The organism is Prosthecobacter sp. SYSU 5D2, assembly GCF_039655865.1.
Classification (GTDB): Bacteria; Verrucomicrobiota; Verrucomicrobiia; order Verrucomicrobiales; family Verrucomicrobiaceae; genus Prosthecobacter.
On record NZ_JBBYXL010000003.1, the window covers coordinates 113,627 to 171,297 of the forward strand.

A 57,671-nucleotide genomic window follows, 5' to 3' on the forward strand; every position below is an offset into this window, starting at 1 on the left:
GAAGTGCGCGAGGGGTTGCAGGCAGGTGAAGCCGCATAGGCGCGGGAAAAAGACACCCCGCGCGCCGCCAGGCGCTGAAGGTTCGGTGTGGAAATGGGAGCCTCAGGATCCAGCAGGCTGATCCAGTCATTTAAATCATCCACCACAATGAAGAGAATATCCGGCCTGGTGGCTGCGGCAGCCGTCAGCGGGTGCGTCAGCAGCCACGCGAAACAAAGGAATAAGATGCGCTTCATCATGCCTAACATAAAGATTGTTCAATGATCATCCGGATTATTAGCTGACATGCGCTCTCCTGACTTTGTGAATTGATGGGTGCTGACCAGGGTTCAATCGAGCCAGTAGCTGAACAGATCCCCGTTTTCGAGATAGAATCTAAGCCGGATGGGTTTGCCTGCCGGCAGGGATGAAAGCGATTTCCATTGGATCTTCTGACGAACGGAATCCTGTTTTTCAATGGTGCTGGATGCCTTGTCATAACCTTTGATGACTTCTCCGGCAGCGTCCAGCACCTCCACCATGAGGCTGCCGTTTTTGACATCGGCATTGACCATGAGTTCCCCGCCCTGAGGAATAAATTCATGCGTCTCGACGATCCCTGGCGTCTTTTGGGCCCGCAAAGAAACCAGGCCGTCAATGCGCCAGGAAGCCCTGGCGATGGACTGTTGCTTTACTGGTGCCAGGCCTCCATGTGGAGTGGTCACGGCAGTGTAATACATCCACAATTCATCCCCGACGAAGACAGGGGAATTGCACAGTCCAAAGATGCTGCCTGCATCATAAGCATGTGGTCCCAAGGCAATTACGGGGCTGCGGTCTGAGCAGCGATGCCAATGACGGCCATCCCGGCTGTGAACCAACTGCACATCAATGATGCCTGTAGCGGACCTTTTTCGTCCATCTACCTCATCGTTGCCAAACAAAGCGGAGGGAGGTTCCACCCGGCGGAAAGGGGTGGCGAAACCCAGCCACTGACCTGCATAAGGGAAAGCGGACAGATTGTAGAATTCTGAATAGGTGCCGCCTTTCAGCTTCCTCGCGGCCTTATGATCCATTTCATCCGCCACCATAACGGGCTGCGGTTCAGACCAATGTTTCATGTCTTTGCTGACTGAGAGAAACACCTGACGAATGCCGACGGTCCGCGGATCTCCCTGGCGTTTGTGAAAGGCGAGGTATTCGCCAGTAACCGGATCTTGCGATAGGGTGATGGTGTCACAACCCAACAGGATAGGCTCAGGGTCAACGGTCCATCGCAGGCCGTCAGGTGAATGCGTCGCATAATAGAGACGATGGTCTTTGTCACGATACCAGTCCACCAGTTCAAACTTGTCTTTGAGCCTTTGTAATTTTGCCTCATCAACCCCTTTGCTATCACAGCCAACCGCCTTGTATCTTTTCTGAGGATCCGATTCGAATTTGTCTTCAATGATGCTGTGACTGTGCAGGTGGAGGTCGGTTTCATTGTTTGCACCTGTGATCTTGAGAACCGGGCGCTCCCATTGTACACCATCGCTGGAGGTTGCATAAAGGACGCTTCCAGGGTCGGCATACCACATCCTGAATGCTCCTGTTTTTTCATCACGCAGCACGGTGCCATAGATGTTCACGCGCTTGTCCAGAAAACCGTCTTTGTCCCTGATTTCCCATGGCATCTCGGCTTCAAGCACAGGTTTTTCGAGTTTCTTGGCCGGATGTACAACCCTTGTGACGCCGCGCTTCAAGTGAAGCATGAAATCATCTACAAAAAGCTGTTTCTCGCCTTTCTTCAGAGAAGGTGTGAAGGGACGTTCTTTGATGGTGTTTTGAGAGAACAGAAGTGCCGGGAAGGCCATCACACAAGCGAGGATTGCCAGTGCGGTTTTGATGAAAGATGGTTTCATAATAGCATCCATGGAGCGGGCCGTTGCCACTTGAGCCAATGGTTGGAATAGATTTAATGGCGTCATTCGGCGAAATAGAAGCTGAACAGTCTGGATCGCACTCCCAGCAACGAGATCCTGACATCGCGGCCTTTAAGGGCACTCATATCAGAGCCACCTTTCCACTTCACTATTGCGCGTGTGGAGTTAGTGCGGAGAATTTCGGCATCTTCAAGGCTGAATCCTGCGATGGGCTGGCCTTCGGGATCAAGAAGACCAACCTGCAAGTGGCCAAGCACGGCGGTATCCACATTGAGCGCAAGCTGTGGGCCGTCCACCTTCACCGGCTGCGTGACCGCGCTGCCGCCTCCAGCCCCGAAGTCCAATGAGACAAAGCCGTCCACCCGCTGGACATATCGGAAGATGATGCCATCGGTTTTATGTTTGCGGGATTCGCTGTCGCCATGAATCGAGTAGAAGCCGGTGCCGTATTGCCAAAGCTCATCGCCACGCACCACGAGATGCGGCCCCATGAAGACCATGCCCTCGCTGCCACTGCCGACCATGCCGGGGCTGGCATACGGCTCACGATCATAACGATGCCACTGAAAGCCGTCACGGCTGCCAATGAACTGGACATCCAGGCGGCCTTTTTTGCGGGCATCCACGCGCTGAAAAAAAGACGGAAAACCCACGTACCAGCGCGGATCCAAAGGGTATGGCTGGGCGGAGATAGTATAGACATCGCTGTTGGGCGGATCCTTTTCATCCGTGGCAAGCACCTTGGGAAATTCGGTGTCAATGACCGCCGGATTTTCTTTACCCCAAAGGCGGCGGCTTGTATCATTGGGCAACATGGAAACCGGTGAAGTGAGGCTGGGCAGATCCGCACGCACCACGGTGCGGTAGAGATAGGTGTCCGCGCGCTGTTCCCAGCCGCGCAGGTAGAGGGCGTATTTGCCGACGCGCTCATCCCAAAACGTCACCGCCTGGCTGTCGGCGCCAAATTTCACCAGCGGTTCCGCGTCACGCTTCCAGCGGAGGCCATCAGGTGAATGAAAGCGGACCATGCCCCCGTCCTTTTCCAACATGTGCGTGATGTAGCAATAACGCTCCTCAGCCCGAGCGCGTTCATCGCGATAGACCGTGCCCTCCAGGGAGCTCAAGCCGACGAGGTTGTTGTCCTTGCTGCCTTCGTATTCGACGATGCCCAGGTTTGGCTTGATCCAGTTAATGCCATCCTTTGATTCGGCATAGGCCACATTGGGAATGTTGTTCTTATCCCGGCAGATGTACCACATCCTCAGCTTGCCTCCATCATCCAGGACGGTGAGAAACAGGCTGATCATGAGCTGCTCCCAAGGTTTGTCTGCTCGGATGACGGTCTCCCGCTGCTGGGCAGCATTGACATGCAGGGCGACATTCTTCGACTGCTCGACGAATGCCGGGTCAAGAAACAGATGGCGCAATGCCTGGGCCGGAGAGCTTAAGGGCAGGATGCTGAGCCAGGCCAGTATGGTCAAGAAATGACAGGAAGAAGTTTTCATGGAGCTTCAGCCTTCTTCATCACGATGTTGGCAGTCAGAATGGTGTCCGTGCCTTTGTCTGTAACAGGAGAACCCGTCACGTTGTCACGGATGATGTTAGACTTGGCACCAAGGGCAATTTCAAGTGAGCCATTGACATGAGTGTTGCCGGTCCAAATCCAGTTGCTTGCTTTTAGGGTCTGGTTTCCTGGCTGGCGCAGCAAATTGTCCCGTATCACGATATGGCTTGAAGCCATCTCTTCCTGGGGTTCGGAGAGCACTGCCCCTTCGCAGACATTGTCCGCAAAGAGGATGTCCCGGATGGTGGTCCTGCCAGCGGTGCGCAAGTCGTAAAACTGAACATCCCCATCGAAGACATTGCCGGAGAGAACAATGCCCTCATACACACAGGAAAGCGCTTCAGGACGTGTCACGAAACGCACCGCGCATTTAGTCTTGGTGTTTTGATTGCGGAAGATGTTTCCAGTGACCACCACATCGGTAATTTTAGAGTGCAGGGGTAGCGGCTCGGTCCGGAAAATCAGACAAGGCAACGTATTGCCTCTCACCAGATCCGGCATCGGCTCAACATGATTGCCGCTGACTCGGATGTGATGTGAACCTTCGGTAATATTGATGCCGGTTCTGATGAAGTGAACAAGGTTGTCGCGAATCTGAACATTGCGGCTGCCGAAGATCACCTGGGGCCCATCCACCACATTGACGATGTGGTTGTCCGCGATGAGTCCGCCGTTGCATTCGGCGAGTTCGACCGCCTTGTTTCCACAGGTCTCGATGTAGTTGTTATGCACCTGCCAGTTCTTGAACTGGCAGGCCATACGGTCGGCATCAAAGTAACCCGTTCGAACTTGCTCGGTGTCGCCCGCTGCCGCTTTTGCTTCCTCAGGGCTGATGACATGCTTGACCAGGTACATCGCCGTTGCCGCCTTGGTGCAGCCCGCTGCCTGTTTGGCATCATAGATCCAGCAGTGACGGACCGTGATGTTATCGCATGAAAGCAGCAGCGACTCCTTCTCATCCAGACGTGCATTAAAGCCCATGATGGAACCGCCACCGATGGCCTTGTCATTGCCGGTATAACGCAGGTGCTCGATCACGACATTATGCGCGGGAATTGCCGACGTGCCGATCCGCATGGGGAAGTATCGCAGGTCATGTGGCGGAGTGGTGGGGTCCAGATAGATGTGAGTGGAGTATCCCTGGCCACGCAAGGTGACGTTGCTCTTGATCACCACCGTTTCGTCATCGGCATGACGGGAAAGCTTGAAGTCCCCTGCCCCGAGCAAAACGACTCCACCTCCTGCCGAAGCGACCTTGTCAATCGCCTCCTGAAGAATGGAATCGGCGAGGGTATCGGGGCCTGGAGCGGGAACCCGGAGTTCAAATCCGATGGCAGCCTGTCGTGGATCCTGTGGAGCAGGACCTGCCGCAGATGACAGGCTGAGATGAAAGGCAATGAAGGCGAAATGGAAAAGGAGAGGTTTCATGAGATTATTTTGGCTGCAAGTGAACTCCACCCTTTGTGATGAAAAACTGCGGTGAGTGTGGGCGATGACGCTTCAAGGAATGCTCAAGTCCACAAAGGTGATTTCCAGTGGGGGGCCATCTCTAAAGCTGAGGTGAATGTGGTTGGGGCCATCCCGCAGGAACTCCTTGGGCACCGTCCAGGCTCGGAGAGTCTCTGCGCTTCCGAGACCGTCGGTATAGGGTTTTGGAAAGGGTTCAGAAATATCGTTGGTGGTTGCTAATTCCTGATCGTTAAACCGAACCACAAGCTGTCGCTTCTCCACGGACTGGAGGGACTGAATCCGCAAACGGCCATCCGTTTTCCAGCCACCGGATGGAGGCGCTGTATCCATCAGAAACTGACGCTCCTTGCCAGCGGAGACGACCCGGCTTTTCCCAAATTGGGAGGGTCCGGAGGGTGGGTTGGAGGCATTGGAAAGAAAATAATGTTGCGGCTGCTGCGCCAGCCATTCCCGATCTTTCAGACGCGCCAGCACCTCGAAGGGCGGCTCGTTTTTTTGTTCTGCCAGACTCCGGTAGTACACGAAATTGAAGAGGCTTACTCCGGCACCGCCCCGCGCATAAACCAAGTGTGCCGTCGTGCTGAACTGCTCGCGCGTCATCTTCCGATAAACATCACTGTTTGACCCTTGAGTCATGGTCGTGGTTTTGGGAGAACGCGAGCTGGTAAAACTCATTTCCAGATAGACCGGCGTGCCGGGGATCATCTCGCAGATGCGCGGCAGTTCCGTTTGCTGCTCAGTCGTGTAGTGGCAGCTCAGGTTCACCATGTCCACGCCTGCTGCCACGCATCGGGGCAGATCCACACCCAAAGGCGAATGGCCTGACAGACGCAGGGGGACACGCACACATAGCCATCTCCGCTGCCCGGGTTTGCTGTTACGGTCAAGTGCTTCACGGACTTGCTTGATGAATCCGGCCATGATCGCCATGCGCTGCCCTTCGTTCGTTTCTTCAAGCCGGAAAAAGTCCGACCACCGCATAAAGTCCAGTTCCAGCCCGGCGAAGTCGTAATTCTCGCACAGCTCGCGGATCAGGCTCAGCTTGTAGGCAGGCACCTCCGGGATGGCCCAGTTCCATATGCGACCTGTCCGCAGCGGGCTTCGCAAACGCATGGAGCTGACATACTTCACCTTCTCAGCGTCAGGGAGCCGGGTGTAGTCTTCTGGGTCAGGTCGCAGTTGATACTCGGGATGCTCCAGAAGTGGCCGGCTCAGCCAGGCGGCGAGTTCATGATCGAACTTTGGCTTCGGTTCATTCTGGCCCATTCCGCTAACCATCTTTTGCACAAGATCAAGCATCTCAATGCCGTGATAGTCGTTCAGCCGAAAGGAGATGAAGGGTGCGACCTTTCGTTCATGGCAGCGCTTGATAAACGTGTCCACCAAGTCGCCGCCGTTAAGCATGACCTGACCGATGGAGCCCGCAGGCAGCCCGGTTTTCTCCTGGAACCACCGGTAATGATCGTCCGCCGGATAGATGGCACTCTTCCACCAGGGCACCCAGCCATTCCCTGCTTGGAGAAGGTGAACATCCACTTCCGATGCCTCGTCCACGCTCACTTCCAGCCGTTCCAGGGTGAATGGATCTTTGCGGACATATCCTGGACTTGGCGAGGTCAGGACGTTGGTCGTGTCATTGCTGTAAAGGACTCGGAATGCAGGCTTTGGATGCTCCGCTTTCTGTGCTGCCAACAATTGACGACTGGCGACCAGCACACTCGCAGCGGTCGTTTGTACAAATTGTCGGCGGTTCATTGAGTAAGGAATTGAAACTCGAGTGAATCCTTCGTCTGGCTCACAGTGCGTCAGCCAGCATTAAGGAAGCTGCCAGAAGCGGAGCAGAAAATCACCGCGTTTGTCTTTCGTTGCCGGAGACTCCTTGGCGGAAGCCGAGTGGACCTGACGTGCAAGCTGCATCGGATCCAGCGTGCCTTTTTGCAGTTTCTCCATTCCATCCTGCCAGACGGTTTTTTCACTCTCGCTCAGCGGTTCATCAAGCCGGGCATTGTAATCGCTGAAGAAACCCTTGCTGCCGAAGTATTGAGCGGCAGGCACGCGCGGGTCATCCGAGGTCACGTCCACATCATTGAAGAAGCTGATCATCACGCGGTTTTTGACCAGGGTGCGGATGAGCAAATCGGCATCCAGTTTGGCTGGCGTGGTCTTATTCTTAATGGCCAGGGCAGCGGCAAATCCGGCAGACTCCCCCATCTGCATCCATACCGGTTCCAAGCGAATGGCACCCCAGCCGACATGCGAAGCGGAAATGGCAACACTAACCAAAAGATTGTCCACTTCATTGGCCAGCAGGCTGCGGTACGGCACCTGGGCAGGGCGGGTTTCTTCGCCCAAGAAAAAGATACCGTCTTCATGGCTGCCGGGCACCTTGCGCTTCAGGCAGGCCACGGAATCCACCGGCCAGTCAGTGATAGCGATGCTGTCGGCATGAACTGGCGTGCGGGCGATGCCTTCGGCAATGACGTTGTCCTGCTCTTTGAAAACATATCGTCCAACCAGCCGCCGCGCCTCGCGCACATAGATCTCATAAGGGGCGTGATTGTTGTCGGGAAATTCATCCGCTGCAAGGCCGTAACCGGCAAACTGCTTGCGCTCGCGATCTGATGCTTCCGGATCATTCTGCATCCACCACAGGCGCATGAGCATGCCATCGAGATAGCGCTTTGAAATTGCCTCGCGTGTGGGCCAGTCACCACCTGGATAGTCATTCTGCGGACCGATGAGACGCCCGCCGTTCCAGGCTACCTTATTGTTAGGCAGATTCGGCACGAACCCGCCACCACCGGCTGCTTTGGCGATGGCGACATCGTAGTTGGCAGGCTTTTCCACCATGATCCTGTTGGTCGGTTCACGTGTGAGTACGAGGCGGTAGTTGTAGGCCATCACGGATCCGTCGGCTTCTCCGCTATGCGGGCCTTCCAAGATTTCGCCGGTGGCATGGCTGTTGTAGCGGATGTTCAGCCGTCCTTCGTCGGCGTCTTTCGGGAAGCCGCGCTGGCCGGGGGCCTTCTTGCGCTCGGTAGCATAGATGACGCCAGCGTGCGGCTCATTGTACTGACTGCGTGCCTCACGCCCGATCTGTGACTTTACACCCGCTGCGGCGATGAGGTCCCCTTCATACATGCCATCAGCAAAGATCTTCGCGGTTACCTTCACACTCCCTTTCCCATGCATGGGCTTTAGCGTCACGCTTTTCAGCATTGCGCCGTCCCGTTCCGCCTTGCTGACAATGTGGCCCAGCAAAACCGTCAGCGTCTTTTCCTTTTCCACCATCTCGTTAAACAGCATCTCCGCGATGCGGGGTTCCACCTTGGGGCGGTCAATGTGCGCACGGCTGTTGGCATCCGGCATAGAAGCAAGATGCTGGGGGGAGTTCTCTCCATATGCTTTTTTGTAATAGTCCGCTGCCCCCCGAAGCATTTCTGCATACAAGGGTGAGCGCAACCCGTCATAAGGAGCCTCCCAGCCACCAGCCCCGCTGGTAATGAAGCCGCCCAAATGCTGCGTATGGTTGACCAGCAGGACGCTCAACCCTTCGCGTGCTCCCCGCACTGCCGTGGCGATGCCGCCTGGTGTTCCACCGATGACGACCAGGTCATAGTTCTTTTCATCCACGTCCACGGTTTTGGCGGCGGACTTCAGCTTCATCGGTGCGGGGATGATCACCTTTGGGGCAGGCATCGCGGCCTTGATGGGAAAGCCAGCATCCGCCCGTGTATTGCGCTCCACTTTGGCATCCGCCTCAGGCACAATCTGAAGCCCGTCCACCACCACAAAACCCTTTTTGGCCCTGGCCAGGATCTTCACCGATCCGCTTTTGCCCTTGGCAAATTCAAAGACGCCCAGTGATCTCGGGATACTTTCCTCCAGGCACTCTTCGCGCTGGTTCAGCGTCACTTTTTTCTCACCTTCTGCGCTGCGGATGACGATCTCGGCCGCATCACAGCGATTGTCTGAGGCGACGTAAAGAAGCCTGAGCTCATAGCGACCGGCCACCGGGATATCGGGAGTGAAAGTGGCCGTGCCATCGGCATTGATGGCGTGGTAACCACGGCCTACCAAATAACCCAGCTGGCTGCCACCTTCCCGCCACTGGCCTGTATAGCGGGCGGCATCATCATCCATGAGGATTCCGGCCACCTTGGCGTCATTGGCCGATGTGTTTACCTCCTTCTTTTCCATCCCATCCGTTTCCTTCAGTCTGAAACGTGTGCTGACCACCGAGTGCTTGTCAGGACCAGGACGATATTTGACATAGGTCGTCGCCACGAAGGTCCCGTCCGGCAGCAATTCCAGGCCTGGATAACCACAGTCGCTGCGGGCATTGCTGTGCAAAAGCTTGATCTTGTATTCACCATCCTTGCCGCTCTGGATGTCCTCATACTTTCCCACCCAGGCCACAAAATGATTCCGCGTGGGGCTGTTGGCACCCATGTCGCGAAAGGTCACCACCAGACGGCCATCCGGTGCGTATTGGGCCTTGTGCCTGTCGCCATGCAGCCCAGGTGGCAGATCTTTCACCGTCGTCCAGGTGCGGCCTTCATCGTTACTGATGATGTAGTGGCTGGCATGGCTGCGGATGTTTTCACGGATGAGGCAGAGAAGCTGTTTGCCATCGGGCGAGCGCACCACTTCAGGCTCGCACGGCTTCAGGTCGCCCAGATCCACCAGCACTTTCCACGGACTCCAGGTCAGGCCTCCATCCAGGGATTCACTCTGCGTGATGATGTTTGACTTCGGGTCCTTGGTTTCGCCTGGACGACGGATGTTGGAAAGACCGATCAGGCGCTTGCCGCCATCCACTGGCATGATGGTGCAAAAAGGCATCACGCATTCCAGGTCCAGGCTCTTCATGGGGGACCAGGTTTTGCCGTCATCCATGGAATAGGACATCTGCATCGTCCCGTTGTCCGGCTGGCGCGTCCCGCCAGGCCCCTGCCCAGCATAGACAAACAGGCGCGAGACACCTTGTGGATCTGTCAGCCGGTAGAGTGCCGGACAGTTGCGCGTCGTCGCCCAGTTTTCCGGCACCGGCAGGAGTTCGCTCCAGGTCAGGCCGCCGTCATCGCTGCGCTTCATCGGTCCGCAACCACCGCCGTGACCATAGGTCCAAACACAATACATGGTCTTGCCATCTGGCAGCAGAACCGTCGTCGGGTGCCCCTGATAGATTTCAGGTGTGCCCTGGGCAACGATCACCTGCCGGGAGGTATCGCCAGACAGATCCAGCACAGGAGGATGATCTTCAGCCTGAATGGGGGAAGCCAGAAACAAGGGGACCAGGACACAGGCCAGGAATTTACAAAGGAGGGACATCACAATAAGACGTAATTTGGTTAAATTTGCTATCTGGTAAACTAATAACACCAGTTTGAAGCTATCACTAGCTCTGCCTTAGAGGGCATACCAGGTCAGCAGGATTTCCTTGTTAAAAATGGAGGAATCAATGGCAGCTCACAGCTTCTGCTTCTCACCGCCCAGCACCTGGCCGTCTTTCAGCAGACGGGCGCGCAGCTTTTCATAGTCCACCTTTTGCACCGGCACCTGGTCATCAATTGCCATGACGGCGGCGGTCGCAGCACTCTGGCTGGTGACCATGAAAACAGGCTCCATGCGGATGCTTGCAAAGGCGACGTGGCTGCAACTCAGAGCAAAGGTGACGAACAAGTTTTCACACTCGCTCTGACGGGGCACAATGGCGTCGTAGCCGATAGCATAAGGCGGCGCGCCATCGCGACCGGAGGCGATCTTTCCCTCGCGGGTGACGACGCCATCCTTCACAATACGCCGGATCTCATGCACGTCGGTGCCGTAGCTGCCCAGCCCCACGGACTTGGGCGCGACCTGACGGCCAAAGGTGTGGTGCTGGGTAAGAACCAGGTCGCTGATCATGCGCCGGGCTTGGCGAACATAGATCTGATGAGGCCAGCCGCCATTGTCGGTGAATTCATCCTTGGGCAGACCGAAGCGCTTCATGTCCTTGCGCACTTTCTCAGGCACGCGTGCATCCGTGGCCAGGAAATACAGCAGGCCGCGATGGTAGTTCTCATGCTCTTTGGCGATCTCGTCGCGCCGGGCATACGTGGCCTCAGGCCATTCGTGACTTGCCCCTGGCATGTTGCCGCCAAAGGTGGCCGTATTAAAATCCCACTTCTGGTTAGGCAAAGCGTCGTGTTTGGAAAACCAGCGCAGGTCCATGTCATCGCCATTGGCCAGGCAGGCTTCAATGAACCGGGCCACAATCTCATAACGTTTCGGATCATAGTCCGGCGGCGGGGCAATGGCGATGCTGTTGGCCGGATCCACACTCAGGCAAAGGCGGAAACAATAGGCCTGTACACCTGGTGCAGGTTCTCCAGGCGTCCCCGGTTCGCCTTCCTGGATCAACGGCAGCAAGCCGCTCTTGGGATCTCCTTTCACTACATAAGGATCCAACGGAAAATCACGGTCCCACACGCCCTGTCCACCGGCCACACGCCCCGTCTCCCCAGGCACCAGGTGGCCAGTGCGAGGTTTGTATTTCTCGTCGTAATAAATGCCGTTGTAGGTCTCGCCATATTTGGCATTGCCCTCACGCATCAGCGTGTAGCTCACCCCCGCTTTCGCCATCAGGTCACCTTCATAAGTGGTGTCCAGGAACATCTTCGCCCGGAAAATGGTTCCGTCTTCGGTCACGAACTCTGTGATGCGAGCGCCTTCCTTGGTCACCTTGGCCAGCCTTGCTTTGAAGTAAACTTTCACCCCGGCTTCCTTGGCCATATGCGTATAAACTTCCTCCGCCTTGTGCGGCTCGATGGCATAGGCACCGCCTGTGGCCGGGCCGCCGCCGACAGGTATAAAGACCTTGTCCCAGGCGAGTTCGACGCCCACGGTCGCAGCCAGCTTGGTGAAGTATTCGCGGGAGATGCCGCCCACGCTGCGAGGATCACCAATGTCCACCGCGCTAAGACCGCCGGAGGTCATGCCGCCCAGATGCCTGCCCGGTTCGGCAATGACCACGCTTTTCCCCATACGGGCCACTTGCACCGCCGCCGCCACACCGCCGCTGGTGCCGCCATAAACGCAGACATCGGCTTCAATGACTTCTGCCGAAAAGGCCGGTTGGAAAGTGAGGGCAAGGCCAAAGGCTGCCGTACCAATAGATCGCAAAAGGAAGGTGTACATGGTGGAAATAAGAAGACGAAGCTCCCACTCACCAACTTGCTGGTCAGGTTATCCTACCAGTTCCTCGTTAGCCTATTCTTTTCTTAGCACACCATCGCTGAGGATCTTGGCGCGCAGACCGCCGTCTCCTTTCATGGCCTCTTCAGCGCCCTCGGCAAAGGCCTGGTTCATCCAGTAGCAAGGCGCGCTTTCCTGGGTGCCTAAAAACCGCACGCCCTGGATCTCAAACTCCTGCCCGATGAGCGCATTCAGATCCGCTCCTTTGGTGATGATGTTGCGCCGGAAAACGGAAGGCTCCACACCCATCACCTGGAACTGCTCGCACAGGCGCTCATAGACCTCGTGGGCAAAGAAGGTGACCTGTCCTTTGTAGTCCTCCTTGAATCCAAAAAAACGGTCCCCCTTCAGACCCTGGCTGGCAACGCATTCAATCGAGTCCACCTCGATCATCGGGGCCTGCCCGGCAGGCCGGCCGTGATGGCCGAAGAAGTTGTGCTCCGGGGAGATGTAAAGATGGAGGATCTGCATGCCACAATGTCATGCAGATGAGCAGACACGCCAAGCTGGAATCTATCCCTTTGCACGGAGCGCAAGCCTGCATGACAAATGATCCATGAATGAAGAAAAGACCCTCCGCATCGGCATTGTAGGCGCAGGCGGCATTGTGAAGCAGCGGCATCTGCCAGGCCTGCGTGCCCTGCCAAATATCCAGATCACGGCGGTGGCGAATTCCACCCTGGCCAGTGCAGAAGCCTTCTGCCGCGACTTCGCACCGGAGGCGAAACCCATCGCCCGCTGGGAGGATGTGGTGGACAATGAAAACGTGGACATTGTGTGGATCGGCGCTCATCCGTACATGCACCATGATGTGACGGACTTTGGACTGCAATGCGGCAAGCATGTCTTCACCCAGGCACGCATGGCGGCCACGCTGCAGGAGGCGGAGCACATGTGGGAAAGGGCACAGAGCTGCCCGGACCTGGTGACAGCCATCTGCCCTCCACCCCAGGGGATGAAAAGCGGCGAGATGGTGAAAAAGCTGCTGGCGGACGGTGCCATCGGCACGCCGCATCAAGCACTCCTGCACAGCTTTAACGGCGCATGGCTGGACGCCAGCCAGCCTGCGCACTGGCGCCAGCGCACGGAGACGAGCGGCATCCAGATCCTGACCCTGGGCATCTACACGGAGGTTTTGCAAAAATGGTTAGGCCACATCACCGAAGTTGAGGCGCGTGGAAATATCGTCATCCCGGAGCGGCAGGGTTACACCGTGGAGACACCGGACTTTGTCAACGTCCTGGCCAGGTTCCGCAGCGGCCTGGAGGCCACGATGATGTTCAGCGGCGTGGCCGCCCATGCACCGACGGACAGACTGTGGTTATTTGGCACAGAAGGCACCCTGAGTTATGATTTCACCACCGAAGAAGTCTCCCTGGGCAAACGGGGCGGCGGGCTTGAGGTAGTGCCTGTGCCTTATGACATGCAGCGTGAATGGACCGTGGAGCGTGATTTTATCCAGGCCGTACGTGATCCTCAGGCACCGCGTCCGAAGCCCGACTTCACCGAAGGCGTCTGCTACATGCGTGTGGTAGAGGCGGTGTGGGAGGCCATGGAAACACGCGCTGCGGTGAAGTGCGCGTGATCGAAAGGATCCTCATAGCCCCTGCGGATGCCGGTTGATGAAACCGGACGTCGGGCGTGCAGTGGAACGCCAGCGTGGCCCCTCCCCCGTTTGTGTTCCCGAGGTGTCGAACCGCAATCCGCAGACGGACATGAAAACATGGTTCCCCGGTTTCACAAAAAGAGACACATAACGCCCCGCGCCTGGCTTTCCATATCCGGCAAATCCCCGTGAATTCAAAGGTCGCACCAGCAGACCCGTGCGGTAGAGAATGTGGGAGATGGAGCCGGAGCAGTCAAACCCGTCATCATAGAGCTGCTTGTGACCGCCGCCCCATTTGTAGGGCTTGTCCACAAGCTGGTTGGCATAATACACCAAGTGATGCAGCACCGGCGGATGATAAGTCGTGGCACGGGCATGACGCCCGTCAAAAATCAAAGGCGGGACCTGCGTGTAATAATAAACCCCAGCGCCGCCTCCGGCGACCGCCAGCGCGCCTAGTCCGGTCGTCTTCAACCAGTCCCGACGTCCCATGTTTTTCAGGGCATTTGCCTCCAGTGTATTTTCTAAGGACTCAGGAATGAAATCTTGAGGTTCATGCATGGTGCAAAGTTACTCTCAATACCCAAAATGCCAAGCCTACTTTCTCGAAAGACGGTAAAGCGGTACAGGCAGTTGCTCAGAGGTGAACCAGAGAGAAGCACCGTCCTCATCATAGCACACCGCTTCCATCTGTTTCGTCAGCGGCGGCTGGATGATCCTGGCGGGTGCTGCCAGTGACTGAGCCAGGGAGGCTTTTTTGCTGAGTTTCCATTCGTGCAAGTAACTGTAAGTGCCGATGACCAGCCAGCTGCCGTCCGGGGAAAAATCAGCAGCGGTAGCCATGCAGGCCATGCCGGGGCGTTTCCCTTCCCTCGGGCGGGATGGGAAATTCAGATCAGCCATCTTGATCAGCTTCATCGCCTGGCCGGAGATGCGGTCCTCTGGCACACGGTAAAGGGCGCAGCGGCCATCCTCCGTCTTGGTCACAATGAAGAGATGGCGGTTCAGCGGATGCATCATCAGGCACTCCGCGTTATGCCGCCCATCAGGATAGCTCACGTGCCAGGTTTCCGGCTCGGCGGACAGGACTTCCTTTTCAGCATCTTCAGGCAGGTCCGGCTCCGGGATGCGATAGATCTGGATGCTGGCGCGGCGCTTCAGATTGTCTCCGATGTCCCCGATGAACAGGCAGGGCTGTCCCTTTTCATCAGGACCTTGGGTGATATCCTCCCAGTCAAAATTAGCTGCCGTCGGCACACGCACCTTGGCCACCGTTTCCCCTTTCTGGTTGATGGCAAACAGGCAGGGCTCGCCACCGGAATCATTATGTGTCCAAAAAATACCGGGATGCCGCAGACTGCGTGCGATGCCACTGCTTTCAGCAATGCGCTTGTCAGCCAGCACAGCCACCTTTTCTGCCGTGGGCACTTCCACCTCCACCTGGGCAGCGGCAGGGAGGGCCAGCAGGCCAAGGATAGCGGTGAGGACCAGCGTCTTCATAGCCGTGAAAGCGGACATTCAAATTAACCCAGAGAGCGTGCCGGACCTGGCACCAGGCGGTTATAATGCAGCTGCACACGCCTCAGGTACCACTGCCAGGTGGGGCCGGGACGGCCGCGATCCAGCAGGAAATGCGGGCAGTTTTTGTGGGGATCCTTGATGCTGGGGCTGATGCGCGGCCAGTGATAGTGCGGCACCACATGTTTCAGCGGGATGCCGTAAGTGTACATCAAGTAAGCGGAAAGACGGGCCGTTTTGTCAATGGTCAGCGCAATGTCATTGCCCCGGTGCTCGCACATCTCGATGCCGATGCTGTAGTTGTTCCCAGGGCCGTCAAAGTCGGCGTGCTCCCCCTGCTCCCGGCAGGGCAGATGCTGGATGGCCACATTGGACTGCGTGGTAAAATGCCAGGTCAGGAAGCCGATCCGGTTGCCCCCAGGACGCTTGGTCGCACGCAAGGCTCCCCTCTTCAGGGCCAGGGCGTGGTTATACGCGTTGCCGGTGTAATTTTGCGTACTGTGAATGGTGATGTACCGGGGTGTCATGGGCCGGTATTTATATCGGCCCACTTTGCCCGGCGGGATCAGGTCCGTTTGCAAACCCACCTCCCGCAGCAACTGCTCAGGGGTCACGCGCCCGAGCGCCCTGTCATTGTAACGGGCTTCCCACATGGCGGTTTTGGAGCGCCCGGCGGGAGATCCGCAGGCGGCAAAGAGGACGACGGCCAGAATCCCGAGAGGGAGGGCCAGTAGAGCACTGCCTTTATTCATGAGAGCAGTATGATGGATGAAGCGAAGTTTGCCAGTCATGAGTCTAGCAGCCTGACATTTAGTTTGAGTTCCTCCAATTTTCAGCCAGCCATAGACTTGTGATTCTTGTCCTGACAGCAGGCTTTGGCGATGGGCACAACACCGCCGCATTTTCCACCTCCGAAGCACTGCGCCGTTTGTGCCCAGGGGAGGAGGTCCAGACTTGCGACCTTGTCAGCGAGGTGCAGCCACGCATCGCCACCCTGCTGAAAAACTTGTACCAGCAGGCCATCACGCACTTTCCCAGTGGCTGGCGCATGGTGTACCACATGCTGGAAAAGTCCGATGTGGACCCTCAGGACAGCGCCTGGCTGGCCCCGCTGGTGCGCGGCCTGCGGGAAAAAATCACGACCCTGCAACCAAGGCTTATTATCAGCACCTACCCGCTGTATGCGGCACTGATGGATGCCCTGCGCAAGCAGGACGGTGAAGTACCAAAACTGGTCACCATCATCACCGATTCCATCAGCGTGCACCGCATCTGGCTGATGCAACCAAGCGACCTCTACTGCGTGGCCGATGCCGAAACCCGGGAAGTGGTCATGAAACTGGGCATTCCGCACGAGAAAGTCCACATCACCGGTTTCCCCGTCAGTCTTCAATTCACCGAAACATTGCCCGAGGAGGCCATCCGTCCTGGAGTACAGCGCATTCTCTACCTGCCCTCCACCACCGCCCGCCACGTCAGGATGACGCTGGCCTCCCTGAAGCCGCTGCTGCAAAAGGGCGTGCAACTGACCATCCCCGTGGGCAAGCACAGCTCGCGTTTATATCATGTGCTGCGCAAGTTCACCGATGAAATGCCAGACGCCCCCGTGGAGATCATCGGCTGGACAGACCGCATCCCCGAACTGCTGCGCACGCACGATGTGGTCATCTGCAAAGCTGGCGGTGCCATTTTGCATGAAGTGCTGGCAGCCCGCATCCCGGCGGTGATTGACTATGTAGTCCCCGGCCAGGAGGAAGGGAACGCGGAGATGCTGCTCTCCCGCCATTGCGCCTACCGCTCCCAAACGGCCAGTGAAACCGGCGAATGTGTGGCCAGGATCCTTGAGAATGGCGGCAAAATCGGACGCCAGATGCACGCTAACATGCTGCCTATCAGTGTGCCGGATGCAGCCATGCGCGCAGCAAAAGCCGCCCTGGAATGACGGCCGTGAACTGATTGCATTGGGTTATAAATCATCCCCTTGCACTTCTCTGAGCAGCCGGCTCAGCCGCGCGACAATCTCCGGTTGTTCCGCATGCACATTCTTCGTCTCTGCGGGATCTGTCTCCAGGTTGTAGAGCTGCCCCGTCGGCCCGCCTTCTTTTGCCGGGTCCAGGACCTTCGGATGGCTGAACCCGCCAGATCCCCGGTGCGGCACCAGTTTCCACGGTCCCTGCCGGATGCCAAACACCCCGCTCATTGAATGGTGAATGGCAAACTCACGCAGCGGCTTATCCGGTTTTTCTTTTAGCAACGCAGGCAGGATGTCCCGGCTGTCCTCCCCGGCCCCGGCAGGCAGGTCCACACCTATGATCGCCGCCGCTGTCGCCAGCAGGTCCGTCAGCTCCACCAGCTCAGCACTCACCGTCCCGGCAGGGGTTTTGCCCGGCCAGCGCACCACGAAGGGCACCCGGTGCCCGCCTTCCCAGATGTCCGCCTTCGTTCCGCGCAGATGCGCATTCCCCTGGTGACCATATTCCTGGATATGCGCCCCCCGCCCGCGTACCTTGTAATGCTTCACATCGTCCGCTTCCTTCGCCTCCCAATAATGATACAGCCCGCCATTGTCGGAGGTGAAAAGCACCAGCGTATTCTCCGCCAGCCCGGTACGGTCCAGCGTCTCCAGCAAAGCTCCCAAAAAGGCGTCAGTCTCCACGACAAAGTCCCCATAGTCCCCGGCCTGGCTTTTGCCCTTGTACTCCGTATTTGTCACCACCGGCAGATGCGGCGAGGTCAGCGGCGCATACAGAAAAAAAGGCTTCTTGTCCGCCGCTGCCGCCCTTTCTTCAATGAATGCCACAGCTTCACCCGCCAGCCTCGGCATTACCCCATGGATGGTGAAATCCGGCGACCTCACCCCTTCATCCACCGCCATGAAATTGGTGTCGCGCATGCGCTCCTGATTCAACACGGGCAGCCTCAGCGCACGGTCATTCACCAGATAACAAAAGGGCGACATGTTCAGCGAGGCGGAGATACCAAAATAATGGTCAAACCCCACTGCCACGGGTCCGCCCGTGAAGGGCTTCGTAAAATCCACCTCAAACCCGGCGCGCGGTGGCTCCCGGCGGTCCAGCGGCACTGCCGGGACCGGCTGGCCATTCTTGTCCGTCCATTGCATGCCCAGATGCCACTTGCCGATGCATGCCGTACGATACCCCTGCTCTTTCAGCAGGCTCGCCACCGTCACCTGCCCTGGCTCAATAAGCGGCGGGTCAAAGCCGTCCAGCACCCGGTACTTAAGCCGCGTGCGCCAGCAGTAGCGCCCCGTCAGCAGACCGTAGCGCGTTGGTGTACACACCGCCGAAGGCGTATGCGCATCGGTAAACCGCATCCCTTCCAGCGCCAGGCGGTCCACATGCGGGGTCTGGATCTTCGAAGCCGGATTGTTGCAGGAAACATCCCCAAACCCCAGATCATCCGCCAAAACCACAATGATGTTAGGCCGCCGTTCTATACCATAGGCAGCCGTATTAATAATCAGTGAAAACACCCCCATCAATCCCGTTTTGATCCAGTTTCGACAATTTAAGCGCATCATTCCCTTTCAGACGATTCATCCACAGTACTTCTGTCACTCACCGGAATTTCCCGGCTCATTTACCCCCCATTGAGCATACCCCCTGCTCCTGATGTCCAATGAATCATCTTCTCATGCCATCACTCCAAACACGCCCCGCTGATGGCAAGCTCTCCAAGCGCTGTGCTTTCTTCCTCTTCATCCTCATGGGATGTGGGACCGCCTCCAGTGCCACCTACCATGTGAGCAGCACCGGCCTCGATACTCATCCTGGCACCACCCAAGCCCCTTTCCGTGAGATCCGCAAAGCCCTCGCTGTCATCTCCCCAGGGGATACTGTCATCGTCGCAGACGGGACGTATAAAGGTTTCAATGCAGTCGGCATCGGCTCTGCCGATACCGTCACCACCATCATCGCCCCCGGACGCCAGGCCGAGATCCTCAAAACCACCGACCGTGGCATTAACGACCCAAACAACATCGTCGTCTGGCAATGCACAAATGTCGTCTTTGACGGATTCCGTTCCTTCAATGCCACCCGTGCTGGTATGCGCATCATCGAATGCTCACACGTCACCGTCCGCAATTGCGTTTTTGGCGACAATCAGTACTGGGGCATCGTCACCAGTTTCAGCGATGATTTGCTCATCGAAGACAACGACTGTTATGGCAGCCTGAAGGAGCATGGCATCTACGTGGCCAACAGCGGCGACCGCCCCATCGTGCGGCGTAACAAACTGCATGACAACGTCGCCTCCGGCCTCCGCTCCAACGGAGACATTTTCCAGGGCGGCGACGGCATCATCACCGGAGCTGTATATGAGGGGAACATCATTTATAACAATGGTGAGATCGGTGGGGCCGCCATGAACCTGGACGGCCTCCAGGACGGCATCATCCGCAACAATCTGATCTTTGACAATCTCTCCACCGGCATCGCCATATTCAAAGGCGGCGGTGCCGAAGGTCCCAAAGGCATGAAGGTGCTGAACAACACCATCATCCTCCCCGCCACCGCCCGCTACAACCTGCGCATTACCGATGTCATCGGCCCCATCCTGGTCCGCAACAACGTCCTCTACAATGCCAACACCGCCAAAGGCCCCTTCTCCTGGAACACCCCCGAAGATGCCGCCTGGACCGACAGCGACTACAATGCCTTTGGCGGCGGCCGTTTTGTATCCACGGATGGCGAGATTTCCCGCATCTCCATGGATACTTGGAGGGCTTCTGGAAACGAACCCCATTCCCTGCCCTCCGTCGCCCTCGGCAGCCTCTTTGTAGATGAACCGGGGCGCGACTACCGGCTGAAAGCAGCATCACCCCTGATTGATACCGGCACGCCTCTCCCAGAGGTCCCTACCGACATTCTCGGCACCGCGCGTCCCCTGGGTTCGGCACATGACATCGGTGCCTATGAATACGGCGCCTATTCGTCCTGGAAAGCAAATCAGGAATTTCCTCCCGATACCCCGATTGATTGGGATTCAGACGAGGACGGCATTCCCCTCCTCCTGGAATACGCCCTGGACATGGACCCCATGAAGGACTCCAGCCCGGACCTCCCCACTGCCACTCTTACAAATGACCGCCTGCAGCTCGTTTACCCTCTCATACGCACCGATCTTATCTATGCCGTCGAGACAAGCCCCGACCTCCTATCCTGGACCACCGTGGGCGTTGATCAGGGCATCCCAGGCTCCACCGTCACCGCCTCCGTGCCACATGGGGAAGAACCCGAACGCCAGTTTCTGCGGCTCCAAGTCTGGCTGCCATGATCGCCTCCAACCAGCCGGCCACTCCTGACGATGTCGCCCGTCATTACGACCAGCTGGACCGTTTTTACCGCCAGATCTGGGGTGACCACGTCCACCACGGTCTTTGGCTGACGGGCCGCGAAACCAGCGAGCAGGCCACCCGTAATCTGCTGAATGCTGTCGTTTCCAAGCTTCATCTGACTCCCGGCATGGAGCTTTGTGATGTGGGCTGCGGCTACGGTCATAGCGCCCGCATCATCGCCAGCGAGCAGCAGGTCAAAGTCACCGGTCTCACCATCTCCCCCGCCCAGCAAAGCTACGCTGCCAGCGCCACCCCACCCGGCTTGCCAGCCACCTTCCTGCTCGAAGACTGGCTGCACAACAAACGTCCCGCTGCCGCTTACGATGCCCTCATGGCCATCGAAAGCACCGAGCACATGGCCGACAAAGCCCGCGTTTTTAGCGAAGCTGCCCGCGTTCTCAAGCCCGGCGGCCGCCTGGTCATCTGCGCCTGGCTGGCCCATGAAACGCTGAAGCCCTGGCATCACCGCCACCTCATCGAGCCCATCTGCCGGGAGGGCCGCATGCCCGGCCTCGGCACCCAGTCCGAATACTCTCATTGGATGACCGCCGCTGGCTTTCACATCGAAGAGGCCCGTGACGTCTCAAAGCAGGTCGCCCGCACCTGGCCCATCTGCGCCTGGCGTTTTATCCTCGGCACCCTCCGCCGCCCCACCTACATCCGCTTCCTCCTCGATCCCAAAAACGACAACCGCATCTTCGCCCTCACCATGCTCCGCCTCTGGCTCGCCTACCACACCGGTGCCATGCGCTATGTGATTTTTTCGGCCTTCCTTCAAACATCCAGCAAGGCTCATGCAAAAAATGCCAGCTTGCAGGTTTCACCATGAAACGTAATCTGTTACCATGAGCATTCAGGCTGCTTTTCAGCGCGGGGTCACCCCGTTATTGCAAATTCTGCTACCCGGCAAGGAAAACGCCGTGCTTTCCATCCAGCCGGATCCGGCTTTGACCCGGCGAATCGAGCACCTGGCCAGCCTGTCCACCGAAGGTAGCCTGACACCTGAGGAAGCCGAGGAATACGAAGGCTACGTCAAGGCCAACAAGTTCGTTGCGATCCTTCGCCGTCAGGCACGCAATCTCAGCCGTCAGTTGGCCAAGTGACGGAGGCCGTCAAGATTTAGGTAAGAAGTCGTGCGCGCAACCGCTGCGAATACTGCCTCCTGCATCAAGACGACTCTCCGCTTGCATTGCTTCACATCGAGCATATCCGACCGAAGAAACATGGCGGTTCTGACAGCCCCGACAATCTATGCCTTGCCTGCATTGACTGCAACCTGCGCAAAGGCAGCAACCTCACTGGCATAGACCCACAATCCGAAAAGATCACCGAACTTTTCAATCCCCGCCAGGATACATGGGAAGATCATTTTGAATGGGACGGAGTCCACCTCAAGGGCAAGTCCGCCATTGCCAGAACCACAATCCGGGTGCTCGACATGAATTCGGACGACCGGCTTGACTTGAGGCTCAGCGGCGAAGAGTTCCCTTCTGAAACTGACTGATAAAAGAAAACGTGGAGCCAGTTGCCGGACTCCACGCTTCAATTTTACACAATCCTTTTTGTTAGTCCGCCTTCACAAAGGCCAGCATGGTTTTTAGCATGATGGTCACGGAAAGCGCACCGGCATCCGGGAAGCCCAGGCAGGCTTCGCCAAGAGTCTTGGCGCGGCCAAACTGGGCGATCATCGCCTTGCTGGCTTCCACGCCGGATTCCGCAGCGGCAACGACGGCCGTAAGGGCTTCCGGCAGCGGCTGTCCAGTCACTTCCTTGGCCTTGTCAGCCGCAGGAGCCAGGGCATCAATCATGGTCTTGTCACCCGGCTTGGCACCGCCCCGCTTCATCACGCCTTCCAGCGCGGCTTGCAGGAACAGGGACAGGCCTTCGGCATCCAGGAACTCGCGATCTTTGACTGCCTTGCCACCGGCCCGATAGACCGTGCCGAAGAGGGCGCCAGAGGCACCGCCCATGCTGCTCATCATGGCGTTGCCCGTGGTTGCAAACACCTGCTCCACACTGGCGGCATCCAGGGGCTCAAGCTGCGCTTTCACCGCTTCCATACCGCGCTTCATGCCCAGGCCATGATCCCCATCGCCGAGGTCACGGTCCGCCTGGGAGAGCATGGGCTCCGCCTCAATGATGGCATCCGCCACCTGCAGCATCATCAGCCGCACTTGATTGGGTTTCAGTTCCATAAGAGGTCAGGCTTGGGCTTACTTCGTGCCGCGTGCTTTGAGGTCGTTGTAGAGATCATGAGCCTGCTCAGGCGTCAGGTTCTCATGCACCACACCGCGCACCGCCTGCATCATGCTGATCGGGGCATCGCTCTGGAAGATGTTGCGGCCCATGTCCACACCGTTGGCACCCTGCTGGATCGCATTGTAGCACATCTTCAGCGCGTCCAGCTCAGGCAGCTTCTTGCCACCGGCGATCACGATCGGCACAGGGCAGCAGGAGGTCACAGTTTCGAAGTCTTCATCTGTGTAATAGCACTTCACCACATTCGCACCCAGCTCCGCCATGATGCGGGTGGCCAGGCGGAAATACTGTGCGGTGCGTGCCATCGCACGGCCCACAGCGGTCACGCCCATGACGGCGATGCCATAGCGGCTAGCTGCATCCACCAGATCCGTCAGGTTCTTCAGGCTCTGGCGCTCATAGGCGCTGCCGATGAAGACCTGCACGGCCAGCACGCTGGCGTTCAGGCGGATGGCCTCTTCGATGTTCAGCGCGGTGCTCTCATTGGAAAGCGGCTCAAAACCGGGGCGGCCAAATTTGATCTTCTTGCCGTCCAGTTCGCCTTCCCATTCTTCAAAGGGGCTCACCATGGAGGTGCCGCCGCTGGCTCGCAGGGCGATGGCCTTCTGCGTGGAGGCCGGGATGACGCTGCGCTGGATGCCACGGGTCAGCATGAGGCAGTCTGCATACGGCTCCAGGGGCAGGATGGTCTGGTCCACACGCTCCAGGCCGGTCGTCGGGCCCTGGAAGTAACCGTGGTCAAAGGCCAGCATCACGGTGCGGCCGTCCTTCGGATTGAAAACCTGGCTCAGGCGGTTCTTCAGACCCCAGTCATACTGGTGGGAGCCTTTGAGGAAAAAGCCCGGGGCTTCCTGGGGCACATGGGTGAAGTATTCCTTCTCTTTCTTGTCTGCTGCGCTGGTGCTGATGTCGGCCATAGTAGTATCTGGTTGGAATTAAACGGGCATGCATGCTAGCCATCGAGGCCTTGTCATCCATACCATGAATGGCTAGACTTGTGTCGAATTTCGCAATCTGCAATGGAAAAACCCGTTCTCAGCCTCGTCCCGCCCGGGGCAGCCCATCGTGTGGTGGGAAACCGCGCCGTCGCCCTCCCCGGCGTCACCGTGGACATCCTCACCACCCGCAAGATCGAGCTGGAGCAATGGGAGCTGCGCCGTTTTCATGATCCTTATTGGCGACTCTACTGGCCATTGATCGCCGGTGGCATTGTCGAAATCGTCGGCCAGGAAACCGCCCTCATTCCAGGCAACGTTTACCTCATTCCCCCGCACACCACCTTCAGCACCCGCACCTCCCAGCCCTTTGCCAAATGGTATGCCCATTTCAATCTCGGCCCCCTCGCGGACCGCGCCGCGCCCGGCATTTATGCCTTCCCCATCACCGCAGACATGCGCCAGATCATGCAAAAGCTGACGCTCCCGGCCAGTGAAAAAATCCGCTTTCCCTGGCTCTCCATCCTTTGGGTCGTGGAGGCCGTACAGTGCCTGCCCTCCAGCGTCTGGGACCAGCAGCGCCTGGACGCCCGTGTGCTCACCGCCATGGAGTTCATGAACACCCACCTCAGCCTCAAGCTGACGGCGGAGCAGATCGCCCGATACGCCGGCCTTAGCGTCCGCAATTTGAACCACCTCTTCCAGCAGGAGCTTCAGCAGGCCCCCATGCGAGTGCTGCTGGACTACCGCCTGGATGAAGCCTGCCGTCTGCTGCGCCATGGGGACGCCAGCATCGATGAAATCGCCGAGCAATGCGGTCTCATCAACCGTCACTACCTCAGCCGCATGATGCGCCAGTACCGCAACACCTCCCCCGCCGCGTATCGCAACGAAATGCTCTGACCGGTCGCGCGCAACTTTCCTGGCCTAACCGTGTTTCATGCTCCTGAGATACCCCGTTCCAGCCATGAAGATCCTCTTCTGCTCACTCCCTCTTTTCTGCCTTTCCCTCCACGCGGCGGATCTTACAGCAGATGCCCACGCCGGCATCCCTGCAGACAAGCTGGCATTCTTTGAAAAGAACATCCGCCCCGTGCTGGTGGAGCACTGCTACAAATGCCACTCGGCGGAATCAGAAAAGATCAAAGGCGGCCTCACTCTGGATACCAAACAGGGCACTCTTCTTGGAGGCGAATCCGGCCATCCCGGCGTCACTCCCGGCAGCCTTTCTGAGAGCTCGCTCTATGAAGCCATCACCTGGGCCAATGACGACATGCAGATGCCGCCGAAGGACAAGCTGCCTGACGAGGTCATCGCCAACTTTCGCAAATGGATCGAGATGGGCGCACCGGATCCTCGCGACCAGACCATCCCCAATGTGGCCGGTGGGCGGCGCGAAATCAACATGCAGGAAGGCCGCCAGCACTGGGCTTTCCAAAAACCCAAAAGCACCGTCGTCCCCGATCTGAAAGACGAAAACTGGGCCCGCTCCACCATTGACCAGTGGATCCAGGCAGGCTTTGAAAACGCCGGTATTCAGCCCATGCCGGATGCAGACCGCCGTACCCTCATCCGCCGCATCTCCTTTGACCTTACCGGCCTGCCACCCACCCCGGATGAAGTGGAAACCTTTGTCCAAGACACCTCCCCGGAGGCCATCAAACGCGTTATTGAGCAGTATCTGGATTCGCCCCGATTTGGCGAGCGCTGGGGCCGTCACTGGCTGGACGTGGCCCGGTATGCCGAAAGCAGCGGCAAAGAGGTCAACCTCCTCTACCCTCATGCCTGGCGCTATCGCGACTACGTCATTGACGCCTTCAACCGAGACAAACCCTATGACCAGTTTTTGAAAGAGCAGATCGCCGGGGATCTCATGCGCTCTGACAACAAACGTGACCAGGCCGAAAAGATCGTCGCCACCGGCTTCCTGGCCATTGGTTCCAAGGGCCACAACAACCGCGATGTGCGCCAGTTCAACATGGATCTCGTGGATGAGCAGATAGACGCCTTGTCGCAATCCATGTTAGGCCTTACCCTCGCCTGCGCCCGCTGTCACGACCACAAGTTTGATCCAGTCACCCAGCGCGACTATTACGCCCTGGCCGGCATCTTTCTCAGCAGCGAGACGCTCTACGGCACCCACCGCCAGCTTCAAAATAACAACCCCGGCACCCTCATCGAGCTGGACCCCGCCGCCGGCCAGCTCTCCGCCCTGGCCAGCATCTCCCCCTCAGAGGTCGGCCAGCTCAAGCGCCGCTCCGAGGAGGCTGAAGCCGCCGCCGCAGAAATGCAGCGCGATGCCCTGGCCCAGCGCATGCAGGACCGCGACAGCAACGCCGCCGCCAGCTTTCTCCGTGTGCGGGCAGCCCGTGACCGGGCAGAGACGGTGAAAGCGGATCTGGAGCAATTTCTGGATGACGGCACCCCGCGCACGCTCGCCATGGGCGTGCTGGACCGCAGCCGTCCTATCAACAGTCCGCTGCTCGTTCGGGGCGATATCAAGCAAGCCGGCGACATCGTCCCTCGCGGTCTCGTCGAAGTGCTCTGCGCTGAAGGTGAACCCCGCAATATCAGTACCGGCAGCGGTCGTCTGGACCTTGCGTGGTTCATCGCCTCCAAGGACAATCCTCTCACTGCCCGTGTGATGGCCAACCGCATCTGGCTCAAGCTCATGGGCAGCGGCCTCGTCACCTCGCCGGATAACTTCGGCATCATGGGCCAGAAACCCACCCACCCGGAGCTTCTCGATCATCTGGCCATTTCCTTCATGAACAACGGCTGGTCGGTCAAATCTCTCATCCGGGAAATCATGTTCACCCGCACGTATCAAATGAGTTCCACTTACCATGCGCAAAACTTTGCCGTGGATCCGGACAATACATACCGCTGGCGCATGAACCAGCGCCGCCTGGATGCCGAGGCCATTCGTGATGCCATGCTCGCCGTCTCCGGCACGCTCAATCTCTATCCCGTTGACGGCTCCCCCGTCGCCCGCGCCCCGGAAGGCCGCGAAGGCATCTTCACCCTCGCCCGTGACCTGAGCACCCAGCCATACAACTACCGCAGCATCTACCTGCCCATCATCCGCGACCAGATCCCGGAAATCCTCAGCGTCTTCGACTTCCCCGATGCCAGCCTGGTCAATGGCGAGCGTGACAACACCAACGTCCCCGGCCAGAGCCTGTTCCTCATGAACAACCCACAATCCATCAGCGCGGCCGATGCTTTCGCCGCCCGCCTCGCCAAGCATGAGGGCAGCCCCATGGACCGTCTCATTTACGCCTACCAGCTCGCCTTTTCCCGCTCTCCCACGGAGGACGAATTGGCCGCCATCAGAAGTTTCTGGACCCGCTTCCCCCAGCAGGCCGCCGGAGACAAAAGCACGCCTGAAGCACGCTCTCAGGCCCAGTACGCCGCCCTGTCTGCCTTTTGCCAAAGCCTCATGGCCAGCGCCGAATTCCGTTATTTAAACTGATCCTTTGTCAAACCCTCTGCCCTCTCACGCCATGGATACTCCTTCCAGCCGCCGTCAATTTCTCAAAACCACCTCCAGCGGTTTCGGCTACCTGGCCTTTGCCGCCCTGGCCCAGCAGCAGGCCCTCCGTGCTGGCTCGCCTCTGGCACCGAAAAACCCGCACCTGCTGCCCAAGGCCAAACACGTCATCTTCCTCTGCATGCAGGGTGCTCCCTCGCATGTGGACCTGCTGGATTACAAACCCAAACTGGGCACCGATACTGGCAAAAGCGCCCCCTCCATCGCCGGGCGTTACGGCCAGGCAAAACTCATGGGCTCCCCTTGGAAATTCAACCGCCATGGCAAAAGCGGCCTCTGGGTTTCCGAGCTCCTGCCCAACCTGGCCAAACACGCCGATGACCTCTGCGTCATCAATTCCATGGCCACCGACCTGCCCGCCCACCCGCAGGCCTTTACCCAGCTCCACACCGGAACCACACAGTTTGTTAGGCCGTCACTCGGATCCTGGGCACTTTATGGCCTGGGCACGCAGAATGAAAACCTCCCCGGTTTCATCACCATCAATCCTCCTGGCAATGCCACCCGCAGCTACGGCAGCGCCTTTCTGCCCGCCATTTACCAGGGCACCAAGATCGGCGGCAACGGCCTCCCTGGTGGCGGTGCCTTCGCCCGCCGTATGGGCGGTGGCATGGAGCAGGCCAGCATCGCCAACATCAAAAACAGCCGCTACAACACCGAAGCCCAGCGCACGCAGCTTGACCTCGTCCAGTCCCTGAACCAGTCCCGCATGGCCCAGGATGGCGGCGTCAGCGCCGAGGTGGAAGGCGTCATCGAGTCCTACGAACTCGCCTTCCGCATGCAGGCGGAGGTGCCAAAAGTGCTAGACCTGTCCAAGGAAACCGCCGCCACCAAGAACCTCTATGGCATCGGCAATGACAGCACGGACACCTTTGGCAAGCAGTGCCTCATGGCCCGCAAGCTCGTCGAAGCCGGCGTTCGTTTCATCGAGATCACCCACGGCAACTGGGACCAGCATTTCAATCTCAAAGCTGCGCTGGAGCGCAACTGTGAGGCCATTGACCATCCCGTGGCCGGCCTCCTGCAAGACCTCAAACTGCGCGGCCTGCTCAAGGACACCCTCGTCATCTGGGGCGGCGAATTTGGCCGCACACCTCACAGCCAGGGTGATGATGGGCGCGACCACAACCACAAAGGCTTCACCATGTGGATGGCCGGGGGCGGCGTCAAGGGCGGCATGAACTACGGCAAGACGGATGAATACGGCTACGAGGCGGTCGAAAACAAAATGCACATCCACGACTGGCACGCCACCGTCCTGCACCTCCTGGGCCTGGACCACGAAAAACTCACCTACCGCTACGCTGGCCGCGATTTCCGCCTGACGGATGTGTATGGCAGCGTGGCCAGTGAGATCATCTCTTGACCACCGTTTTCCGCTTAGGAAATATTATTTAAGGATACCTCTTCGTTTCCACCTTGAGAAACCGTACCTCTTTGACTCAGGTCATTTCCAGCGCATCATGACCGTCTGTGAAGAAGACGAAAAAGGCTGCCATCAACTGGGGATGCTTCAAGGCGCTGCTGCTGCTTATCCTAGCTGCTGGCCTCGTCCTATGGCTGTGCGGAGTCTGGTTTTTTAACCTCGACAGCAACCTCGTCGCCCTCAGCGTACGGGATTCCAAGGAGCCACTTCTTATTCGGGGTTCGGGCGGCCAGTGGAAAGAAGCACCCAAAATCACCGCTGCCGAGATCAGCCAGGGCCTCATCGAGCGCCATTCCGAGCAGGGCATGAAATGGTCCACGCTTAAAGTCAGCCGTGAAGGTGGCACCGCCGCGAAAGCAGCCCATAAAATTCTCGGTGCCGAGGTCCATGTCATCACCTTCTCCCCGGACCATTTCGAGTTCATGACGAGCTACGAAAAGCAGCCCAAATTTGCCGTCACCACCGCCGCCAAACGCATGGAGGCGGACAACCTCTGGTTCTCCATCACCGCGAATTTCCGCGACCCCAAGGGCAAGCCCCTCGGCTGGGTCTGGCATGAGGGCGTACAGGTGAATCCCTCCTTCCCCGAATGGAGCGGCTGCTTTTTTGTCAAAGGCGGTCTCCCTTACTTCGGCCCCAAATCCCTGCTCGATGACATTCCAGGCCCCATTGAGGAGGGCACCCAGGGTTACCCTTCGGTGATGAAGAACCACACCACCTTCTCCTATGTCTCCATGAAGCCCGACAAATTTTTCGACGGCTCCAAAATCAGCTACCGCTCCCTGGCCGGCATGAAAAAGGACGGAACTATCGTCTTCATCGTCTCCGGTGACGGTGGCGTGATGAACGTCGCCGAAGTCAGTGAGATCGCCCGCAAGCTGGAGGTCCAGCACGCCACCCTCCTGGATGGCGGTCGCGCCCTGCAATACAGCATCCGCACCGAAGACGGCCCCTGGCACTTCGCCGCGCTGAACACGACGCTGGAATTCAAACATCGCTGGCTGGAGCAGCAGCTTTCCCCTGTCTTCATCGGCGTCCGCCGCCGTGCGCCGAACATCATCTACATGCCCGCCAGGTAGCTCGGTTCTTTTATCTGCTCCCGCAAGCAGGTCAAATCTCCGCTTGCCACCGGGGACAGGCTTGGGATGGATGAAGGCTGCCCGAATCATGCCTTCGTCACCTGCCATTTCCGTCGTCGTCCCCCTTTATAACGAGGAGGGAAACGTCGTCGAACTCCAGACCCAGATCGCTGCCGCGCTGGCCGGCATGGATTATGAACTGGTCCTGGTAGATGACGGCAGCACCGATGCCACCGTCACCCGGGTCCGGCGCGATGACCGTGTCCGCGTCATTGAGTTTGCCCAGAACGCCGGCCAGAGCGCCGCCATGCATGCCGGTATCCATCAGTCCCGGGGCGACATCATCGTCACCCTGGATGGTGACCTCCAGAACGACCCCGCCGATATCCCCGCCATGATTGCTAAGCTGGGCGAAGGTTACGACCTCGTCTGCGGCTACCGTGCCAAGCGCAAAGATACCCCCTTCAAGCGCCTGCAAAGCCGCATCGCCAACGGTGTCCGCTCCCGTTTCATTGGCGACCATGTGCGCGATACCGGCTGCACCCTCAAGGTCATGCGCCGCGACTGCCGGGAGGCCCTGCTGCTGTTCAACGGCATGCACCGCTTCATCCCCGCCCTCATTCGCAACATGGATTTCCGTGTCACCGAGATGCCCGTCAATCACCGCCCCCGCGTCAGTGGAGTCAGCAAATACGGCTTCGGCAACCGAGCCTGGCGTGCCACCTGCGACATGTTCGGCGTCCGCTGGCTCAACAGCCGCCGGACGCGCTACCGCATCAAGGACTGAAAGTGGCTCGCACTGTCCCCAATGCGAAAAGCCGCGTAGAAACTCACAATAATTCCGCGATAACCCAGCTGCTGTCGAAGCTCTTTGGGGTATTCCACCTCGGTGACCCCAGCGTTCCCGCACTGGTGACAGTGCAGACCTTTTCACGGTCTCAGCCAGCGCACCAAAAACTCCATCCTCAACCGCGTCCCATACGGCGTCTCTGCCGCACTGTGCCCCGTGCCCATGATAGGCATGTAGTCAAAGGTCTTGCCCGCCTTTTGCAGCGCATTCACCACTTGGGTCGTGCTGGAAGGGTCCACATTGGTGTCCAGCTCCCCCACGATCAGGAGCAGCCGCCCTTGCAGCTTGCGCGCATCCTCCACATTGGAGCTCCGCGCGTAACTCTTGTCCACCGGCCAGCCCATCCACTGCTCATTCCACCAGATCTTGTCCATCCGGTTGTCATGGCAGCCGCAGTCCGCCACCGCCACCTGGTAAAAATCGTGGTGGTCCAGCAGCGCCCGCATCGCGCTCTGGCCGCCTGCACTGCCGCCATAGATGCCTACTCGTTTTAGATCCATCCAGGGACGGGTCGCCGCAGCCGCCTTCATCCAGGCCATGCGGTCCGGGAAGCCCGCATCCTTCAAGTTCTTCCAGCACACATCATGAAACACCTTCCCCCGATGGTTGGTCCCCATCCCGTCCGCCTGCACGACAATGAAACCCAGTTCCGCCAGTTCGTGCTGCCTGTGTAAAACCCCAAACTCCTTGGGTGAAAAGGCCCCGTGCGGACCTGCATACACCTGCTCCACCACCGGATAAGACTTCGCCGGGTCAAAGAACGACGGCTTGACCATCACTCCGTGAATGTCCGTCTTCTCGTCCCGGCCCTTGGCCACAAAACGCTCCGGCATCTGCCACCCCGCCGCCAGCAATGCACGCACATCCGCCTTCTCCAGCACGCAAACCAGATCCCCGTCCTCGCTCCGACGCAGCTCCGTGACCGGTGGCTGGTCCGCCCGCGACCAGGTATCAATGTAATACTTTTTGTTCGGCGACCACTGGATGCGGTGCTGCCCGTCCCCTTCCGTCAACCGTTTAAAACCCGTCCCGTCCAGGTTAACCCGGCACAGGTGCTCATGGTATGGGTCCTCCCCCTCCCGGAGGCCGGATGCCAGGAACCACACCTGGCGCTTCACCTCATCCACATGATCCACCTTTCTCATCACCCAGGCTCCCTGTGTGACCTGGTTTTTTACCGTCCCGGTCCGCACATCATAAAGCCATAGATGGCACCATCCGTCACGTTCACTCGTCCACAACAGTTCACCGGTTTTCTCCAGCCAGTGCCGCCAGGTCTTGCTCGTATGATCAATAAAAGTCCTGTTCGTCTCTTCCACCACTGTCCGGGCAGCTCCGGTCCGCGAATTCACGCCGACGATGCGGTAGCGCTGATGCCCACGCTCATTGTAATCCAAGTAAAACTCTCCGCTGTCCTCCGCCCACCGGATGTCAAAGTGATGCCTTTGGATGAACGGATTTTCAAATAGCGCGCCACCCACCTTCACCACGGCAAACCCCTCCCCTTCCCGCCGCACAATCAATGGACTCGGTTTCGGCAGATCATCTCCCGGTTTGGGATATTCAAATTCCATCCGCTCTGGCTGCAACCGGCCCTTGGGCGATGACTCCACAATCGTCACCTTCCTTTTTGTCACCGGCTTCCCCGCACAGAGCACAAAGGCGGATGAATCCGGCGCCCAGGTGATGCCTTCATATACCCACAGTCCCTCGCCCATCCCCATCCCCATCTCCACCTGCAACGCCTCTCCCGCTGGCAGCGGCCGCACCATCACCCGCCCCCGCTCCACCACGGCGCTCCATTTCCCGTCTGGTGACCGGCCGCGGGGCACCTTCGCTTCCCCGCCATTTTTAAAAACTGGTGACGCACCATCAATCTCCACCTCCAGATCATAGGGCTTGGCCGTCACTACCGCTATCGGGCGGTCATTCTGGCCTTTCATCAGCCACACGTGGCCCGCATACGTGTTCTGAGTGAAAACCCCTCCAGGCTGTACCTCGCCATAGTCGCGCTCCTCGCCATCCGCATTCACCCATACCATCTTCACCGGCTCCCTCACTTTGTTTTCAAAACTGATTCGCGTCTCCGCCCCTCCCGCCGTCGAGGCATGCCGCTTCTCTTCGCTTTGTGACGTCTTCATTTTCCCCTGCCCTGGCAGCCCACCGCCCTTCGAGGCCGGCCCGGCCAGGCGCTCCCCCTTCAATGCATTCACCTGCACCAGTTCATACTGCAACGGACCTGTGCGCACCCGGTACCAAAAGCGATCATCATCCAACCATACCGGGTCCACCTCATCACGAAACACCTTGTTAGACCAACCTTTCCCCATCTTCAGTGCCTCATCTATCGTGAGAGCATAAGCCGGAAAGGTGAGGACAAAGGCAACGAGGAAAAGCAGTTTCATGAAGGACCCTGATCAAACGCCCTTCACATCCCTTTCCTTGGCTGTAAATAATGCACCTTTAGCGGAACACCACATCCACCCCCATGGCGCTCTTCGACGCAAAACCCGGTATCCAATGCGGCCTCCGCGCTGCGATGAAGCGGTAGATCAACGACAGCGCACTCAGGATGATCAGCCGGTCCACCACCCGGTAACCCCGCTGTCGCCGCATGAGAAACTTCACCGCCCAGCCCAGATGGCGCGGATTCAGCAGCAGTGGCTTGAAGTCCGTCTTCACCCGATAACGCGCACGCAACCCGCGTTTGTTATACTTGGCCTTATACGCCCGTTTTGCTTCCTGGATACGCTCCTCAATGCCCGCCGCATCATCGGCAAAGTAGTATTCCCGTGCCAGCGCCAGCAGGCCAAAGGTATCCTTCATATACACAATGTCCGCCACTGGCACGCCTGCGCGCTCCGCCAGCGGCAGCATCCGCTCCAGATTGTCCATGCACCGCTGCGCACTCCTCAGCGCCCCGTCCGCATCCCGGACAAAGTAGCGCAGCAGCTTGCGGATGCTGTGGCTGACAAACAGGTTCCCCCAGTAAACCGTCAGTACCGGCGGGATGCGCACCCGCCGGAAGAACAGCTTCTGCTGCGCAAACTCCTCCACATACAGCAGTTCGCGTACACATTCATCCGCCAGCCGCAGCAGTTCTAAAAGCGCATCCGCATCCCCCAGCCGCCGCTGCGTGGCAAAGGCCCTCACCGCATCCTCCACCAGCATGCCATCCTTAACTATCCGGATGGTGACGTAGGTGTTCAGGTCGTTCCACAGTGCCTCTGGATCAATAAAAGCCAGTCTGCGAAACGGTACCCAGCCCCCTGTCTGGCACCACACCATGCAGCCGATGACATTCTGCGCCTGCTTCAGCTCCCGCGCATACCGCTCATACATCCAGCCCACAAAGCTCGGGTACTCCCCGCAGCCCTCGTATTCACGCCGCGTTTGCAGTTCCACAATTTTCGCCAGCGGGGTGCGAAAGAAGTTCCGGTTCAGTGGCAAATATCGGAAAAAATCCGTCTCCCCATATTTCATCGAGACCACCAAAGATTTGCTCGTGATACCCCTGAACGTCTCCGCAAAGGTTCCCCGATGCCACATCAGATCCCCGATTGGGTACGCCCCCACCGTCCAGGTGCGGAAGATCAGCCGCCGCCCATGCTTCTCAAAAACCGGCAGCAGCGCCTGCAAAAACACCCGCGCATCCGCCGGGGTGCGGATCACCAGCTGGCTGCGGAAGTCATCATGCACATCCTTCCCGTCTGATTCCCCGATGCGTACAATCACCCCCGCCACCTCGGGGAAATCCGTCAGAAACCGGTCCATCAGCCCCTTCAGATAGTCATTCACACTCACCCCCTCAATGGCCAGCCGCTTCAGCAGCCCTGGTGTGGCGGAAAACACATCCATCGTCACATGCACCTTCAGACCCGCTCCGCCCAGCACCTGAAAACAATTTCTCATCTCGCTGCGATACCGCGCTATCCGCCGCCTCACCTCCGGCTCAATCCACTCGTGGTCCGCCAGATGCGCCACATCATCAATGGAGGCCGCATTGAAGCCCCAGCTGGCCGCCTGCCGGCCAATGACATTAAGCTCCCGGCACACCGTCTCCCACCACGTCGCCCCCTGCCTGCCCGCATGATCCCAGGGTATTTTGGACCAGTTGATCACACGCCGGTCATAGCCCCGGAAAAAGGGGCCAATGGTATCAATGAGAAGCAGTTCAGTCACAAAAATTGGATCCTGCACTTTGCAGGCAGAACCCCAAAAGACTCGTGACAATTTCGTCACTCTCAGTGGGTCAATTCCCGCTGGAATGCATGAAACGAATCTGTCAGCGCCTGCAACCGCTCCGTCTGTCCCAGCAGCTGCCGCTCCCGCTCATTGGCTTCCAGTTGCGCCGGTTCCAGCATCGGCAGAAAACGTGAAAACAGACTCTCCACATCGCTCTGCACCTGCGTCAGCAGCATGTCCCTCAGTTTCATCGTGGAGCTTTCCAGACGGTCCACCAGCTCCCCACGCGTCCGGTTCAGTGCCGACTGTGCGATCAGGAGAGCAAAACCCAGCAGCAGCATTCCACCACCGGCTGACACCGCCGCTCCCATCGGCCCGTCAAAGAACCAGGCCGCCCCCACCGCTGCCAGCACAGGCAGCAGCAGCCAGGGAACCCAGCGCGCCCGCTTGCGCGCCTTCTCCAGTCCCGGTTCGATGGCCTCATCCAGCTTCAGCCCCAGCACAAAACGCCGGATGGTGCTGTCAATGTGCACCGCAAACAGCCGCCTCAGCTCCGGGTCCGCCTCCGTCGGCAGCTCCACATCCGCCGGGAACAGCGTCCCCCGTCCCTGCGAGTGCAAAAAGCGGTCATATTGCAGGCAGTCCTCCTCCAAAATGATGCCCACCTGCCGCCACCGGTCCCCGCTTCGTTGTTGCAGGTCCTGGAACAAACGGTGGTCCAGGCTCTCCGGCTTCGTCTCCTCCTCCACCAGCGCCGGATCCTTGGAAAAGGCCTGCCGCGTCGCCAGCACATCATCCGCCAGACCCGCCACCCGCACACAGGCCTCGTGGTAGTCCCGCTCCGTTGCATCCAGCGCCGGCAGGATCTTCTTCATCGTCCGGTCCACCTGCATCTCCCGCTCTGTTAAAAACTCCTGCACCAGCGCCGCCGAATGCTGTGCATGCTGCGTGGCCTGGGCCACATGCTCACGCAGGTTCGTGAGCAGCTGGCGCGCCAGCCGCACCGTGCTTGACAGCTTGTTCAGCCTCGCCGCGTTCTTTCCCACCAGAAGGGAAATGTGGTCCTCTAGCCGCTGAAAGCCGCTCTCCTCCAGCAGCTCCGCCCCGCCTACCGGCGCATTCCGCGCCTGATAAGCTAGCTTGGCCGACACGGGAAACAGCGGAAAATCCTGCGCATACCGCTGCCGCGAAAGCTGCCCCATGTAATCCGTGATCACCTGGATTTCCTCCGGGCTGCGGAGATCACACTGCTGCAGCACAAACACCACGTTACGCATCCAGTGCTTGTGCACTTTGTCCAGAAACTGCCACGCCGATGCCCCCCAGGGATTCATCGCGCTGAACACAAAAATCACCAGGTCTGCAATCGGCACAAACCGCTCCGTGATCTCCTGATGCTCGTTCTCGATCGAGTTCGTGCCCGGCGTATCCACAATGTGGAAATCCCGCAGCAGCTCGCTTGGCAGGTGCACCTCATCCAGCGTTGGCGTTACCGGCACCACCTGCTGCACCGGCCCGTGCTTGAAAAACAGAATCTTGTCCGTCGTCGGCATCACCCCTGTTCGGGAAAAATCCTGCCCGAACAGTGCATTCAAAAACGTGGACTTCCCCACATTCACCTCTCCCACCACGACAAAAACAAACGGCTCCTTCAGGCTCGCGATCAGATTTTCCGCAATGGCGATGGACTCCGTATCCCCGCCCACATCACGGATCACCTCCGCGAGCGCATGCAACTCCGTGCTCAGACGGGTGCGCAACTGGAAGTACTCGTCGCCGATCATGGTAGGGTGGATTTCAGAAAAAGAGGGGGAATTTCCGGACAAAGCATCATTTCAACGACCAACACACACCGGTGCGGGTGCAGCCACTCTGTTCCAGAACCCTGAACCCTCCAGCCAAAAAACACACCACCCGGTCACTGTGGGATCGGCAGTGGCGTCGGATCATTCTCATCCACCGCCATCGCCGGGCGGATCACCACGCCCACGGGCATGTTCGCCTTCTCCATGTTTAGGAGCTGGCTCACCGTCACAAACTGATACCCCTTGGCCAGAAGCTGGTCAAACATCCCGGGCATCGCCTGGATCGTCGGCGGGTGAATGTCATGCGCCAGCATGATCGCGCCCGGATGCGCCCCGTTCACCAGCCGGCTCGTCACCACAGATACCCCCGGCCTGCGCCAGTCCTGCGGATCCACCGACCACATGATCGTTGAATACCCAAACTCCGAGAACATCAGCTGCTTGATCCGCGTATTGATCGCCCCATACGGCGGCCGGATCAGTTGTGGCCGATAGTTCGCCACGGACACCAGCGCATCCTCGCTCTGCTGCAGTTCCGAGCGGATCTGCGCATCGCTCCGGCTCGTCAGGCTTGCGTGCGTCCAAGTATGGTTCGCCACCTCATGCCCTTCCGCGATCATCCGCTTGATGATGGCCGGATACATCTTCACCTGCTTGCCGATCACAAAAAACGTACACTTGATGTTCCGCTCCTTCAGGATGTCCAGCAGCTTCGGCGTCAGCGACGGATGCGGCCCGTCGTCAAAGGTCATCGCCACCACCTTCTCCGTGATGTTCACCTGCGAGTAGCTGATCTTCGCCCCCGCCGGTGGCACCGTCGGCATCGTGGACGGATTGTTCATCCGCTTGGCCAGCGGATTGTCCAAGATCACCGGATCCCGGTTCTCTTCCATTAGAGTTGCCCTCCGCACCTCCGCCAGATCCTCCGACTTATTGTCCGGGGAACTGCAGCCGGAGCTGCCCATGAGGATGCCGAGCCAGATACTGAGATACATGCGTTGAGAAATCACGGGGGCGAGATTAGTTCAGCCCAGCATTTAAGAAAGCATGAAGTTTGTGGAAAACCAAACTTTCCCCCAAACCCGCTCCCCCTGCTCCGCGCCCCAAGCTCCACGCTTCCCCCCGCCCCTCACACCCGCCGCCGCCCTTGCAGTGCCTGGTACAGCGTCAGCTCATCCACATGGTCCAGACCGCCGCCTGCCGGCATACCCTGCGCAAGGCGTGACACTGCCACCCCCTCCGCCCGGAGCAGATCTCCCACATAACTCGCCGTCGCCTCCCCCTCCACATCACTCCCCACCGCCAGGATCACCTCCTCCACATTCAGCCCCCGCACCCGCCCCATCAGCGCTTCAATCCGCAGATCCTCCGGCGTCACATTGTCCAGCGGCGACAGCTTCCCGCCCAGCACATGATACAGCCCGGTGAAGGCCCCGCTCCGCTCCAGCCTCAGCACATCCGCCGCCTGCTCCACCACACAAATCAGCGCATGGTTCCGCTTCGGGCTCTCACACAGTACGCAGGCCTCCTCCCGCTCGATAAAAAACCCGCACTGGTCACACGCCACCACCCGCTCCCCCAGGTCCCGCAGCCCGTCCATCAGCGGCTCCACCCGGGTCCCGTCCTGCATCAGCCACAGCACCACCCGCTCCGCACTCCGCGGCCCGAGCCCCGGCAACGCACGGATCTGCGCAATCAGACGCTGAAGCGGCGGCGGATAATCAAGAGCAGGCATGGCAGGACAAAATAAACAAACAAACGAGCAAGTCTCCCCATTGCTCACCCATCCCCGCCCCCTCGCCAAGCCAAATCCCATCTCACCGCTGATTTTGAGCCCCCCTCTTCATCCAGCCCCTGTTCCAAACCTTCATCCTCTCTGACAGTCTCTGATATTAATGCTTATTGCCGAGCATTAGTGGTTTAATAATCCCCTCACCTTCAAATAAGCTTTTCCCCTCATCCCCGCTCCTTGCTCCATCCCTCTCCCAGCATGGATCATTCCGGCAAAAGCATTTCAGGCTTGTCACCTCTGCGGGACTTTCTTAGCCTCCCTCCGTTGAGCATCCCACATCAACGTCCCAACCCAGTACCATGAAATTCAAACCCGCTCTCTTTACCCTCATCGCCCTGCTTGCCAGCGCCAGCTTTGCCGCAGAAACCAAGCCTGCCCAGCCCGGCGGCAAGCTCCCTGGCAATGTCGCCATCTCCCTGGTCAAGGTCGCCGACGATCTGGTGGATCCCGTCAGTGTCGCCGCCCCTGATGATGGCACCGGCCGTATCTTCGTCGTTGAGCGCCCAGGTGTCATCCAGATCATCAAGGACGGCAAAAAGGCCAAGCGCCCCTTCCTGGACCTCAAGGACAAGACCATCTCATCCTTCCTGGAGCTGGGCATGTACAGCATGGCTTTCCACCCCGATTTCAAAACCAACGGCAAGGTGTACATCGCCTATGCCGACCTCTGGTTTAACGGCGCGACCATGATCGCCGAATACACCGTCTCCAAGAGCAATCCCGACCGCCTGGATCCCGAAAGCGTGCGGATCATCATGCAGATAGATTTCCCCTACTGCAATCATCACGGCGGCCAGATCGCCTTCGGCCCCGACGGTTATCTTTACATCGGCGTCGGCGACGGCGGCTGGGAGGGCGATGTCATCAACGCCGGCCAGGATCTGCATACCTGGTTAGGCAAAATGCTCCGCATTGACATCAACCAGAGCAGCACCGACCGCGCCTACGGCATCCCGAAGGACAATCCCTTCATCACCCCCCTCCAGCAGATGACCCTCTTCGGCGTCAGCGAAGAGGCCTTCTCCAAAGTCCGCCCCCGCGCCAAGCCCGAGATCTGGTCCTACGGCCTTCGTAACCCCTGGACCTTCAGCTTCGACTCGAAGACCGGCGACATGTACATCGCCGACATCGGCCAGAACCACTGGGAAGAGATCAACATGCAGCCTGCCAGCAGCAAAGGCGGCGAAAACTACGGCTGGAAGTTCATGTGCGGCAGCCATCCCTTCCCCATGATCCTGAAGAAGAACCCCGACGGCAGCGAGACCTCTGTGGATCCCGAGAACTATCCCGTAGTTGGTGTCATGCCCATCGCCGAATACAGCCACGTGGACCAGGGCATCTGCGTCATCAACCTGGGCGTTTATCGCGGCAAAGAATACCCGGAACTCGATGGCGTTTATTTCTCCGCCGACTGGGGCAGCGGCAAAGTCTGGGGCATGAAACAGGTGGACGGCACCTGGCAGATGCAGGAGCTGCTGGACCTCGCCGATGGCATCCGCCCCACCGGCAGCGGCACCGGCCCTGACGGAGCCATCTACCTCACTCACGCCACCGCCAACTACGGCGGCCCCGTGGACCCCTACACCAGCGAGCGTGGTGCAGTGTGGAAAATCGTCCCCACCGCCAAAGTCCCCAAAGACGCCCTCACCGCGCCTCTGGGTGCCAAATAACACGTCGTTGATTTTTACAGGCTTTGGCCGCCCGTGCGGTCAAAGCCTCCTTTAAATCCGCTCAATGCCCCCCTTCACCATGCTACGCCCCTTTCTATTGTCTCTGCTCAGCCTCACCAGTCTGGTCTTCGCCCAAACGCCCCCTCCTGCTCATGACCATGGGGCGATGGAAATCCCTGGTCTGAAAAAAGAACTCTTTGCTGGCATCACTCCCGAGGACCTTCTCAAGCCCGGCACCGAGCCGAAGAGCGTCAAGGTCAAGCTCGTGGCCACTTTCAATGCCGTGAACTATGGCATGAACTTCAACGGCTATTCCCATGGCAAGGCCGTCCTCACCATTCCCACCGGCTGGAAGGTGGACGTCACCTTCATCAACCCCAGCCCCATCCCTCACAGCGCCATCGTCACCGAGCAGGCTGAAACCAAAAAGCTGCAGGTTCCGGAACCTTACTTCGAAGGCGGAGCTACCCCCAAACACCTGACCGGCATGACCATGGGACAGGCCGATTTCAGCTTCACTCCCGATGAAGCCGGCGAGTTCGCCCTCGCCTGCGGTTTCCCCGCCCACGCCGTCGCCGGTCATTGGATCAGCCTCATCGTCAGCGACGATGCAACCGTACCTACCTTAAAGTTAGGTGAGCAGGGCGCCGTGGAAGTGAAGTAAAATTTATGCGTATTGCATGAAACGCCTTTAGCTTCATGCAATACGCATCCTTCCAGTGCATTTCGCCCTCCGAAGTCCTTGAGCATCAAGGATTTATTGCACATTCCATTGACGGCACAGGATGTGCAGAGTCTCGTTGGAGTTGGTCCATAAATTGCACCCCTCCATGAAACCTATCCTCTGTTTCCTTGCTGCTCTGTCGCTGCATTCAACCCTCCAAGCCCAGGAGATCGATCCCAACCGATTTGGGACTTTGTCGTTCTACTTTGAGAACGACCTCTTCGCCCGGACGGATGAGAATTATACCAATGGCACCCGCATCAGCTGGACCTCCCCTGCCCTGCGCAAGTTCGGTGACGATGCCACCATTGGGGGCATGGCCGGATACTTCGACAACTTCGGTTGGACCGGCAATTCCGACTTTGAGCGCAATGTGGCCATCAGCCTTGGCCAGAGCATGTTTACTCCGCGGGACGTGGATGCGTTTAACCTGGTGGATGACGAGCGTCCGTATGCCGGCTGGTTATACGTCGGCATGGGCATCATCTGGAAGAACCACAAGGTCAAGAATACCCTGGCTCTGAACATCGGCGTGGTCGGCCCCTGGTCCTACGCTGAAGAAACCCAGCGCCTGGTCCATGAAGCCCGCAACCAGAGCTTCCCCAACGGCTGGGACAACCAGATCGGTAACGAGATCGGTGTCAATGCCTCCTACGAACGCATGTGGCGCATCCGCGACCGCAAGGACTTTCACGGCTGGGACTGGGACATCCTGCCCTATGCCGGCGCAACACTCGGCAATGTCATGACCCACGCCACCCTCGGCACCGAACTCCGCTTCGGATACAACCTTCCCGATGACTTTGGCACCGGAGCGATCACCGAGGCCGCCACCACCCCGACCGCGATTGAGAACCCCTACACCGCCAAGTCCTGGGCCCGCCGCTTTGGCTTCCATTTCTTCATTCGTGGTGAAGGCCGTGCCGTCGCCCGCAACATCTTCCTGGACGGGAATACCTTCCGCGACAGCCACTCTGTGGACAAGTATCCCCTGGTTGGCGACCTCTCCGCCGGTATCGGTATGAACTGGAAGAATACCAAGCTCAGCTATGCATATATCTACCGGACCAAGGAATTCCGAGGCCAGGACAATGCCCAGATCTTTGGCTCTGTGACTCTGAGCTTCAATTTCTAAGACGACTCCAAATATCGAACTGAAGAAGGGTGGACCGCAAGGTTCACCCTTCTTTTTTGGCCTCAACCACCGGCTCCGGGACTGACACATCGGCGACCATGAGAGCCACCAGGCAGGCCACCCACGCGGCCAGCAGACCGCTGAAAGGTTCAAACAGCACGCCGCTCCAGGCCAGGGCCACAGTCAGACTGAGGGTCAGATAGGAGAAGCCTAACAAAAAGGCAAACTTCTGCCACATGGCCTGCATGGCCAGTCCGAGCCAGGCGCTCAGAAAGGCAAAGACCGTGTAGTAGCCGTATTGAAGAAGAAGGCTGCTCTTTAATCCGCCCTCCGGCACGACCACCAGGCGGGGAAGCTGCTCCCCTAACCAGCGGGCCATGTCAGGAAACAGGCCAAACTGGTACAAGGCAAGCATGGGCACACAAACAAGGATGCCGATAAACATGAAGGTGACGCGATGGCGGTCCATAGGATCAGGAGACGGGAGATTCAGGCTGGCGGTAGGAGGCGACAACAAGCTCGCTCAGAAAACGGTCCGGATGTTCCACGGACTCCTGGTCTATATGGAAGGCCTTCTGGCCGGAGCTGCGGGAGACAAGCTGGAGACCAAAGGGATAGTCTTTGAACAGACGGTCACAGAGTTCCTGAATGCCGCAGCCTTCACGCTCCGCGCGGTTGACCAGGGCACGGACCGCCTCGGTATCAAAGACAAGCTCCAGGCCATGCTCAATGGAGAAGTGACTGGCAAAGCGATGCACAATCTCCGCCCGGGAATCCGTGCTGAAGCTCTGGGCATCCTGTCGGCAGCGTTCCAGTGCAGCGGCGGGATCCTTCACCAGGGTTCCGTTGACGATCAGGTCAGGCAGAGCCAGGCTGGGCAGCTCAAACTTAAAGTCACGCAACACTTTTTCCCATGCGGTGACGAGACCGCGCGCACCGGTCTTTTCCTCTGCGGCCCGCTCAGCCACGGCTCTCAGTGCATCATCTTCAAAGACCGTGCGGACGCCATAGGCGTGGAACTCGCGCTCATACTGGCGGATGAGACTGCCCTCGCTATTCTTCATGATCTGGAAGAGATCATCAGCGTTGAGGGTGTCGCAGAAGACACGCACAGGGAGACGACCAATGAACTCAGCCTCGAATCCGTAATCAATGAAGTCCTTGGTCCTGGCCTCGCGGAGCATGTCATCCGTACGGGGTTTTTCCGTGACCATGGCACCGAAGCCGATAGCGGCCTTGGCCTGGCGTTTTTCGATGATCTTTTCCAGCCCTGAGAAAGCGCCGCTGACGATGAAGAGGATGTTGCGGGTATTGACGACCTCACGGCCCGTGCGGCCTTTGCGGGTATCAAACATCATTTGCATCTGGCTGCGCATATCATTGGGCGCATAGAGGGAGACTTCGGTCTCCTCCATCAGCTTGAGCAGGGCCGTCTGGACGCCGCGCCCACTGACATCACGACCTATCCGGCCTTCACCGCCAGTGGCCAGCTTGTCAATTTCATCCAGGTAAATGATGCCGTGCTGCGCAAGCTGGACATTGCCATTGGCCTTGGCAACGAGGTCACGGACCAGATCGTCCACATCAGCCCCGACGTATCCGGTCTCGCTAAACTTGGTGGCATCGGCCTTTACAAACGGGACACCGATGAGATCAGCGATGTGCTTGACCAGATAGGTCTTGCCGACGCCGGTCGGACCGGTGATCAGGACATTCTGCTTGGTGAACTCCAGTGGGGAGGCCCCAGCCTGCTTCTTGTGCTCCCGCAGCATGCGGGCGTGGTTGTAGTGGTCGCAGACGGCGGTGGCGAGGACTTTTTTTGCCTCGTCCTGGCGGATCACAAAACGGTCCAGATAAGCTTTGATATCAGCGGGTTTGTAACGGAAATCGTATGATGGGGCAGGCTCCTCCGGCGGCGGCTGGGCCTCTGCGGATTCTTCCTCCGCCACGGAACGCATCCCGGGCTCCACGCGTGAAAAGACGACCTGGCCACCGAGGCTGTTCTTGATGAAGTCCTCAAGCTTGCGCGTGATCTCGTCCGGCGACGGCGGCTGCTTGGGGGCTTCTGGAGGGTCCTGGGGGGTGTCAGTCATGGTTTGTGGAATTGTTCCCGATACGGAGGCGAAAGACAATGGCTTTATGGACATTCGACTTTGGTCGTGGCGCAGACGCCATGATTATGGCATTAAAGCCTGACATATGGCTCTTTCGATCCTGGACGTTTTCAACCGCTACCGTTTGGCGGGCGGGGAGGAATTCGCAGTGGAGCGTATCCGCGCCATGCTGGCCACCCGCCATCAGGTGCATAGCTGCCGGTTCGCCAGCGAGGAGTGGCTGAGACCTGATGCCCCTGGGAGGTTGAGCCAGGGCTGGCGCTTTTTCTACAATCCGGCGAGCCGCCGACGTTTTGAATCGGCGGTGGAGGAAAGCGGGGCTGATCTGGCAGTATTTCATAACCTGTTTCCGGTGGGGTCTCCGGCCATCTACCATGCGGCCAGCCGCAAGGGCATCCCGGTGGTCCAGTTTCTCCACAATTACCGCCCTTTTGCAGTTGGCAGTCTATATTCGCGGGGCATGCTGCAAACGGACTCATTATACGGGAACCACTGGCAGGCGGTACGTGACGGTGTGTGGATGAATTCCCGCGTACGCACGCTGATGATGGCGACACTTCAGAAAATGCTGCATCGCAGCGGGTGGCTGGGCAGCGTGAAAAAGTGGATCGCCATTTCGGATTTCATGAGAGAGCGGCTGATCGAGGCCGGAGCGGTGGCTCCCGACCGCATTGTGACACTCAGGCATGCGTGGGACTGCCTGCCGCAGGCACCTGAGAAACAAGATGCGGGCTATTACCTATTTCTGGGGCGGCTGATCGAAGAGAAAGGGCTGCCGACGCTTCTGGATGCCTGGGACATGCTGCAGGCACAACTGGGCAAAGCCACGCCGCGACTGCACATTGCAGGTGAAGGGCCGATGGCGGAACAGGTGAGACAGCATGCACGCACGAACCCTTTTATCTGTGCCCTGGGAAATGTAGGCGGGGAAACCAAGACCGACCAGTTGCTGCGCTGCCGGGCGGTGGTGGTGCCATCCGTCTGGTGGGAGCCATTGGGGCTGGTCACATATGAGGCTTATGATTATGCCAAGCCGGTATTGGCAGCAAGCTCAGGCGGGCTGACGGAAACAGTCCAACATAGCCGCACAGGATTTCTGCATGTGCCTGGAGACGCGGCGGGGCTGGTGCAGGATGTGCTGAACCTGGAGGCCATGTCCGTCACCCAACGGATGGCGCTGGGAAATAGCGGAAGGCACTGGCTGCGGCAGGAAACTGACCCGACACGATGGCTGCGCAAGTTTGATGAAATTGCGGGGGAGGTCATTGCTCCTCGTCAGGCAGAGCTCCGGATAAAACAGGAGGCGCTGCGAGGAGCTCGATGAGGCCGCTGTTCTGCGGGGAGGTGGTGACTTTTTCACTGCCTTCCGGAAGCTCAGCCAGGAGGAAGAAACCGACACGTTCCCAGCTGCCATCTGAGTGGCGGACAAAGGTGCCTTGAAACGGCGTTTTGCGTGTGAGGGATTTGACCTCGTTGGGGAGGGTGAAAGTGCCGGAGAAGTAACCTGCGGGTTTCGACAGCAGCTTGAAGGTGACCGTGTTCGGATTCGGGTTCGTGTCCGGTGTTTTCGGAGTGGACTTGGGAACAATGACGGTCTGTTTTATGCCCGTGTCCTTCTTGTTCATGATGGTAAACGGGAAGGTGTCAATATCATCCACCAGCAGCCCGCCGCCAGAGAAGGTGAGCCAGGCATTGGCCTGGGTGTCCGAGGTACCGTTGTCGGCAAGACCGGCGACCACGCCGCCAGAGGCAGGGGCCAGATACATGCCCCCGGAGAGGGTGAGGTCAAAGGCTTCAAACCCATCGCGATAAGCGCGGTCTTTGGATTTGGTCTCAGCAGGCGGCTTCATCCAGCTGACAGCACCCGTAATGCTGTTGAGGACGGTCGCTGAAGGTGCTTCAGGAATGTCAATCTTGGGAATGCCCACCAGAGAGCTGGTCTTGACGGCAAAAGGACTGAAGATCGGCAAATCCCCCCGTGGACCAAGGATAGTGGGGACGGTGAAGGACTTGCCATCGGCAGTCCTGCCCACCAAGGTGGCGGTGCCCTTGTCGGTAACTGTCAGGGCCCCGAATCCATCTCCCTGCGGGATAAGGGGATTACCGATGAATTCAGGCGCATCAGGGAGGCGAAGGCTATAGGTGTAGCTTCCAGTGTATTGCGTAGGCTTGGAGGTCTTGGTCCAGGTGTTGCGGACGCCGAACACATTGGTGCTTATGTCTTCTGGATTTTTAAGGGTGCCGGTCAACTGGAAGCTCTCGATAGAGCCGTCAGCGATGTCGAAAGTAAGTTCTGCGATGAGAGTTGGCTGGCCTTTACGGGTGAATTCCAGCTCGGGGATGCCAACGACGGTGACGTCACCGACGTCAGAGATGGTGAGCTTGCCTTTGGCGGAATAGGCTGTGGAACCGGAAAGGAGCTTGGCCGTGAAAGCGCCTTTGGTGGTAGTGGTGAGATTGAGGCGGCCACCGAAGCCGTCAGCGATTTCTGGTTTGCGCTCGATTGCGGCCAGGAAGGTGCCGACAGCGGCGGCAGGAACTTCATCAATGGTGATGGTAACAACAACATTGCCGCTGTCGCCGACGCTGTTTTTGGCAAAGAGGGTCACTTCCTTGTCAGTGAACGCCTTGGTAGGGTAACCGCTGATGACACCGGTGGTTTTGTTCATTTTCAGGCCGCTTGGAAGTCCTTTGGCCGTGAAGGTAGAGGCATTGCCCTGGGGAGCATTGGCAACCGCCACTTCAAATTCATAATAAGAACCGACGTAACCGGGATCCAGCGTACTGATGGCAATGACAGGGGCTTCCGAACCTGGAGGCAGATCTGAGATGGTGATGGTGACGGTGGCAGGTGTGGAAGAGTCCAGTCCATCAAAGGCACGGAAGGTGAAACTGTCATTGCCGGTCAGACCAGCTGTGGCTGTGTACTCGTAGGTGCCGTCTTCCTCAAGATCCAAAGTACCTTTGGCCGGTGCATCCACTACGAAGAAGGTCAGAGCATCCAGGTCGGCATCGGTGCCGGTAACGGTGCCGCCGGAGGTCTGGCCACGATTGAGAGAGAGGGTGCCAGCAATGGCAACAGGCGGATTGTTATCCACGATGGTCACAGCAACGGTGGCCGGGGCAGAGTAATCCTTGCCGTCATACGCCCGGAAAGTGAAGCTGTCATTGCCGGTCTGGCCTGCAGTGGAGGTGTACAGGTAGCTGCCATCTTCCTCGATATCCACAGTTCCCTTGGTGGGTTCATCCACGACGAAAAAGGTAAGTGTATCGTCATCGGCATCGGTGCCTGTAACGGTGCCGGAAGCGGACAGGCCACGGTCAATGGTGAGCGTACCGGCCAAGGCCACAGGCGGCTGATTGGGCGGAACAAAAAACTGGACTTCCATTTCCAGTTTGGCGACTGCCCCGTCGCCGAGACCGTAGTCGTGCGTCTGGGCGCTCACAGCGCCTGCAAAGAAGGTGGCATCGGGACGAAGAAAGACGCTGGCATTCACAGGAGGCCCCTCTTCGGGATCTGCCGGGAAAACGGCGGGCAGTTTGGCCAGAAGAATCTCCGTGGCATCCAGCCGGTTGGCTCCGACGAACAGCCAGATGAAAATGGAGCTGCCGGCGAAATCATTTTCGGCGGATGGAGCGGTGCTGAAGGTGATCTGGTTCTCAAATAAACCATTCTGGGCAAAGGAGGTGACAGGAAAGGGTGTAGCCGCAGAACCGAAAACCTCAAAGGCCTCGACCAGGGCGGTGATATTGCCAGCGGCCAGGAGCGTTTCCACTTCTCCATCGGAGATGGTCATGCGGCCGATAAATCCTTTGCCCTCAGCGACCAGGGTGCTTTCGCTGCTGGCGATGCCGTGAGCAGCCAGGCCGTTATAATTGGAGACGGTCAGGGTGGCAGAGCGGGCCAGGGGCACCAGAGACAATGCCAAAGCCAGCGCGAGGAAGATTTTTTTCATATCAAAAGGAAATTCGACGAAGTGCGCTGGGACGGAATCAAAATGCGCCCTGATTGAGCTGAATGCTGACAGGCCCGCCCACACGATGAATGATGTAGGCTCCGTCAGGAAGTGGCACATCTTTCTGATCTGCCATGCCAGCTCCGATGCGCCGCCAGCCCGTGCCTGCGATGCCGCCGGGAGCGGAATAATAATATTGGATGTAGCCGCCAGCCTGAGCATCCCAGAGCAGCACACGGTCAGCCTGGACAGAAGTGAGGCCATGGGTAAGGCCTTCTTGAAGACCGGATGTTTCCAGAGTAAGCCCGACTTCAGAGTCAACAGCATTCACCGGGCAGAGGTTGGCGACAAAGTTGTTACCCGTCTGAAGGTTGACACGGGTATTGCCTGGTTTGACCTGACCAACGATGACAACCGATTTGGCAGAACGGGCTGTGATGGCGATGCCGCCTGCAAACTCCAAGGGAACCACGCCCTGATCCGTGGTGAAATCTCCGACAAGGCGCCAGCCGGCGGTGTATTCTCCCTCACCGTTGGAATAGAAATACTGGTCAAATCCAACCCCGTTAGGAATCTGGATCAGATCAGCCTGAGCAGGTGCAGCGGCGTCTGTCAGTCCTGCAGAATTGTCAGCCCCAAAGACATCGGCCAGGGTCCAAAGCTTCCAGATTTTGACAGTGGCACCATCGGCCACGCCTTCCGGGATGGCGTCTGCCAGGACGATTTCGTTGTCCAGAGCGAAGGTGTCTGTAATGACGCTGGTAAAACCGACCCCGGCATCTCCGTCACTGCCGGAGATCTCAATGGTGTGGGATGGCAGACTGCCGGTGTTAAACTGGTCGTTGATCAAGGCGACGTTCGGCGCGCCTTGCAGGAAAATGCTGGTGCGGCCCGCATCAATATTGACAAGGCCTTGCATCTCCATGGAAGGCAGCAGGGCGAAACCCATGAAATTGGTGCCTGGGGTGAGGTTGAGAGTGAGGAATCCCATCACAGGAGTGGTTACCGTTGTCTGGGCGATGGCGGTTGCAGCCAGCAAGCAGGATGCAGCCAGACAATAAATGCGTTTCATCATAATGAGAAAATGGATAGGGAAGCTTGGCCAGGAAATTAATGGAACCTCTTAACATCTAACCGGTTCGCAAGCAACTTGCGACTGACATTCATGGACTGAAACCTGTTTTTAAACTTCTGTTCAATGAATAATCACCCTGAAAAAGGTTATCCGTTACAACTCTAACAATTTATTTTCAGACTGTGAAGCCGAAAAGCGTCATTTCTTTTCCCGTTTGAGGGATTCAAAAACTCATTGAGAGCGATTGAGAAAGAAAAGAGGCTATGGTTCCGTGTCACAACGTCCCTTTGCTCTCTCCCCCGCACCACCCCATGTCCGATACTGCCGCCGCTGCCGCCTTTGTCTCAGGTTTCAACAAACTCAAAACCGCGCTGGGCCGGCGCATTGTGGGCCAGGAGGCGGTGATTGAACAAGTGTTCATCGCCATTGCAGCCGGGGGGCACAGCCTGCTGGAAGGCGCTCCCGGACTGGCGAAAACGCTGCTGGTGAAATCCCTGGCGGATGCAATGCACCTGGGCTTCCGGCGTATCCAGTTCACCCCGGACCTGATGCCGGCGGACATCACCGGGACGGAAATCATCCAGGAGGACTCGGAGACGGGACGGCGGAAGCTGGTTTTCCAAAAAGGGCCCATTTTTTCCCAGATCATCCTGGCGGACGAGATCAACCGTACACCGCCCAAAACACAGGCCGCCCTTCTGGAAGCCATGCAGGAGAAAAGTGTGACCGTGGGCCAGGAGACGTATATTTTGCCGAAGCCCTTCTTTGTGCTGGCCACCCAAAACCCCATCGAGCAGGAGGGAACCTACCCGCTGCCCGAGGCGCAAAAGGACCGGTTTTTGTTTCTGATCAAAGTGGACTATCCCTCAAGGGAAGAGGAGCGCGAGGTCATCGCCCGGACCACTGGCGGGGTGCAAGAGGAGATCGAAGCCGTGATCACGGCGGAAGAACTGCAATCCGCCCAGGCGCTGGCCAGGAAGGTGCCGGTGCCGGATCATGTGACGGACTTCGTTTTGGACCTGGTCCGGGCGACGCGCCCCAATGAACCCGATGCCCTGCCCTATGTGAAGGAGATGCTAAGCTGGGGGGCCGGCCCTCGCGCCAGCCAGATGCTTGTGCTGGCAGGCAAAGTTCGTGCACTGCTGCATGGCCGTACACATGTGACCACGGATGACATTGAAGCCCTGGCGATGCCGGCGCTCAGACACCGGCTGGTGCCCACATTCCACGCCGAGGCGGAAGGGGTGACGGTGGACATGATCGTGAAGGAGCTGATCGCGAAGGTCAAAAAAGCGGAGGGCAGGGTGTTGTGAGACCCGATTCTAGACAGGATTGCAGGATTTCCATGATTTACCGGAGATAACTTTGAATCTGCTTTGGATGGATCCTCTTCAGTCGGCTAAATGAAAAAATCCGATTTTTGTTAATCCTGAAAATCCTTTAATCCTGTCTAAAAGTCTGAATGGCCACCCTCTCCTCCATCCTCGAAGCTGAAGACATCACCAGTCTGCAGAGCTTGCAGCTCTTTGCACGGACGGTGGTGGAGGGGTTTACGACGGGGAACCATGCGTCTCCGCACAAGGGCTTCAGCGTGGAGTTCCGCCAGCACCGACCGTATGTGCAGGGGGATGACATCCGCAGGCTGGACTGGAAGATTTTTGGGAGGGCGGACCGGTTTTACATCCGGGAGTTTGATGAGGAGACAAACCTGCGGGCCACGGTGGTGCTGGATGCCAGCGGGTCCATGGGCTACCGGGGACAGAAGGGGGTGCAAAAATTCGACTATGCGCGCAAGCTGGCTGCGGCGATGGCCTACCTGCTGATGTCGCAACAGGATGCGGTGGGGCTGATCACCTTTGACAGCAAGATCCGCGAGTTCATCCCCAACCGGACGCGCATCACGCACCTGCATCATTTGCTGGAAACGATGGTGAAAACGGAGCCTGGCAAGGACACGGCTCTGGCTCCGGTGCTGGAATCTTTGGCACAACGGCTGAAGCGACGGGGACTGGTCATCTTGATCAGTGACTTCTTCGACGATGCGGCGGCCATCATGCGGGCCATCGGCGTGCTGAGGAAGAAGGGGCATGAGATCATCGCCATGCAGCTCTGGGATCGCGATGAGCTGGAGTTCCCCTTTGGGCAGTGGTCGCGCTTTGAAAATCTGGAGAATGCGGAAGAGTCCCTGCTGCTGGATCCTGCAGCCGTGCGCCAGCGCTACATGGAGGTGCTGAAGGACTTTCAGGGAAAGCTCACGGAGGGTTTTCGCAAACATCAGGTGGACTACCTGAGCCTGCCGACGGATGAACCGCACGCGGCGGCGCTGAGGAGTTATCTGGCACTGAGGATGAGGTGAATGACGAAATCCGAATGACGAATGACGAAAAGTTTTGCCAATATGATGCCGTCTCAGAAGACCATTGAACAGAGGTGCCCTGTGACTTTGGTCTTCATGGCCATTCGTCATTCCGTCATTCGTCATTCGTCATTCGGATTTCCCCTCCCATGACTTTCCTCAACGCTATCCTCCTCGCTGGCGGTGCTGCCTTTCTGGTGCCGCTGATGATCCATCTGCTAAACCGGCGGCGGGTGCAGACGGTGGCGTGGGGGGCGATGCATCTTTTGCAGGAAGTGATCAAGCAGCGGAAGCGGCGGCTGAACATTGAGCAGTGGCTGCTGCTGGCGGTGCGCATTGCGATTCCCATCGTGCTGGCGCTGTGCCTGGCGCGACCGGTCTTGACGGCACTGCGGTCGCTGGGGATCGGTAAGACGTCGCTGGTGATGATGCTGGATGATTCCTTTTCCATGCGGGCTCCGGCAGCGGGGGGATCGCCAGCGGAGCGGGCGCGGGCGGATGTGGGGCAGGTGCTGGAGGCGCAGCCCAAGGGATCTGATGCGCAGGTGGTGCTGGCGGGCGGAACGGCGCGGCGGCTGATGGACCAGTCCACCAGCACGCTGGAGGTCATCCCGCCGCAACTGGCGGAGACGGCCAACCAGGCGGGACCGGTGAAGGTAAATGAGGCGCTGCAAACGGCGGCCGGTGCGCTGGCCCAGGCTCCGAACGGTGCGCGGGAACTGGCGATCCTCTCCGACTTCCAGGCGAGTGACTGGCAGGGCGCGGCGGACGGTGCGGCATTGCCGGCACTGGAGGCGCTGCTGAAGCAGGAGCCGAAACCGCAGGTGACCTTTTACCGCCTAACCAGTGATCTGACCGAAAATCTGAGCATCGCCAGTGCGGAGCTGTCCGCCCTGGTGCTGGCAGAGGGACAGCCGGTGGGGCTGCGAGTGCGGATAGCCAACCATGGTAAACGCGCCTGGCAAGATGTGGCCGTGCATCTGGAAACAGACGGAGCGCGGCTGCGCACTTCCCGCGTTTCTTTGGCACCGGAAGGGGAGGCGGTGATCAGCTTCACGCATGCCTTTGACAAAGTGGGGGACCATTCCCTGGCGGTGCGGCTGGAAGGGGACAGCTTCCCGGATGACAATGCTTTTTACTCGGTGGTGCAGGTGCGCAACCAGCTGGATGTGCTGCTGGTGGACGGGGATCCGGCCACGGAGCCACTGGGCGGGGCGACGGATTTTCTGGAGCTGGCGCTGACGCCGTATCTGTCCGCCGAGGCAACTACATTGAAAGACCTGATCCGCATCACCAAGGTGGACTCGCGGCGACTGCGGGACAGTGATTATAAGGGCAAGGAGATCATTGTGTTGGCGGATGTGGACCGTCTGCAAGGCAACCGGTTGACGGAGCTGGACAAGTTTGTGAAGGCTGGCGGCGGGCTGATCGTCTTTGCCGGTCCGCATTGCGACCTGGACTGGTATAACCGGGAGTTTTACAAAAAGAGCGAGGGCCTACTGCCAGTGGGCATCAAAGGTTTGCAACGCGCCAGTGCGGCCTCGCCTGCACGGGTGCTGCAACAGCGGCTGACTCACCCGGCAGTCGTTTATTTTAATGATGCACGCGGGGGACGGCTGCAGGATGCGGAGTTCCAAAGCTGGCTGGAATTTGACGTGCCGGAAAATGCGGACACCCAGCCCCTCCTGCAGCTGGACCGGGGCACGCCTTTGTTCATCGAGAAGGCACGCGAGCGTGGCCGGGTGATCCTCTCGGCGACGACCGCAGATGCCGAGTGGAGCAATCTGCCATTGCAGCCATTCTTTGTGCCGCTGATGCAAAGGCTGGTGACGTATCTCGCCACGCAGAGCGCTGTCACGGCCTGGGCCGAAGTGGGAAAACCGCTGCGGCTGGCGCTGCCCAAGGAGACGGCTGGGCAGACATACACGCTGCAAGGTCCAACCGGGCAGACGCAGGAGCTAAAGGTAAAAGCGGATGGCGAACAGGGCCTGCTGGAATCTCCCGCCATCACCGCGCCGGGCATCTACCGGCTGACACAGGGCAACCGCACCCGCCTGCTGGCCTACAACCTGGATGCAGCGGAATCCAATCTCGCCGCGCTGCCTGCGGACCAGGTGAAAAAGCTGGCTGAACGGTATGATGCCGCCTTTGTGGAATCGTTTGATGCCTGGCAGAAACTGGACCGCACGCGACGGCACGGAAGCGAACTTTGGCAGCCGTTTTTACTAGGGCTGCTGGCGCTGCTGTTCTTTGAGGTGCTGCTACAGCAGAGGATCGCGCGGGGGTGATGGGGAGTTGATTTTTTGGATTTTGAGGCTTTGTGTGAGTGCATGACTTCGACCGAACCAGGAAGCCTTTTGCATCGGATCGTGATTGATCCAGAAATTTGCCACGGAAAGCCCACCATCCGGGGGCTGCGGTATCCGGTGGAATCGGTTCTCGAATACCTGGCCGGCGGCGACAGTTTTGAAGAGGTCCTGGCGGAGTTTTCTGACCTGGAGCGTGAGGATCTGCTGGCTTGCCTCCAGTTTGCTACACAGTCACTGAAAATGCGAAGCTGGCAGCTCGTCACAGCATGAAATTTCTGATTGATGCACACCTGCCTCCGAGTCTAAAAATGGTGTTCCAAAAAGCCGGGCAAGACGCTATTCATACCCTGGATCTGCCAAATCAAAACGCCTCAAGAGACAGTCTGTTAAACCAGGTTTCTATGGCTGAGCATCGGGTCGTGGTTACCAAATACACCGACTTTTATCATTCGCACCTTTTGCAGGGACGGCCGTGGAAGCTGGTGCTGTTGAGGACGGGAAACATGGGGCTAAAAGAGACGCGGCAGATGTTTGAGGCGCATTTGCCAGCCATCCTTGATGCGCTCAATGAGTTTACCCTTGTTGAACTCGACAGGCAGAAGGTATCTGCGGTTGCTTAAAGCAGCCAAAGAATGCTAAAAAAGCGAATGAATAGAAACCGTTCCACTTGGCTCTTCATCACAATGCTCGGTTTTTCGGCATTGCAGGCGCAAGAAGCGGGGCCGGATCAGGTGGAATTGAGGAAATTGCAGCAGGAGGATCTCAGGGCGCTGGCGAAGCAGGTTGCGCGCTACGAAATTTATGGAGCAACTCCGAAGGAAGCGATATCGCAACTATGGAAACAAGTTTTGGGGCGTGAGTCAGCACTCCACATCAGGATTCCCTGGGATCCTGCTAAAGCACTCGTTATTTCGATGGATGTCAAAGACTGTCCAGTTAGCGAAATTCTGAATTATATCGCCGGGCTTTCCGCCTGTGATTGGTCGGTTCGAGGCTGGGATGAGAGCGGGCTGATGCTGGAGTTTACCCGTAGTGAAGGGATTGATGACACCGGGATGATGCTTTATGCCGAGGCATTTGTTCTCAATGAACAGGGGTTGGCCACATTGGGTGTATCCAAGGATGCAGCAGCCCAGGACCTGATTCCGGCGCTTGAATATTACAGCATCCATTTTGATGAGGAGAAGCGCGGCTATGCCCGTTACCACGGCCAGGATCAAACGTTGTCGGTGTGCGTCATCAAAGATCAACTACCGATGGTGAAGGCAGTGGTGCTGCTTGCGAATGCAGGCAAATTGCGGCCCTATCAGCGCCCCTGAGAGAATGCTGGAGTGACTGTCGCTCCCCCCTCCTGTTCTTTGCGCCAGGCTTTGAGGATTGCATCCAGGAGACCGGGGAAGCGGCTGTCGAGTTCTTTGCGTCTCACTCTGCTGGTCAGCTCCACGCCCCGCCGCTCGCTGTAAATGAGGCCGGACTCACGCAGGATGCGGTAATGCTGGGAGCAGGTGGACTTAGGCATGGAAAAATGCAGCCGGCTGGTGGTCTCCACACAGTTGAGCCCGGCCTCACACTTGCGCAGCTCGGCGACAATGCTCATCCGCACCGGATCAGACAGGGCGTGAAGGATGCCTGTGACGGTGATGCTTTCGGGCGAAGGATGGTGGAGCGGTCTGATGGTTTTAATCATACACAAAAATCACTTGCAGTTCAATCATTCTTTAGTTCCGTATTAGTGAACTATAGAACTAACACATATGTCCTCTCTTTTTGATTCGCTACAACTGGGCGCGCTGCACCTGCCCAATCGCATTTTTATGGCCCCCCTCACCCGCAGCCGTGCCGGGGTGGAACGCATTCCCAATGCACTTATGGCGGAATATTACCGCCAGAGGTCAAGCGCGGGTCTGATCCTGAGCGAGGCCACTTCGGTAACGCCCATGGGCGTGGGCTATGCAAACACACCCGGCATCTGGTCGGATGAGCAGGTGGAGGGCTGGAAGCTGGTGACGAAGACGGTGCACGAAGCTGGGGGGCGCATCTTCTTGCAGCTCTGGCATGTGGGCCGGATGTCGGACCCGATGTTTTTAAACGGGGAGCTTCCTGTGGCCCCCAGTGCAGTGCGCCCAGCGGGCCATGTGAGCCTGGTGCGTCCAGAGAAGCCGTTTGTTACGCCAAGGCCTCTGGAGCTGAAGGAGATTCCTGCCGTGATCGAGGCCTATCGCAAGGGGGCGGAAAACGCGCTCAAGGCGGGCTTTGACGGCGTCGAGATTCACGGGGCCAATGGCTATCTGCCAGACCAGTTTTTGCAGACTAAGACCAACCTGCGCACGGATGAGTATGGCGGGCCGGTGGAAAACCGCGCACGGCTGATGCTGGAGGTCACGGATGCAGCCATTTCCGTCTGGGGTGCCGACCGGGTGGGCATGCACCTCGCCCCGCGTATGGATGCCCATGACATGGGCGATGACAATCCTGGCGAAACATTTGGTTATGTCGCCCGCGAATTGGGCCGGCGGAAGATTGCTTTCATTTGTGCGCGTGAAAAGCAGGGCCCGGACAGCCTGGGGCCCGCACTGAAGAAGGCCTTCGGGGGGGTGTATGTGGCCAATGAAAAATTCACCCTGGAGACGGGCAATGAAATCATCGCGGCAGGAGATGCGGATGCGGTGGCGTTTGGGGTGCCGTTTATCTCGAATCCGGACCTGCCAGCACGCTTTGCCAAAAAAGCGGTGCTGAATGAGGCGGACCCGCAGACGTTCTATGCAGACGGGCCGAAGGGTTACACCGATTACCCATCGTTATGAAACACACACACGACTTCCTTTATTCGGTGCTGGATCTGGTGCCCATCGTCCAAGGGAGCACGGCGGCGGAGGCCCTGGCCAGGGCTTTGGAACTGGCCCAGCATGCTGAGAAGTGGGGCTATCACCGCTACTGGGTGGCGGAGCACCACAACATCCCCGGCGTGGCCAGTGCGGCCACATCGGTGGTCATTGGTCACCTGGCGGGCGGAACCACCAAAATGCGTGTGGGATCTGGTGGCATCATGCTGCCTAACCATGCGCCGCTGGTGATCGCGGAGCAGTTCGGTACGCTGGAGGCGCTGTATCCGGGGCGAATTGACCTGGGGCTGGGGCGGGCTCCGGGCGGAGACCAGACGACTTCGCGCGCGTTGCGCCGGGGTCTGGGCAGCAGCGGTGACACCTTTCCGGAGGATCTGCGGGAACTGCAAGGTTATCTAGGTACCGTCCAGCCGGGGCAAAAGGTCTGGGCCGTTCCGGGGCAGGATTCGCATGTGCCCATCTATTTGTTAGGCAGCAGCACGTTCAGCGCCAGCCTGGCAGCGGAGACGGGTCTGCCGTTTGCCTTTGCCTCGCACTTTGCACCGGAGCTTCTATATCAGGCGCTGAACATTTACCGGACCCGGTTTAAGCCCTCCGTGTTTCTGGACAAGCCGCATGCGATGGTCGGCGTGAACGTCATCGCGGCGGATACGGATGAGGAGGCGACGCGCCTGTTCAGTTCCTTGCAGCAAGTGTTTTTGAATCTCATCCGGGGCCGTCCGCGTGAACTGCAGCCGCCCGTGGATGACATTAATGATGCCTGGAATCCGGTGGAGGCCGCGCAGGTGGACCGGATGACGAGCTGCTCGGCAGTCGGCGGTCCGGAGACACTGCGGCGGCAGTTGCAAAATCTGCTGGATGCGGCGGAGGCGGATGAGATCATTGCCACGGCGCATATTTTTGATCCGCAGGCGCGGCTGCGCTCCTTTGAGATCGCGGCGAATG

45 protein-coding genes and 2 pseudogenes (2 of these 47 running past the window's edge) are annotated in these 57,671 nt (G+C 58.4%); 23 read left to right on the top strand and 24 right to left on the bottom strand.

The window, feature by feature from the left end:
- The 8 genes from WJU23_RS05470 to WJU23_RS05505 form a co-directional block, all read right to left on the bottom strand.
- Positions 1-239, bottom strand: partial view of a sulfatase gene (locus tag WJU23_RS05470; RefSeq protein WP_346331536.1) — the start only. 1,183 nt of this gene lie to the left of the window's left edge; the window shows 239 of its 1,422 coding nt (coding positions 1-239); it begins with the start codon at positions 237-239; its stop codon lies off the left edge, out of view.
- A gap of 90 nt (positions 240-329) precedes the next feature.
- A complete protein-coding gene (locus tag WJU23_RS05475) occupies positions 330-1,883 on the bottom strand; it encodes a hypothetical protein (RefSeq protein ID WP_346331537.1) in 1,554 nt (517 codons plus the stop codon).
- Positions 1,884-1,945: 62 nt separating this feature from the next.
- Positions 1,946-3,409: a hypothetical protein gene (locus tag WJU23_RS05480; RefSeq protein ID WP_346331538.1), complete on the bottom strand. Its 1,464-nt coding sequence runs from the start codon at positions 3,407-3,409 to the stop codon at positions 1,946-1,948.
- Positions 3,406-4,896: a right-handed parallel beta-helix repeat-containing protein gene (locus tag WJU23_RS05485; protein WP_346331539.1), complete on the bottom strand. Its 1,491-nt coding sequence runs from the start codon at positions 4,894-4,896 to the stop codon at positions 3,406-3,408. Before WJU23_RS05485 ends, WJU23_RS05480 begins: the two co-directional genes overlap by 4 nt.
- 72 nt (positions 4,897-4,968) lie before the next feature.
- Complete coding sequence (locus tag WJU23_RS05490) at positions 4,969-6,693, bottom strand: hypothetical protein (protein ID WP_346331540.1); 1,725 nt, start codon at positions 6,691-6,693, stop codon at positions 4,969-4,971.
- A 60-nt stretch (positions 6,694-6,753) separates the two neighbouring features.
- Entirely contained in the window at positions 6,754-10,272 is a 3,519-nt protein-coding gene (locus WJU23_RS05495; protein WP_346331541.1) for an FAD-dependent oxidoreductase, read from the bottom strand.
- 138 nt (positions 10,273-10,410) lie between these two features.
- Complete coding sequence (locus WJU23_RS05500) at positions 10,411-12,120, bottom strand: FAD-dependent oxidoreductase (RefSeq protein WP_346331542.1); 1,710 nt, start codon at positions 12,118-12,120, stop codon at positions 10,411-10,413.
- 72 nt (positions 12,121-12,192) lie between these two features.
- A complete protein-coding gene (locus WJU23_RS05505) occupies positions 12,193-12,648 on the bottom strand; it encodes an MOSC domain-containing protein (protein ID WP_346331543.1) in 456 nt (151 codons plus the stop codon).
- 85 nt (positions 12,649-12,733) lie between these two features.
- Here WJU23_RS05505 and WJU23_RS05510 point away from each other — a divergent pair, with 85 nt between their 5' ends.
- On the top strand, positions 12,734-13,762 hold the full coding sequence (locus tag WJU23_RS05510) for a Gfo/Idh/MocA family oxidoreductase (protein ID WP_346331544.1): 1,029 nt from the start codon (positions 12,734-12,736) through the stop codon (positions 13,760-13,762).
- 258 nt (positions 13,763-14,020) lie between these two features.
- Here WJU23_RS05510 and WJU23_RS05515 read toward each other — a convergent pair.
- The 3 genes and pseudogenes from WJU23_RS05515 to WJU23_RS05525 form a co-directional block, all read right to left on the bottom strand.
- Positions 14,021-14,119, bottom strand: a pseudogene (locus tag WJU23_RS05515) (peptidoglycan endopeptidase); the annotation flags it as partial.
- Positions 14,120-14,380: 261 nt separating this feature from the next.
- The gene (locus WJU23_RS05520; RefSeq protein WP_346331545.1) at positions 14,381-15,301 is read right to left on the bottom strand and encodes a hypothetical protein; all 921 of its coding nucleotides are present in this window, start codon (positions 15,299-15,301) and stop codon (positions 14,381-14,383) included.
- 5 nt (positions 15,302-15,306) lie between these two features.
- Entirely contained in the window at positions 15,307-16,053 is a 747-nt protein-coding gene (locus tag WJU23_RS05525) for an N-acetylmuramoyl-L-alanine amidase (protein ID WP_346331546.1), read from the bottom strand.
- Between the two features lie 98 nt (positions 16,054-16,151).
- On the opposite strand from WJU23_RS05525, the gene WJU23_RS05530 reads away from it, so the two are divergent.
- On the top strand, positions 16,152-17,243 hold the full coding sequence (locus WJU23_RS05530; protein WP_346331547.1) for a glycosyltransferase: 1,092 nt from the start codon (positions 16,152-16,154) through the stop codon (positions 17,241-17,243).
- Positions 17,244-17,267: 24 nt separating this feature from the next.
- Here WJU23_RS05530 and WJU23_RS05535 read toward each other — a convergent pair whose 3' ends face one another.
- Complete coding sequence (locus WJU23_RS05535; RefSeq protein ID WP_346331548.1) at positions 17,268-18,794, bottom strand: arylsulfatase; 1,527 nt, start codon at positions 18,792-18,794, stop codon at positions 17,268-17,270.
- A 161-nt stretch (positions 18,795-18,955) separates the two neighbouring features.
- On the opposite strand from WJU23_RS05535, the gene WJU23_RS05540 reads away from it, so the two are divergent.
- The 4 genes and pseudogenes from WJU23_RS05540 to WJU23_RS05555 all read left to right on the top strand — a co-directional run.
- Complete coding sequence (locus WJU23_RS05540; RefSeq protein ID WP_346331549.1) at positions 18,956-20,599, top strand: right-handed parallel beta-helix repeat-containing protein; 1,644 nt, start codon at positions 18,956-18,958, stop codon at positions 20,597-20,599.
- A complete protein-coding gene (locus WJU23_RS05545; RefSeq protein ID WP_346331550.1) occupies positions 20,596-21,489 on the top strand; it encodes a class I SAM-dependent methyltransferase in 894 nt (297 codons plus the stop codon). Before WJU23_RS05540 ends, WJU23_RS05545 begins: the two co-directional genes overlap by 4 nt.
- 16 nt (positions 21,490-21,505) lie before the next feature.
- Positions 21,506-21,763 carry a hypothetical protein gene (locus tag WJU23_RS05550; protein WP_346331551.1) on the top strand — a complete coding sequence of 86 codons (258 nt, stop codon included), beginning with the start codon at positions 21,506-21,508 and terminating at the stop codon, positions 21,761-21,763.
- A gap of 56 nt (positions 21,764-21,819) precedes the next feature.
- Positions 21,820-22,164 (top strand): annotated as a pseudogene (locus WJU23_RS05555) (HNH endonuclease); the annotation flags it as partial.
- 61 nt (positions 22,165-22,225) lie between these two features.
- On the opposite strand, the gene dhaL reads toward WJU23_RS05555, so the two are convergent.
- Together dhaL and WJU23_RS05565 are read right to left on the bottom strand one after the other, a co-directional pair.
- On the bottom strand, positions 22,226-22,855 hold the full coding sequence (dhaL, locus tag WJU23_RS05560) for a dihydroxyacetone kinase subunit DhaL (protein ID WP_346331552.1): 630 nt from the start codon (positions 22,853-22,855) through the stop codon (positions 22,226-22,228).
- 18 nt (positions 22,856-22,873) lie between these two features.
- Positions 22,874-23,836 carry a 3-hydroxy-5-phosphonooxypentane-2,4-dione thiolase gene (locus WJU23_RS05565; protein ID WP_346331553.1) on the bottom strand — a complete coding sequence of 321 codons (963 nt, stop codon included), beginning with the start codon at positions 23,834-23,836 and terminating at the stop codon, positions 22,874-22,876.
- A gap of 102 nt (positions 23,837-23,938) precedes the next feature.
- Here WJU23_RS05565 and WJU23_RS05570 point away from each other — a divergent pair, with 102 nt between their 5' ends.
- The 5 genes from WJU23_RS05570 (at position 23,939) to WJU23_RS05590 (ending at position 30,699) form a co-directional block, all read left to right on the top strand.
- Positions 23,939-24,757 carry an AraC family transcriptional regulator gene (locus WJU23_RS05570; RefSeq protein WP_346331554.1) on the top strand — a complete coding sequence of 273 codons (819 nt, stop codon included), beginning with the start codon at positions 23,939-23,941 and terminating at the stop codon, positions 24,755-24,757.
- 64 nt (positions 24,758-24,821) lie between these two features.
- The gene (locus WJU23_RS05575) at positions 24,822-27,329 is read left to right on the top strand and encodes a PSD1 and planctomycete cytochrome C domain-containing protein (protein WP_346331555.1); all 2,508 of its coding nucleotides are present in this window, start codon (positions 24,822-24,824) and stop codon (positions 27,327-27,329) included.
- Positions 27,330-27,360: 31 nt separating this feature from the next.
- On the top strand, positions 27,361-28,773 hold the full coding sequence (locus WJU23_RS05580) for a DUF1501 domain-containing protein (protein ID WP_346331556.1): 1,413 nt from the start codon (positions 27,361-27,363) through the stop codon (positions 28,771-28,773).
- Between the two features lie 107 nt (positions 28,774-28,880).
- Positions 28,881-29,912 carry a phosphodiester glycosidase family protein gene (locus WJU23_RS05585; protein WP_346331557.1) on the top strand — a complete coding sequence of 344 codons (1,032 nt, stop codon included), beginning with the start codon at positions 28,881-28,883 and terminating at the stop codon, positions 29,910-29,912.
- A gap of 88 nt (positions 29,913-30,000) precedes the next feature.
- Positions 30,001-30,699 (top strand): glycosyltransferase family 2 protein, encoded by a 699-nt coding sequence (locus tag WJU23_RS05590; protein ID WP_346331558.1) that lies wholly within the window; start codon positions 30,001-30,003, stop codon positions 30,697-30,699.
- A gap of 143 nt (positions 30,700-30,842) precedes the next feature.
- On the opposite strand, the gene WJU23_RS05595 is transcribed toward WJU23_RS05590, so the two are convergent.
- The 5 genes from WJU23_RS05595 to recR form a co-directional block, all read right to left on the bottom strand.
- The gene (locus WJU23_RS05595; RefSeq protein ID WP_346331559.1) at positions 30,843-33,167 is read right to left on the bottom strand and encodes a prolyl oligopeptidase family serine peptidase; all 2,325 of its coding nucleotides are present in this window, start codon (positions 33,165-33,167) and stop codon (positions 30,843-30,845) included.
- Between the two features lie 58 nt (positions 33,168-33,225).
- Positions 33,226-34,944, bottom strand: a complete 1,719-nt coding sequence (locus tag WJU23_RS05600) for a hypothetical protein (protein WP_346331560.1) — start codon at positions 34,942-34,944, stop codon at positions 33,226-33,228.
- 62 nt (positions 34,945-35,006) lie between these two features.
- Positions 35,007-36,731 carry a dynamin family protein gene (locus WJU23_RS05605; protein WP_346331561.1) on the bottom strand — a complete coding sequence of 575 codons (1,725 nt, stop codon included), beginning with the start codon at positions 36,729-36,731 and terminating at the stop codon, positions 35,007-35,009.
- 134 nt (positions 36,732-36,865) lie between these two features.
- The gene (locus WJU23_RS05610; RefSeq protein WP_346331562.1) at positions 36,866-37,762 is read right to left on the bottom strand and encodes a polysaccharide deacetylase family protein; all 897 of its coding nucleotides are present in this window, start codon (positions 37,760-37,762) and stop codon (positions 36,866-36,868) included.
- 119 nt (positions 37,763-37,881) lie between these two features.
- Entirely contained in the window at positions 37,882-38,487 is a 606-nt protein-coding gene (gene recR, locus WJU23_RS05615; protein ID WP_346331563.1) for a recombination mediator RecR, read from the bottom strand.
- 356 nt (positions 38,488-38,843) lie between these two features.
- Here recR and WJU23_RS05620 point away from each other — a divergent pair, with 356 nt between their 5' ends.
- From WJU23_RS05620 to WJU23_RS05630, 3 genes are all read left to right on the top strand, one after another.
- Positions 38,844-40,214: a PQQ-dependent sugar dehydrogenase gene (locus tag WJU23_RS05620; RefSeq protein ID WP_346331564.1), complete on the top strand. Its 1,371-nt coding sequence runs from the start codon at positions 38,844-38,846 to the stop codon at positions 40,212-40,214.
- Positions 40,215-40,293: 79 nt separating this feature from the next.
- Positions 40,294-40,878, top strand: a complete 585-nt coding sequence (locus tag WJU23_RS05625; RefSeq protein ID WP_346331565.1) for a sulfocyanin-like copper-binding protein — start codon at positions 40,294-40,296, stop codon at positions 40,876-40,878.
- 166 nt (positions 40,879-41,044) lie between these two features.
- Positions 41,045-42,073, top strand: coding sequence for a lipid A deacylase LpxR family protein (locus tag WJU23_RS05630; RefSeq protein WP_346331566.1), 1,029 nt, complete (start codon positions 41,045-41,047; stop codon positions 42,071-42,073).
- A 43-nt stretch (positions 42,074-42,116) separates the two neighbouring features.
- Here the strand turns inward: WJU23_RS05630 and WJU23_RS05635 are convergent, their stop codons facing one another.
- Both WJU23_RS05635 and WJU23_RS05640 read right to left on the bottom strand, forming a co-directional pair.
- Positions 42,117-42,542 carry a hypothetical protein gene (locus WJU23_RS05635; protein WP_346331567.1) on the bottom strand — a complete coding sequence of 142 codons (426 nt, stop codon included), beginning with the start codon at positions 42,540-42,542 and terminating at the stop codon, positions 42,117-42,119.
- Positions 42,543-42,546: 4 nt separating this feature from the next.
- Positions 42,547-44,166 carry an AAA family ATPase gene (locus WJU23_RS05640; protein ID WP_346331568.1) on the bottom strand — a complete coding sequence of 540 codons (1,620 nt, stop codon included), beginning with the start codon at positions 44,164-44,166 and terminating at the stop codon, positions 42,547-42,549.
- A 106-nt stretch (positions 44,167-44,272) separates the two neighbouring features.
- On the opposite strand from WJU23_RS05640, the gene WJU23_RS05645 reads away from it, so the two are divergent.
- Positions 44,273-45,511, top strand: a complete 1,239-nt coding sequence (locus WJU23_RS05645; RefSeq protein WP_346331569.1) for a glycosyltransferase — start codon at positions 44,273-44,275, stop codon at positions 45,509-45,511.
- On the opposite strand, the gene WJU23_RS05650 is transcribed toward WJU23_RS05645, so the two are convergent.
- Both WJU23_RS05650 and WJU23_RS05655 read right to left on the bottom strand, forming a co-directional pair.
- Positions 45,450-48,143 carry an Ig-like domain-containing protein gene (locus WJU23_RS05650; protein WP_346331570.1) on the bottom strand — a complete coding sequence of 898 codons (2,694 nt, stop codon included), beginning with the start codon at positions 48,141-48,143 and terminating at the stop codon, positions 45,450-45,452. The two genes, WJU23_RS05645 and WJU23_RS05650, sit on opposite strands and share 62 nt — an antisense overlap.
- 37 nt (positions 48,144-48,180) lie before the next feature.
- Complete coding sequence (locus WJU23_RS05655) at positions 48,181-49,218, bottom strand: TIGR02597 family protein (RefSeq protein WP_346331571.1); 1,038 nt, start codon at positions 49,216-49,218, stop codon at positions 48,181-48,183.
- Between the two features lie 311 nt (positions 49,219-49,529).
- Here WJU23_RS05655 and WJU23_RS05660 point away from each other — a divergent pair, with 311 nt between their 5' ends.
- From WJU23_RS05660 to WJU23_RS05685, 6 genes are all read left to right on the top strand, one after another.
- Positions 49,530-50,531, top strand: coding sequence for a MoxR family ATPase (locus WJU23_RS05660; RefSeq protein WP_346331572.1), 1,002 nt, complete (start codon positions 49,530-49,532; stop codon positions 50,529-50,531).
- Positions 50,532-50,680: 149 nt separating this feature from the next.
- Entirely contained in the window at positions 50,681-51,574 is an 894-nt protein-coding gene (locus WJU23_RS05665; protein WP_346331573.1) for a DUF58 domain-containing protein, read from the top strand.
- A gap of 149 nt (positions 51,575-51,723) precedes the next feature.
- On the top strand, positions 51,724-53,862 hold the full coding sequence (locus WJU23_RS05670; protein ID WP_346331574.1) for a BatA domain-containing protein: 2,139 nt from the start codon (positions 51,724-51,726) through the stop codon (positions 53,860-53,862).
- A 42-nt stretch (positions 53,863-53,904) separates the two neighbouring features.
- Positions 53,905-54,153, top strand: coding sequence for a DUF433 domain-containing protein (locus WJU23_RS05675; RefSeq protein ID WP_346331575.1), 249 nt, complete (start codon positions 53,905-53,907; stop codon positions 54,151-54,153).
- Complete coding sequence (locus WJU23_RS05680; protein WP_346331576.1) at positions 54,150-54,503, top strand: DUF5615 family PIN-like protein; 354 nt, start codon at positions 54,150-54,152, stop codon at positions 54,501-54,503. The genes WJU23_RS05675 and WJU23_RS05680 overlap by 4 nt, the downstream gene beginning before the upstream one ends.
- Before the next feature lie 27 nt (positions 54,504-54,530).
- A complete protein-coding gene (locus WJU23_RS05685; protein ID WP_346331577.1) occupies positions 54,531-55,202 on the top strand; it encodes a hypothetical protein in 672 nt (223 codons plus the stop codon).
- Here WJU23_RS05685 and WJU23_RS05690 read toward each other — a convergent pair.
- Positions 55,190-55,570: a helix-turn-helix domain-containing protein gene (locus WJU23_RS05690; protein ID WP_346331578.1), complete on the bottom strand. Its 381-nt coding sequence runs from the start codon at positions 55,568-55,570 to the stop codon at positions 55,190-55,192. The genes WJU23_RS05685 and WJU23_RS05690 overlap by 13 nt on opposite strands.
- 67 nt (positions 55,571-55,637) lie before the next feature.
- Between WJU23_RS05690 and WJU23_RS05695 the strand changes: the two genes are divergently transcribed.
- Both WJU23_RS05695 and WJU23_RS05700 read left to right on the top strand, forming a co-directional pair.
- On the top strand, positions 55,638-56,687 hold the full coding sequence (locus WJU23_RS05695; protein ID WP_346331579.1) for an alkene reductase: 1,050 nt from the start codon (positions 55,638-55,640) through the stop codon (positions 56,685-56,687).
- Positions 56,684-57,671, top strand: the 5' portion of a protein-coding gene (locus WJU23_RS05700; RefSeq protein WP_346331580.1) for an LLM class flavin-dependent oxidoreductase. It continues 47 nt past the right edge of the window; the window shows 988 of its 1,035 coding nt (coding positions 1-988); its start codon is at positions 56,684-56,686; its stop codon lies beyond the right edge, outside the window. The genes WJU23_RS05695 and WJU23_RS05700 overlap by 4 nt, the downstream gene beginning before the upstream one ends.

Coding starts and splice junctions, on each gene's coding strand:
- WJU23_RS05475 (WP_346331537.1), bottom strand. CDS start 1,883: ATGAAACCATCTTTCATCAAAACCGCACTGGCAATCCTCGCTTGTGTG.
- WJU23_RS05480 (WP_346331538.1), bottom strand. CDS start 3,409: ATGAAAACTTCTTCCTGTCATTTCTTGACCATACTGGCCTGGCTCAGC.
- WJU23_RS05485 (WP_346331539.1), bottom strand. CDS start 4,896: ATGAAACCTCTCCTTTTCCATTTCGCCTTCATTGCCTTTCATCTCAGC.
- WJU23_RS05490 (WP_346331540.1), bottom strand. CDS start 6,693: ATGAACCGCCGACAATTTGTACAAACGACCGCTGCGAGTGTGCTGGTC.
- WJU23_RS05495 (WP_346331541.1), bottom strand. CDS start 10,272: ATGTCCCTCCTTTGTAAATTCCTGGCCTGTGTCCTGGTCCCCTTGTTT.
- WJU23_RS05500 (WP_346331542.1), bottom strand. CDS start 12,120: ATGTACACCTTCCTTTTGCGATCTATTGGTACGGCAGCCTTTGGCCTT.
- WJU23_RS05505 (WP_346331543.1), bottom strand. CDS start 12,648: ATGCAGATCCTCCATCTTTACATCTCCCCGGAGCACAACTTCTTCGGC.
- WJU23_RS05510 (WP_346331544.1), top strand. CDS start 12,734: ATGAATGAAGAAAAGACCCTCCGCATCGGCATTGTAGGCGCAGGCGGC.
- WJU23_RS05520 (WP_346331545.1), bottom strand. CDS start 15,301: ATGTCCGCTTTCACGGCTATGAAGACGCTGGTCCTCACCGCTATCCTT.
- WJU23_RS05525 (WP_346331546.1), bottom strand. CDS start 16,053: ATGAATAAAGGCAGTGCTCTACTGGCCCTCCCTCTCGGGATTCTGGCC.
- WJU23_RS05540 (WP_346331549.1), top strand. CDS start 18,956: ATGCCATCACTCCAAACACGCCCCGCTGATGGCAAGCTCTCCAAGCGC.
- WJU23_RS05545 (WP_346331550.1), top strand. CDS start 20,596: ATGATCGCCTCCAACCAGCCGGCCACTCCTGACGATGTCGCCCGTCAT.
- WJU23_RS05550 (WP_346331551.1), top strand. CDS start 21,506: ATGAGCATTCAGGCTGCTTTTCAGCGCGGGGTCACCCCGTTATTGCAA.
- dhaL (WP_346331552.1), bottom strand. CDS start 22,855: ATGGAACTGAAACCCAATCAAGTGCGGCTGATGATGCTGCAGGTGGCG.
- WJU23_RS05565 (WP_346331553.1), bottom strand. CDS start 23,836: ATGGCCGACATCAGCACCAGCGCAGCAGACAAGAAAGAGAAGGAATAC.
- WJU23_RS05570 (WP_346331554.1), top strand. CDS start 23,939: ATGGAAAAACCCGTTCTCAGCCTCGTCCCGCCCGGGGCAGCCCATCGT.
- WJU23_RS05575 (WP_346331555.1), top strand. CDS start 24,822: ATGAAGATCCTCTTCTGCTCACTCCCTCTTTTCTGCCTTTCCCTCCAC.
- WJU23_RS05580 (WP_346331556.1), top strand. CDS start 27,361: ATGGATACTCCTTCCAGCCGCCGTCAATTTCTCAAAACCACCTCCAGC.
- WJU23_RS05590 (WP_346331558.1), top strand. CDS start 30,001: ATGCCTTCGTCACCTGCCATTTCCGTCGTCGTCCCCCTTTATAACGAG.
- WJU23_RS05595 (WP_346331559.1), bottom strand. CDS start 33,167: ATGAAACTGCTTTTCCTCGTTGCCTTTGTCCTCACCTTTCCGGCTTAT.
- WJU23_RS05605 (WP_346331561.1), bottom strand. CDS start 36,731: ATGATCGGCGACGAGTACTTCCAGTTGCGCACCCGTCTGAGCACGGAG.
- recR (WP_346331563.1), bottom strand. CDS start 38,487: ATGCCTGCTCTTGATTATCCGCCGCCGCTTCAGCGTCTGATTGCGCAG.
- WJU23_RS05620 (WP_346331564.1), top strand. CDS start 38,844: ATGAAATTCAAACCCGCTCTCTTTACCCTCATCGCCCTGCTTGCCAGC.
- WJU23_RS05625 (WP_346331565.1), top strand. CDS start 40,294: ATGCTACGCCCCTTTCTATTGTCTCTGCTCAGCCTCACCAGTCTGGTC.
- WJU23_RS05630 (WP_346331566.1), top strand. CDS start 41,045: ATGAAACCTATCCTCTGTTTCCTTGCTGCTCTGTCGCTGCATTCAACC.
- WJU23_RS05635 (WP_346331567.1), bottom strand. CDS start 42,542: ATGGACCGCCATCGCGTCACCTTCATGTTTATCGGCATCCTTGTTTGT.
- WJU23_RS05640 (WP_346331568.1), bottom strand. CDS start 44,166: ATGACTGACACCCCCCAGGACCCTCCAGAAGCCCCCAAGCAGCCGCCG.
- WJU23_RS05645 (WP_346331569.1), top strand. CDS start 44,273: ATGGCTCTTTCGATCCTGGACGTTTTCAACCGCTACCGTTTGGCGGGC.
- WJU23_RS05650 (WP_346331570.1), bottom strand. CDS start 48,143: ATGAAAAAAATCTTCCTCGCGCTGGCTTTGGCATTGTCTCTGGTGCCC.
- WJU23_RS05655 (WP_346331571.1), bottom strand. CDS start 49,218: ATGATGAAACGCATTTATTGTCTGGCTGCATCCTGCTTGCTGGCTGCA.
- WJU23_RS05660 (WP_346331572.1), top strand. CDS start 49,530: ATGTCCGATACTGCCGCCGCTGCCGCCTTTGTCTCAGGTTTCAACAAA.
- WJU23_RS05665 (WP_346331573.1), top strand. CDS start 50,681: ATGGCCACCCTCTCCTCCATCCTCGAAGCTGAAGACATCACCAGTCTG.
- WJU23_RS05670 (WP_346331574.1), top strand. CDS start 51,724: ATGACTTTCCTCAACGCTATCCTCCTCGCTGGCGGTGCTGCCTTTCTG.
- WJU23_RS05675 (WP_346331575.1), top strand. CDS start 53,905: ATGACTTCGACCGAACCAGGAAGCCTTTTGCATCGGATCGTGATTGAT.
- WJU23_RS05680 (WP_346331576.1), top strand. CDS start 54,150: ATGAAATTTCTGATTGATGCACACCTGCCTCCGAGTCTAAAAATGGTG.
- WJU23_RS05685 (WP_346331577.1), top strand. CDS start 54,531: ATGAATAGAAACCGTTCCACTTGGCTCTTCATCACAATGCTCGGTTTT.
- WJU23_RS05690 (WP_346331578.1), bottom strand. CDS start 55,570: ATGATTAAAACCATCAGACCGCTCCACCATCCTTCGCCCGAAAGCATC.
- WJU23_RS05695 (WP_346331579.1), top strand. CDS start 55,638: ATGTCCTCTCTTTTTGATTCGCTACAACTGGGCGCGCTGCACCTGCCC.